Source organism: Flavobacterium piscisymbiosum (genome assembly GCF_020905295.1).
GTDB classification, from domain to species: Bacteria; Bacteroidota; Bacteroidia; order Flavobacteriales; family Flavobacteriaceae; genus Flavobacterium; species Flavobacterium piscisymbiosum.
Genome location: NZ_JAJJMM010000001.1, coordinates 2,190,914 through 2,248,584, shown reverse-complemented (window position 1 = coordinate 2,248,584; position 57,671 = coordinate 2,190,914). Strand labels below are relative to the sequence as shown.

The following is a 57,671-nucleotide window of genomic DNA, read 5'->3' as shown; positions in this document are numbered from 1 at the left end:
GCAATTATGAAAAATAGTAAGTTCGCATTTTTATTCTTGGTTGTTATTGGTTGTTATACAGCACAAGCACAAATTAATTTTCCATCTCAACAAAAAACAGATGATGGAAAATCGCTTTATGAAATGGAGTTTTCTCCTCGTTTAAAATTAAATGGCTACCTAAATTTGGGAGGTAATGACATGAATTCTCAGTCACTCAACCTAAATTCAGCCGATCCTTACAATAAAATCGATCAAAAAAATGCAGGTTTCAATATGTACCAAACACAGCTGGCATGGAAGACTACCTATAATGGATTCTCAAAAGGTCCTTTAGTTACTTATGTCGAAGCACAATGGTGGGGTGCTCCCGGTGCAGGCGGTAACTTACAATTGAGAGTAGCCTACGTAGATTACAATCATTGGCATATAGGTCAGGACTGGACTTTCTTTGGTAACGGTGTTCCAAGCTGGTACAATACGCTGGACTGGGAAGGACCTAATAGCGGCACATGGGCGCGTCATCTACAGGTTAAATATTACAATGATTTTGGTGTCGACAAATCGTGGAAATTTGAAGGTGGTGTCGAAAGTTCTTCTGAATATCTTAAAATCGCTGGCGGAGTTACTCCCGGTCAGTTTTCTGTAGATCCAATTGTAGCATTTACCAAAAAACTGCATGACCAGACCGGTTACTTACGTTTAGCCTTTATGGGACGTACGCTTCGTTATGAAAAAGACACAAATGATAATGCTATGACAATGGGATGGGGTGTTAATGTCAATTACAAAACCATGCTTAATGAAAAGAGTTATTTTATGGCTCAGGCTGTAGCTGGTTCTGGTATAGGAGGCTCTTATACTTTATCCGGTGCCTTGTTTGGTAATGGAGGTGCAGGAAATATGTATGATGCCATTTATGACCAGAATGGCAATTTTAAAACGGTTCCTATTTATGGAGGTTCTGCAGGCGTAGAATATTACTTTGAAGAAAAGAAAAGACTGCATTCTAATTTAGTTGTCGGTTATACTACCATGACGTATAATGCAAGTCCTGTTTCGCTTGTAAACAGCAAAGTTATAAATGATAATTCAACATCAGATTTTGTTAACAATAATACGAATTCGAATACGCGAATTGCTTTGCCTTCTGCTTCTATCAATGCTATGTATGATATCACCAAAAACTTCTTAATAGGTTTAGAATATGATGCCGGCGCGAAACAGATCATCAATACCAATACACAAACTTCTACAGTCAATAAGATTGCTGTAGGCATGATGGTTGGATTCTAGCTTTTACTATAATAGACTTTTGAGTCGCATTAAACATAAAAATCTACAAAATCTGCTTGAAGCTTTTGCAAGCAGATTCTGTGGATTATATTAAAAAAACAAAATGACAAGAATTCAAAATACAATAGTTTTCCTTCTCTTAATGATAAGTGTAGCGTCTGTAGCACAGAAGAAAGAAAGTGAAATGCAAACTTTCCTTAAAGATACAGACAGCAAATTCCCAATAGGGAATGTCTTGATAGAATACAATCACGGAAACACACATACCCATTCAGAACCAGATGGTTCATTCAAGTTGCACTTTCAATCCTTTCCGGATACACTTGTAATTAGTCATCAGGGATATGATCAGCAAAAATTGGCTGTTAATAGCACTACAGAGTACGAAAACAAAGTCATTTTTCTTCAGCGCAAGCCTATTGAAATTTCTGAAATAATTATTAATCACACTTCATTTCTTTCAGATATCACAAAGGTTGATCTTAATAAATTTCCGGTAAACTCAGCTCAGGATTTATTGCGCAAAGTTCCTGGTTTGTTTATTGCTCAACACGCCGGCGGTGGAAAAGCAGAACAAATTTTTCTAAGAGGTTTTGATGCAGATCACGGAACGGACGTTAGTGTGAATGTAGACGGAATGCCTGTAAATATAGTATCTCATGGTCATGGTCAGGGATACTCCGATCTGCATTTTGTGATTCCTGAAACCATCAATAATATCGATTTTGGAAAAGGAGCCTATTATGCTGACAGAGGAGATTTTAATACTGCGGGTTATGTAGATTTTAAAACTTATGGAGCTTTAAAAAACAGTATGATTAAACTCGAAGCAGGTTCTTTTAATACAAAAAGAATTCTGGGAATGTTCAATATCATAAACGATCCCGACAACAAGAAAAATTTCTATTTAGCAACAGAATACAATTACACCGACGGACCTTTTGATGTAAAACAAAATTTCAACAGAGTTAATATCTTTGGAAAATACAACCAGTGGATAACTGATAATGATTATTTCAATATCCAATTTTCTACTTTTAATTCTTCCTGGAATGCTTCAGGACAAAATCCGGAACGCGCCATTAATGAAGGGATTATTGATCGTTGGGAAAGCATTGATCCTACCGAAGGAGGAAGCACTTCTCGCAGCAATGTTCAGATGAATTTTAAACATATCATTTCTCCATCAGAGCATATTGAAGCGATGGCCTGGTACTCTAAGTATAATTTTAATCTGTATTCTGATTTTACATTTTTCTTAAATGATCCTATTCACGGAGATGAAATTCAACAAAAAGATGGCAGAAATATTTATGGCGGTGAATTTAAACATGTCAAAAATTTCATCCTTCCTAATAGTTCTTTTGAATTGATATCCGGAATTGGATTCCGAAATGACGATATTCAAACTTTGCAGCTCAATCATGTTTATCACAGAGATTTATTGTTGGATAAAAAGATGGATGTTACCGGCATAGAAACCAATTTGCATGCTTACTCAGAATTGATATGGAAAACCGGAAAATGGACTATTGCTCCAGCGTTAAGGCTGGATCATTTTATTTTCAACATGCATGATTTACTGGATCAGGAGCAATTGCCATCGGGACAATCATCAGAAGCAACCAGACTGAGTCCTAAGCTTAATTTATCTTATGCTTCCAGTGACAAAGTTGTATGGTTATTAAAAACTGGTATGGGATTTCATTCTAATGATATGAGGGTTGTAATTCCTCAAAATGGACGTAACACGTTACCATATTCTCTAGGAGCTGATTTCGGAACAAGACTTCATCCTTTAAAATCATTGATTATTACACCAACAGTATGGTATTTATTTCTACAACAGGAGTTTGTTTATGTAGGTGATGATGCTGTTGTGGAACCGTCGGGTAAATCAAAACGCTATGGTTTTGATTTAGGTATTCGTTACCAGCCATTACCAAATCTATATTTAAATGCTGATGTTAATTATTCTCATGCCCGATTAATGGAGGAACCAAAAGGAGAAGATTATATTCCGTTAGCACCAATAATTACGAGTACCGGATCTTTAAATTGGGATTTCATGAAAGGCTTTTCTATAGGATTACAGTATCGCTATCTAGGTGAAAGACCTGCAGTTGAGGATAATAGTCTCAAAACAAAACCTTACCTTGTAAATGATTTGATACTTTCCTACAACCGTGCAAAATGGGGCGCTAATTTTCAAATCAATAACTTATTCGATGTAAAATGGAATGAAGCTCAATTTGCTACAGAAACTCAATTGAAAAATGAAGCGGCACCAATTACTGATATTACCTATACTCCTGGAAATCCTTTTGGGATAAAAATGGGAATATTTTATAAATTTTAAATGATATTCATTATTAAATTTGCACGATCTTTAATAGGATAATTAATATGGAAACACTTTCTAATTTTCAATATAAAAAACTTTTCCTTCCTAACATTACAGAAAAAATACTTTCTAATAATGCAGATATACAGCTTTACAGGCTTGAAGATTATCTAAAAGGTATTCTTATGCCTGTAGTTCCGTACCGTACCACCTTTAATTTTGTTCTGTTTATTACCAACGGACATATTAAACAGTATCTGGAGAATAAAGAATATAATGTAGAAAAAGGAGGTGTTATTTTTATCAAACAAGGAACAATTACAGCGACAATAGAATTATCTGATGATGCCGAAGGTTTTTTCTTAGCCTATGAGAACAATATTGTATCTGAACAGGAATTACCCAAACATAAAACCAGCATTTTTTTTATGCCTCCTTTCTTAAATTTGGATAACCTTACTTACGGAACGATTAAACAACTGCTTACTATTATGGAGCAGGAGTTGTGGCTTAATGAATTGAATTTAAATGAGATAATCATTACTATGCTTCATCTTATTTTGGTTAAAATATTAAGTACCGATTCTGATAGTCATCATAAATCAGCTACTCGTCCTATGGATTTGTCTCTTCAGTTCAGGGATATCTTGTTCAAATATCACAGAGATGAAAAAAGAGTAACATTTTATGCCGATAAACTATCTGTTACAGAAAATTACCTTAATAAATGTGTAAAAAATGTAACTCAAAAGTCACCAAAACAGTGGATTAACGAAATGGATATCAATTATAGCAAGGCGCTTCTTCAATCCAGTAAAGATATTGCTGAAATTGCTTATCAGCTTAATTTTCACACAGCTTCACATTTTACGCAACTTTTCAAAAAAATTACAGGAATCACCCCTAAAGAATATAGGCTACAGTTTTTTAAATAAAATGATATTTTCCTGGTAAAAATTTATCTAGTTAAGGCTATACTCATAAACTAATTTAATACAAAACAAAAAACCACTCGCTTTGAGTGGTTTTTTGTTTTGTGACCTTGACGGTACATAATTCGAACCTTTTATTGGAAGATTTAAAGATTTTAAATGATATCTAATTTTGCTATTTGAATTTAATATCATGATTAGTTAAGTCGCGTTTCTGTCAATTCGTCTAAGTAGTAATACCACAATTACTTATCCTCAAGTTAGTGTAAAAAGTATTCAATATATAAAAAGTCAGTTTGATTATTTATGAAATAAAAATCCTATTTTTGAAAACAAATAAACATTGACATTTGTCGGATATATCGACCCAATTTAGGATAGATAAGTCGGACGTAGTCAGACATATATACAAGTTGTGCGTCATTTCGGGAAAACCGTAATCGATTATCTAAGAATTATGAAATACTTGACATTTTTATTATTGGTGTTTTTAAATACTGGATTTTCCCAAACCAAATCGGATACAATCACGATGCAAAATGTTCTAGCTTGTAATAATGGGAAATGGAATGTGGAAAAACCGATACAATTAGATTGGGTAAATAATGATATGGAAAACGTCAAAAAATTAAATCAACTTAACAAACGATCTAATTCTATAGCGGACATAGAAAAAATATTCCCTGGTTTTATTAAACCAATTGGAAACTGTAGAAGTATAACTTATGATTGCGGATATAATCTGAAGTCTACAGATCATGAATTTTACGGAGGATATGGTTCGGTTCATGTAAGTGCATTATATTTTGAAGATAAGATTATTAAAATACGATTCACAATAGACTGTCCCGGACAAATAGCTTATACTTATCTTTCCACGGTGGTTGAATTTCCATTAAAGTGTAAATACAATAATCTCGTCTATGACAAAATCATAGAAGATAACTTGAAAGAATACGAATCAAAATTTGGCGCACTTTCATTGGAAATAGAGGACAACAATACTAAAAGAAAAGATGTTTTTGATTTCTTCTCTGATGTTTTGAGCGGTAGTCCACTTCAACAGCCTTTTTATATTCTAAATGGAATTGGCTATCCAACATTTGATCTAATTAGATATCTTATTGTATTAAATGATATTGACGCTCTTAAAAAATTAATTTATTCACCAAGTCCAACAGCACGATTATTGATCGCAAACACGTTGAAGCATATAGAAAAGAAACAGAAGATTCATCTAGATAGAAAAGATAATCAACGTATTGCGGAGATATTGAAAAATTCTGAAAAAATTAAAGGTGGTGTTATAAGTTGTTGGGTAGGAAAATTTGGTTATGATTATTACGATGTAACAAACAACTTTGAGGAATATCTTCTTACTAAGTGAAACGTCGCATAACAGCTACTACAACGGATTTGGGCAATTGGCTTAATGGAAAGTTGGTCTTGTATTTGGTAAATTTGTATTTAACCGAAAAAAATGCTACATCTTTATTCCCCAACCTCGCCAAGCGCCAGAACGTTACAGGAAACCTTACTCAAAATTAACTGAATAATAATGAATTATATCTTAGTCATCATTTTATTATTATTTTCGACTGTTTATTCACAAGATAACGTTGATTCCTCCTTTATCTTTTCAAAATACGAACATTTTGATTATGAAAAAAATGGAGATAAAATTAGAGGTATATTGAAAGAAGATAATGAAGTTCAAATTATATGTTTGGGCTATAGCAAATATATCTCTTTGAAAAATAATGAAATAAATTGTTATACAATATGTAAACACACAATAATGAACATAATAAAGTTGGATAATATTGATGCAATAAATTGCAAGAAATTAATAGATACATTAGTCTCAATTGACCCAACAAAAATAACCAATGAAATTGATAAAGAAGGAAATAGAACAATTGTTATGGATGGGGGTGAATTTGAAGTTTCTGTTTATAAAAGTAATAAAACTTTAAAACTTTATAGTTACTCTCCTAATACTTATATGGAAGATAAATTTCCTTTCGCTGAAAACAGAAAAACATTTTTAAATAGTTATTTAAATTTGACAAGATATTTTTATGATAAAGAATTTGAAAGAGTGAAATCTTTAGATACAATTTATTTATTCATCAAAAGAGGGAAAAATGTACAATATATTGCTGATATAAATAAATTAAAGAATATACGGCAAGAAAATTATTTCTTCAATTTTAATTGTTCATCTGGTCAATTTATTAATTTAAATCGCTTTAGTTCTATTGAGCCAACAAACACATTTTATAAAAAGAAATCATTTTTAAAAACCAATTCTGATAAAATATTGCATTCTGACTATTTACAAAAATTTACCCAATGTGATTTGGAACAATTAATAAATTCAAACACGAAAAAAGTTTTTATAATTGACAAAGATGAAATTAAAGGTGGAAAAATAAAGATTAAAGAGGTCAAAGGAGGAACCTATTGCTTCTAAAAAGATTATTTTTAAATTTGTTAATAGAAGAAGTTCGTGCTATGCGACTTTAAAACAACAACTGAATGATAAAAAGGCTTCCTGTAACAGCTACTACAACGGATTTAGGCAATGGGCTTAATGGAAAAATGGTTTTGTATTTGGATTGACTTGGCAAATCCGAAAATAGGGCTTAATTTAATCCCAAACTGCTTGTAGCACGAGAACGTTGTGCGTCATTCTGAAAAAGCAACGAACGATAAATGGATTATAAAACATACGAACCTCATTCAAATTTAAAATCGCTTATAAATTGCTATTGGACTTTGGAAGTGCCTAAACAATCTGAACCACAAAAACAACGAATAGTTCCTGACGGCTGTATTGAAATGGCTTTTATTCTTGGAGACAATATAAAACGGTACACTTCCGAAGATAAATTTATACTTCAACCTCGTGCAATGGTACTTGGACAAACAATTGAGCCCTTTTACATTGAGCCAATAGGTTATGTAAATACATTTGCTATCCGATTTTATCCTTATGGGTTTGCCAATTTTGTTTCTGAATCAATGAACAATTTAATAAACAAAGAAACATCTATAGACCAACTTTTTGGTGCAGAAAACGCAAATGACTTGGAACAAAAAATCATCAAAGCAGAAAATACGGAACAACGGATAAGCATTATCGAAAAATTTCTTTTAGAAAGGCTTAATGATGAAAAAACGATTAATAGAATAGTAAAGAACATAGTTGATTCCCTTCTATCGACAAACGGAAGTGCTTCAATAAACTCAATTCTTAAAGACGACTTGTCAAAACGAAGACAACTCGAAAGAAACTTCAGAAAGCAAATTGGAGTTAGTCCCAAACAATTGGGAAAGATAATTCGCCTACAAACAGCTTTAAAAATGTTGCTCAACCAAAAGTCGGAAAACCTGACCGATATTGCCTACAATAGTAAATATTTTGACCAAGCACACTTTATTAAAGACTTTAGAGAGTTTACAGGAATAAATCCCAAAGAGTTTCTCGCTGGTGAAAGTTTGGATCTTTCTGCACTTTTTTATAAATAATTCAGGTGTCGCATTTTTACAATTTTAATAGACTTTCAGCTATTAGTTTTGTTCCGTCAATAACAAACTAGAAATGAAAAAAAATTTTTTTATCGCAATTATTGCCCTAACATTCGGTATTGTGTCTTGTAAAAACAAAGATTATTTAACTCCCGAACAAAGCCAAACTAAAGAAATAAACACAAAAAGCGTAAAGAAAATGAACAGTTACATCTCAATTTTTGAAATTCCTGCAACGGACATTTCACGAGCCATCAACTTTTACAAAGAAATTTTAGGGGTAGAAATTGAAAAATTAGATTTCCCAGGAATAGAAATGGGCTTATTCCCATACCAAGACCAAATGGTTACAGGAGTGATTATGAAAGGAGAAGGTTACGAACCTTCTGCTAGCGGAGTTACTATTTATCTGAATGGTGGAGATAATCTACAAACAATTCTTGATAAAATAGAAAGGAATGGTGGAAAAATAATTATTCCTAAAACACCCCACGCTGACGAAAGGGGATTTTTTGCCATTTTCCACGATTCGGAGGGAAATAAAATAGGACTTCATTCACCGAATTAAAAAAGAACGAACGCACAACAATATGTATAAGCAATAGCGGTTTAAGTGCAAACTTGAACCGCTATTGCATTAATTAAGTATCTTGCTTTCCGAGAATTTAGTGCAAATAAATCCGTTACCGCTCATACATTAGACGGTTATGGGTCAGCTAAAAACTAGATGTGCGAACTTAACATGGAGTTCAAGTTAGGAACTAAACCTAAACTTTAGAACCTGAAAGAGAATCGTAGAGCTTAACAAATCCATGATTGTATTCGAACCAAAATCCCCTTTAAACATAGGTGTTTTTAAAACTAGAAGAAAATCTTAAAAATTTTCGAACCACAAAAAAAGCCTGAGAATCTGCATCCTCAGGCTTTTAAAATTTAGAGTGACCGCGGAGGGGTTCGAACCCCCAACCCTCAGAGCCGAAATCTGATATTCTATCCAGTTGAACTACGCGGTCTTTTTGATTGCAGATTGTTGAGTTTAGATTTTAGATTATTGAATGAAATCTAAAATCTGAACTCTAAAATCTAATATTTTTATACTAATAATTTCTTAACGATTGCAGAAATAGTTTTTCCTTCAGCAGTTCCGCCTAATTGAGCAGAAGCTAATCCCATAACTTTTCCCATAGATGCAATTCCAGAAGCTCCGGTTTCAGCTATAATTTTTGCAACTACAGCTTCTACTTCTTCCTCACTTAATTGTGCAGGTAAAAATTTCTCGATTACAGCAACCTGAGCCAATTCCGGCTCTGCTAAATCAGGACGATTTTGCTCTGTAAAAATACGAGCACTTTCTTTACGGGTTTTAACTAATCTCTGAAGTAATTTAACTTCATCGTCTTCTGTTAATTCCTCTTTAGAACCTGATGAAGTTGCAGCTAATAACATTTCAGATTTAATGGCTCTTAATGCTTCTAATGCTACAGTATCTTTTGCTCTCATGGCGGTTTTAATCTCATCCATGATTAATGTTTGTAAACTCATCTTATTTTTTTATTTAAATAGGTACTACCTATAATTGATATGACTTTTTGAAAGTGTATTCCGGACTTCACCGGAAACTGACAACAAATTTAACTTTAAAAGTTAAGTACAGAAGTCAAATTTTAAATTCTGTGCGAAGATAAAAAAAATAACCCGAAAATTAAATCCAATTTTCGGGCTATCTTTATAATTAGGATTGTAAAATTAATCTACGTTATCGTGCAAAAATGAATTGTTTGAACGCAACTGCAAATCGTTGTTACTATCTGTTCCAACTGATATTCTCGAATTGTTATTATTTGATTGATTATTTGATAAATCGATACCTAATCTTTTGTAAGCAGGCTCTTTTTCAAGTTCATCAATTCTGGAAACATTATTATGGAATTTATAATTAAATTCTTTTAGTTTCTTTCTTCTTTCTTCAGCTCTCAAACGTAAAGTTTCCTCAATTGTCAATTCCATCGGAGAAACCTCTGAAGTTGTTGTAAAATGAGCTTCACTTGCAAAATCAGTTTTTTGTTTCATAGTGATATTCAATTCCGCAGGAATTACATCTTCTACTACTTTATCAACAGGTTTTGATGCCACTAACTCATTCTCAACCTCCATATATTCTTCTAATGAATATTTGATGATTCCTTTATCTGAAAGTTCTGTTACCGGAACAAATTGTACCGGATCATTTACTTTTATATTACGGGTCTCATTCGATAATTCGAATAAAACTTTATTTTCCTGTTCTGCAACCGGTTCTTTTTTAACTTCTGGCTCTGATCTAAAAAGAGGCAAATCGAATGAGAAAGTCGTTTGCTCTTCTCTTTCAAAAGTTCTTTGTTGAACTTGCTGAACTGGTTGTATATTCTGGAAAGTCTGAGTTTCCGGAGTCGTAATAGTAAAATCAATATCTGTAATAGGCGAAACAATTTCGAAAGTTACGTCAAGGTTTTTGATAAACTCAGACATCACCACTAATTCTTCCTTATTCATCGATGGATTATTCCCTGCAACATTCGTTGATGGATTGCTGGTAACATTCATTGACGGTGTAACAGCAACTGGTGCAACTTCAATTGGAGCAACTTCAACTGGAGCAACATGCGTAGCTGTAAACGGCATTTCGGTATCTTCGTCATCCATTAAATCAAAAACAATTTTCTCTTCAGATTTTGCAGTAGGTGTTTCTGCATTTACATCAAAAGAAGTAACTGATTTATTCGATAAATTATGAACACTTCTTTGCTCATCTTCCAGCGTATGAATTATTTTTTTAGGTTCTGTGTTTACAATTTCATTTTGTTGTTCAACATCAAAACCTGTTGCAATAATAGTCACGGCAATAGCATCACCAAGAGTTTCGTCTTCACCAACTCCCATGATAATATTAGCATTGTGACCCGCTTCTACCTGAATGTGATCATTGATTTCTCCAATCTCATCCAATGTAATTTCGTTTGATCCAGAAACGATAAGCAACAATACGTTTTTGGCTCCTGTAATTTTGTTATCGTTTAACAACGGAGAATCTAATGCTGAAACAATAGCTTCTTTTGCTCTGTTCTCACCCGCTGCAACAGAAGATCCCATGATAGCAGTTCCGCTGTTTGATAAAACAGTTTTAGCATCACGTAAATCGATATTTTGAGTATAGTGGTGCGTAATTACTTCGGCAATACCTCTTGAGGCTGTTGCCAAAACTTCATCCGCTTTCGAGAATCCTGCTTTAAAACCAAGATTTCCGTATACTTCTCTTAATTTATTATTATTAATTACAATTAGCGAATCGACTTGCTTACGCAATTTTTCGATTCCTAAAAGCGCTTGCTCCTGACGCACTTTTCCTTCAAACTGAAAAGGAATAGTAACGATACCAACCGTAAGAATTTCTCTTTCTTTGGCCAATTGTGCAATTACCGGAGCTGCACCAGTACCTGTACCACCACCCATACCAGCGGTAATAAATACCATCTTAGTACCACGGTCTAACATTTTTTCGATATCAGCGATACTTTCTATAGCAGATTGCTGTCCTACATCAGGATTTGCTCCTGCTCCAAGACCTTCTGTTAAGTTCATACCTAACTGAATCTTGTTCGGTACCGAACTGTTCTGTAGTGCCTGTGAATCAGTATTACAAACGATGAAATCAACGCCTTTAATACCTTGCTTAAACATGTGGTTGATAGCATTACTACCACCTCCACCTACACCTATTACTTTGATAACATTTGATTGGTTTTTTGGTAAATCAAATGAAATACTTCCAAATTCTGAGTTGCTCATCATCTTTTTGGTTTTTGAAATTCTTATTTAATACATTTTTTACTTCTTGACTTGGGGCCAAAAAAGTAATCCTTTTCTTTTATTATTCTATTCTGCGTTGTCTAAAAAATCTTTGATTTTATCGACATATCGGTCAAAAAATGATCTTCTAATTTTAGTTTCAGTAGATTCTTCTTTAGTGGCATTACTTCTGACTTCTCTTGATTCTTCAATAGTTTCTACTCTTTCAACGTAGTTTTCTTCTACTTCGTATCGTTGTTGTACAGGTTGTTGCACTTGCGGAGGAACATTTCTGTAAACCACTTTTGGCTGCTCATTTACAATCTCCATTCTAACAGCACTTTGCGTACTATTTTCGATACTGTTCATTACCAAACCAACTGCGGTTGCAAATAACGGACTAGAAATTTCTTCGCTTGAATTTCCTGCCAAATGCTCATTTGGATATCCAATTCTGGTATCCATACCTGTAATATACTCTACTAATTGTTTGATATGTTTTAGTTGAGCTCCACCACCGGTAAGAACAATTCCTGCAATTAATTTTTTACGGGGATCTTCGTGTCCATAAGCTTTAATTTCTGCAAAAACCTGCTCTACAATTTCTACCACACGGGCATGAATAATTTTAGATAAGTTTTTAAGTGAAATCTCTTTTGGTTCTCTGCCTCTTAAACCCGGAATAGAAACAATCTCGTTGTCTTTATTTTCTCCCGGCCAGGCTGATCCGAATTTTATTTTTAAAAGCTCTGCTTGTTTTTCGATAATCGAACAACCTTCTTTAATATCGTCTGTAATTACATTTCCTCCAAAAGGGATTACTGCTGTATGACGAATAATACCATCTTTAAAAATGGCCAAATCTGTGGTTCCGCCACCGATATCAATTAGCGCTACACCTGCTTCTTTTTCTTCCTGACTTAAAACGGCATCTGCCGAAGCTAATGGTTCTAATGTCAATCCTGATAATTCGATTCCTGAACTCTGAATACATCTTCCAACATTTCTGATCGAAGAAGCCTGCCCAACTACTACGTGAAAACTAGATTCTAATCTTCCGCCGTACATCCCGATTGGTTCTTTTATCTCAGATTGTCCGTCGATTTTAAATTCCTGCGGCAAAACGTGAATAATCTCTTCTCCCGGTAACATGGCCAGTTTGTTTACCTGGTCAATCAAAAGCTGAATATCTTTTTCGCCAATTACTTCCTCCGGATTATTACGGCTGATGTAATCTGTATGCTGAATACTTCTGATGTGCTGTCCTGCGATACCTACAACAACATCTTTTATTTTATAACCTGAATTGTTTTCTGCCTCAAGTATTGCTTGCTGAATGGACTGAATAGTTTGAGTAATGTTGTTTACAACTCCTCTCGCAACTCCTAAACTTTTGGATTTTCCAATACCCAAAATTTCCAACTTTCCATACTCGTTCTTCTTGCCGATCATGGCAACTATCTTTGTCGTTCCAATATCTAGACCTACTGCAATGTTATCTTTTTCCATTTTCTATTATTTTGTGCAAACTACTTGTTCCGTAAACCTAAGGTCAATCTTACTGTATTTATATAACGAACTATCTAAAACCGCTTTTTGAAAAAAGGCTTTATAGTTATTAAATTTCTTATCAACATTCATCGTTCTGCCAAAATCGATGAAGTAATTATAATTTCTATTAAACATTTTTAGGCTACCATTCGGCATAATTTGAATTGCAATGATGTTTTTTCTCAAAAACGCATCGTCATAAATTGTGCGAAATAAAGTAGCTAAATCTTCGTTATTTTTTTTATTTATTGCCCCAGAAACAAGTGGAACCCGAGCAGTATAATTGTCTGATAAAGGCATTTTATTACCCTCATAGTCAATATAAAAAGAAGCGTCACCATCATAAACTCTTGCTATTGGTGTCCTCTGTTTTACTACTGCTTTTAGAACCCCATCGATACTTACAAAAACGTCTGACTTCTCAATCATCTCTTGCGTATCAAGGGTTTTCTCAATCTTATTCAAATCTAGTTCATCTTTTCGGATACTGGAAGCGTCTCTTTTATTTTCTATCAACAATTTATTAACCGTTTCCGGCTTCACAAAAAGCGTATTTTCTCCTACAAAAACTACCATCGATTTTTTTAATTTTCGATCCCCATTTCGATGTTGAGCAAAAGAATATAAAAACAAAACAAGCCCTAAAATGAGAATTAATCGAATATTTGTCCAATTAAATATTTTCATTTAGCATTTTTTTAATTGACGGAACCATTTCTCCAATATCACCAGCTCCTATTGTTACAATTATTGGCGCATCACTGGCTTTGATCTCCGCTAATAAATCACTTTTTGCAACAATTTTTTTGTTCGAATTCGTCATTTTTCCTAACAGCCATTGCGATGTAATCCCTTCCATCGGCAATTCACGTGCAGGGTAAATATCCATTAAAAACACTTCATCAAACTGCGATAAACTTTCAGCAAATCCATCAGCAAAATCTCTTGTTCTGCTAAATAAATGAGGCTGAAAAATCGCTAAAACTTTACGATCCGGATACAACTCTCTAACCGCTTGATGTACAGCATTTATTTCTGTTGGATGATGTGCATAATCATCTATATAAACTAATTTTTCCGATTTAATCTGGTATGAAAAACGTCTTCTGATCCCGTTGAACGAAGCAATGGCTTTTGCAATCAAGTCGGTCGGGGTGCCAAAAGTCTTAGCCATTGCAATAGCCATCAATCCATTCATTAAATTGTGTTTTCCAGGCAATCCAAAATGCAAATCTTTCATAATTTCTGATGGCGTCTGCACATCAAAAACATAGCTTCCGTCTTCTATACGAACATTAAAAGCTTTATATACAGCATCTTCATTTATAGCACATTGCACACCTTTAAGCGGCAACTCTTTTGTTATAAACAACTTATTTTTATCTTCTACTTTCGAAGCAAATTCTACAAACGAAGCTTCGATTGCTTCACTGGTTCCGTAAATATCCAAATGATCAGCATCCATAGACGTAATACAGGCAATATTAGGGTGTAAATGCAAAAACGAACGATCGAATTCATCTGCTTCTACCACTGTTACGGTTTTTCCGTTCCCGATTAGGTTCGAATTGTAATTCTCTACAATTCCGCCCACAAAAGCAGTAACATCAGCTCCGCTTTCATACAAAATATGCCCCAAAATACTTGACGTAGTTGTTTTTCCGTGTGTTCCGGCAACCGCAAAACTAAAAGTGTCTTTGGTAATAATTCCTAAAACTTCGGCGCGTTTTTTTATTTCGTAATTTCTTTCGATAAAATAATGCCATTCAGAATGTGTAACAGGGACTGCCGGCGTAAAAATTACCAAAGTGTTTTCTACAAAATAATCAGAAGGAATTAGACTAATATTATCTTCAAAATGAATATCAATACCGCTTTCAATCAATTCGCTCGTTAACATCGATGGCGTTTTGTCGTAACCAGAAACCTGCTTCCCGATATTTTTAAAATAGCGGGCCAGAGCACTCATTCCGATGCCTCCAATGCCAATAAAATAAACGTTCTGTATCTGATTTAAATTCATTTCTATTTAATTTTGAGCTATTTACAAGTTGCTTTATTGTATAAAAAACTAGTACTTAAGCCTTTGTAATTTTATTATTTTAATAACTCAAAACGCTTAAAAATAGCGTTCTAAATTTTTTATTCTGTTCTATAATTTTCGTAAAAAGTTATATTATAACAACTTTTTAATCTGATCTACAATCACTTTCGTTGCATTTGGCATTGCCAGCTTTTTGATGTTATCGCTTAATTGTTTTTGTTTTCCCTGATCTTTCATCAAAGCTTCAAAAACAATACTAAACTGACTGTCTAATTCTGATTCTTTCAACAAAATAGCCCCTTTTGCATCTACTATTGCCTGAGCATTTTTAGTTTGATGATCTTCGGCTACATTTGGCGACGGAATAAAAATTACCGGTTTCCCAACAATACATAGTTCCGATACTGATGATGCTCCTGCTCGTGAGATAATCACATCTGCTGCAGCATATACAAAATCCATTCTTTCGATAAAATCAACTACTCTTACATGTTGTTGATTGTGTTTTTTATATTCTTCAAAATATAACTTTCCGCATTGCCAGATGATCTGAACATCTTGCGAAAGCATATTTTGTAATTCTTTCTCGATTAACTGGTTCACTCTTCTTGCACCTAAGCTTCCGCCCAAAACCAGTAATGTTTTTTTATTAGGATCTAAACCATAAAAAGCGATTGCTTCATCGCGTTTACTTTCGATATCGATTAAATCCTGACGAACCGGATTTCCTGTTAAGACAATTTTTTCTTTAGGAAAAAAACGCTCTAAATTTCCGTATGCCACACAAATTGCATTGGCTTTTTTGCTCAACAATTTATTGGTAATTCCCGGAAATGAATTTTGCTCCTGAATTACTGTTGGTATTCCCGCCCCTCCGGCTGCCTGTAATAATGGTCCGCTGGCAAAACCTCCCGTTCCTATTACCACATTAGGCTTGAACTGTTTTATAATTCGTCTTGACTCTAGCAAACTTGTTGCCAATTTTAGCGGAAACATCAAATTTTGCAAGGTTAATTTTCTTTGCAAACCCGCGATCCAGAGTCCTTTGATTTCATAACCTGCCTGAGGCACTTTTTGCATTTCCATTTTGTCCTGAGCTCCTACAAAAAGAAACTCAGCATCAGGGAATTGCATTTTTAATTCATTAGCAATAGCAATTGCAGGATAGATATGTCCTCCTGTTCCGCCACCGCTTAATATGAATTTATAATTTGTCATATTTTTAAAAGTTATTCGCTTTAAAAAACTATTTCTATTTTAATCTCTTCTATTTATTTAAAACTGCATTCATTGGATTTCTGGAATTATCTTCTATCGAATACATTCCTTCTTCTTCATAAACCGGTTCTTTTTCAGTAGCAACTAAATCTTCTTCGGCCAATTCTTTATCGATTAATCTCTGAAGCGCTTCTTTTCTTCTTTCTTTTTCTTCCTGTTCTTCAGCGATTTCTTCTTCTTTTTTAGTTACACTAATGATAATTCCAAGAGAGAAACACGTCATCCAGATCGAACTACCTCCACTACTAATCAGCGGAAGGGTTTGTCCCGTTACTGGTAATAATTCGACCGCAACTGCCATATTGATCATCGCCTGAAATATCATCGGAAAACCTAACCCGACGACGACTAACTTCCCAAATAGCGTATTGGCTTTATGCGATGCAATTACGAATCTGAACAATAACAATAAGTATAAAACCAAAATGGCCACTCCGCCAACCAAGCCATATTCTTCGACAATAATCGCATAGATAAAATCTGAAGACGACTGTGGCAAAAAGTTTTTCTGAACACTTTTCCCAGGTCCTAATCCTCCTAATTTTCCTGATGCAATGGCAATCTTTGCTTTCTCGATTTGATAATCATCTTCATCCGGCTTATCTGTGGTAAAGTTCATAATACGACTTTCCCAGGTTGATACCCTGCTAAAGAATCTCGAATCCGGAAAAGCTTTTGCCACCAAAAGGAAAAACAACAACATTCCGATTCCTGAACCAATTATAAAACCAATATATTTAAGCGGATATCTACCAATAAATGTCAACATAATGACCATCGAAAATATCAACGCTGTGGTCGAAAAGTTAGCCGGTAATATCAATGCTAATGTTATAAAAACAGGCAACCAAAGCTGTATCAATGACGTTTGAAACGGTTCATTTTCTTCTCTGGTTTTTGACAAATAACGCGCAACATAAATAAACAATATACTAGCCGCCAAAGTAGATGTTTGAAACGTAATACCTATAAATGGCACCTGAATCCAACGACTTGCATTTGCTCCAGCAATTACAGTTCCTTTTAGCAATGTATACAACAGCAAGAACCAAACTACAGGCAACGCCACTTTTGAAATTGCTCTAAAATAATGATACGGAATCCTGTGTACCCAATATATAATGAGGAAACCAATACAAATGTGAGCCAGATGTTTTACTAAATACCCCAGTGTATTTCCGGTTCCATGTCCTATATACGCCAAATTACTACTCGCACTAAAAACAGGCATAAACGAAAACAGCGCCAATAAAGCCACGAATGACCATATTACCCTATCTCCTTTTAATTTGTTAACTAGCTCTTTCATATTTTAGATTTCTGATTATAGATTATAGATTATTTTCAAACCTTCGGTTTATTATTGATTCTGTTGTTTACTGTTTTTAAACTACTAACGAAAATGGCTGTTAACTCATTTCCTTCTTTCCAAATCATTTCTAATTCAGATTTAGTAATCCACATTTTTTCTTTTATAATTTCTAACCAAAATAAAGTTTCATCAGCTTCTTCTAAAACTATATTCATTTTAGCTACAAATTCCCTATCACTTCTGGCACGACAAACTGCTCGATAATTAGCTCCAACCGATGTTCCATTTCTTACAATTTGATTTGTAATTGACCTAATCACATTTGTATTAGGCATTTTTTCCGCTAAATCAATTATCATCAAAGAGAACTTCTTTGTTCTCATCTTCATCTCATCCGTCGTCATAATCAAAAGAACTTAAATATTAATTTTAATCTCACAGTTTAGAAAAAAATCTAAAATCTAAACTCTAAAATCTAAAATTATAAATTGTGTACTGCTTGCTTAAATTGCTTTCCTCTGTCTTCGTAATTTTCGAACAAATCGAAACTTGCGCAGGCTGGAGATAATAAAACAGCATCACCTTTTTCTGTTAAACGTTGTGCAGTTTTTACCGCGTCGTTCATGTTATTTACTTCAACCATTATATCTACTACGTTACCAAAAGCATTGATAATTTTATGATTATCAACTCCAAGGCAAATAATAGCTTTTACTTTTTCGCGAACCAATGACATCAATTCGTTATAGTCGTTTCCTTTATCAACACCTCCAACAATCCAAACCGTTGGCACATTCATGCTGTCTAAAGCAAAGAAAGTAGCGTTTACATTTGTTGCTTTCGAATCGTTGATATACTGTACATTCTGAATTTTTAGAACTTTTTCTAAACGGTGTTCAACACCTTGAAAATTAGATAAACTTTCGCGGATTGTTGCATTTCTAATTTGCATCAATTTCGCTACAGAGCTTGCTGCCATTGCGTTTTTCATGTTATGTTTTCCTTCTAACGCAATGTATTCTGTTTCCATTGTAAACTCTTCTTGGTTGATCTTTATTTCCATTTTGTTGTTATTTATAGAAGCCCCTTCATCAAATTTTTCAGTCAATGAAAAAGGAATTAATTTTGCTTTTGTTTTGTTATTTTTTAACCATTCTGCAATTGCCTCATCATCTGCATCGTAAATAAGATAATCGCTTTCGGTCTGATTCATTGTTATTCGAAACTTTGAATCGATGTAATTTTGATATTTATATTCGTACCGGTCTAAATGATCCGGGCTAATATTCGTAATTATGGCAATATCCGGCCTGTAATCTATAATTCCGTCGAGCTGAAAACTGCTTAATTCAAGAACGTAGGCATCGTATTTATTTTCGGCTACCTGCCAGGCAAAACTTTTTCCGATGTTACCTCCTAAACCAACATTCAAACCTGCTGATTTCAACAAGTGATGCGTTAACATCGTGGTGGTGGTTTTACCGTTACTACCTGTAATCCCGATAGTCAATGCTTCTGTAAAAGGTTTAGCGAACTCAATTTCCGAAATGACTTTAATTCCGGCAGCAATCAGTTTTTGTACTATGGGAGATTTCTCTGGAATTCCCGGACTTTTCATTACCACGTCGGCATTCAAAATCAGGTCTTCTGTATGTTTTTCTTCTTCCCAAGCAATTTTATTAATGATAAGAACTTCTTTATAGCTCTCTTTTATTTTTCCAAAATCTGATACAAAAACTTCGTACCCTTGTTTCTTTCCGAGAATAGCCGTTCCAACGCCACTTTCTCCTCCGCCAAGTACTACTAACCTCATACTTTATAAATTAAAAATTGAGAATTAAAAATTAAAAATCTAACATATAAAGTTTCTAATTCCATCACGTTTTCCCTTTTAAGGTTATTATAATTTTCGCTAATATTTTACATATTTCTTCTGCTTCTTTATGAACACTTTCGAACTCATTTGCAGAAATATAATCTGTTGCTTTCAATAATTTCAACCAATAAATCGTTTCTCTGGCTTCTTTATATGAAATCTCAAGCTTAAACAGAAACTCTTTATCAGAACGTCCTCCAATCGACTCTTCAATGTTTGCTCCAATTGAAGTCCCCGATCTTAAAAGTTGTTTACTTAAAACAAACTCCTTTTTTGTATTAGTTAGGTATTTATATAAATTGACTACCCTAACCGCAAAGAGAAATGACTTCTCTTGAATAATATTCTCCTTCATCTATCCAAACACACACAATTTTTAATTTTTAATTCTCAATTTTTAATTAAAAATTTATCTTAATTTTAAAGTAACAATTGATAATATGGCTAACATGATGGCAACAATCCAGAATCTGGTCACAATTTTACTTTCGTGATATCCTTTTTTCTGATAATGATGATGCAATGGCGACATCAGAAAAATTCTTCGGCCTTCGCCAAAACGTCTTTTTGTATATTTAAAATAAGCTACCTGAATAATTACCGAAGCACTTTCTGCAAGGAAAATTCCACAGAATAATACAATCAATATTTCTTTACGAACTGCAATTGCTAAAACAGCAATGATTCCTCCAATCGTCAAACTTCCTGTATCTCCCATAAACACGGATGCAGGAAAGGAATTGTACCAAAGAAAACCAATTAGCGCCCCGACAAATGCCGATATAAAGACCGTCATCTCTCCCGAATTGGGGATGTACATAATATTCAGATAATTAGAAAAAATAATATTTCCCGATACAAACGTGAATATTCCGAGTGCCAAGACCGATATTGCCGAAGTTCCTGCGGCAAGACCATCTATACCATCTGTTAAATTAGCTCCGTTTGAAACCGCTGTGATGATAAAAATAACCACCGGAATAAAAATTAACCAAGCCCATTTTTCGTAACCTTCACCTGTCCATGCCAATAATTCAGCGTAATCAAATTCATTGTTTTTTACAAAAGGAATTGTCGTTGCTGTAGACTTTTCCTCTATTTGTGCAGGCATAACTATCGAAGAAGATGCTTTTACTCCTCCGTTATAACCTGTATCTGTTCGCACTGTAACGGCAGGATTAAAATAAAGTACTGTTCCCACAATAAGACCTAAACCAACCTGACCAATAACTTTAAAAATTCCTTTAAGACCTTGCTTGTCTTTTTTGAATATCTTGATATAATCATCTACAAAACCAATGGTTCCCATCCATAATGTAGTTACGATAAGCAATACGATATAAATGTTTTGTAAACGAGCAAACAACAACACTGGTACAAGAGTCGCAAAAATGATAATCAGACCTCCCATTGTTGGCGTTCCTGCTTTTTCATTCTGACCGGCAAGTCCAAGCTCACGAACTGTTTCACCAACTTGTTGTCTACGCAAAAAATTAATAATTCTTTTTCCGTAAATTGTTGATAATAGTAACGAAAGCATGAATGCTAAAGCTGACCTAAAAGTGATGTACTGAAAAACCCCTGCCCCCGGCATGTCTAACGTTTTTCGCAAGTATTCAAATAAATAGTATAGCATATATCTTTTATTTTAAATTCCAATCTTGAAATTCCAAATTCCAATTTTGTGTGGTATTTTAGAACTAAAAATTGATTATTATTTATTTAGTTGATTTAAAATTTCTTTTACAGTTTCCATATCATCAAAATGATGACGAACACCATTTATTTCCTGATAGGTTTCATGACCTTTACCAGCAATTAAAATAATATCATTTGGCTGAGCCAATTGACAAGCCGTTTTTATAGCCTGCTTTCTGTCGGTAATCCTCAATACTTTTTTATAATTATGAGCTTCAACACCTTTTTCCATTTCATCCAGAATCACTTCAGGATCTTCGTTTCTTGGATTATCAGAAGTTAAAATTGCTTTATCACTAAGATCTGTAGCAATTTTAGCCATAATTGGTCTTTTTGTTTTATCTCTGTTTCCGCCGCAACCCACAACTGTTATCAATTGTTCGTTTTTAGTGCGAATATCTCCTATCGTTTTTAAAACATTATCCAGAGCATCCGGCGTATGAGCATAATCTACAATTGCCGTAATATTTCCTTCGGAAACAATGTATTGAAAACGTCCTGAAACACTTTCTAAATCAGATAGTAATCTTAAGGCTTCCAGACTGTCCATTCCTAATTCTACAGCGGTTCCGTAAATTGCCAAAACATTGTAAGCATTAAAAGTTCCAATAAGTTTTACCCAAACTTCATTGTCATTTACTTTCAATAATAAACCTGACAATTGGCTTTCTAATATTGTAGCTTTAAAATCAGCATACGATTTCAAGGCATATGTAAATTTTCTGGCTACGGTATTTTGCAACATTACAGGTCCGTTTTTATCATCGATATTCGATAATGCAAAAGCTGTTTTTGGCAACGAATCAAAAAATGATTTTTTTACATCTCTGTATTCTGCGAACGTTGGATGATAATCTAAATGATCGTGAGAAAGATTTGTAAAAACTCCACCCACAAAATGTAATGCTTCTGTACGTTTCTGGTGAATTCCGTGTGAACTTACCTCCATAAAACAATGCGTTACTCCGGCTTCGATCATTTCGTTTAAAAAATGATTGATTGTTATGGAATCCGGCGTTGTGTGCGTTGCTTTATATTCCGTTTCATCGACCATGATTTTTACAGTTGATAATAAACCAACTTTAAATCCTGCTTTTTGAAACAACTGAAACAATAATGAAGCAATTGTTGTTTTTCCGTTTGTACCAGTAACACCAACTAATTTTAATTTTTCGGAAGGATTTCCAAAATAATTAGCGGCCATAAAAGCCAAAGCGGTATTCGTATCTTTTACTTTAATATAAGTGATGCCTTTTTCAATATTTTCAGGCAACGTATCACAAATCACTGCAACAGCACCTAATTGAATCGCTTTTTCTATATAATCATGCCCATCAGAAAGTGATCCGCGAATCGCTACAAAAACATCTTTTTCTTCAATTTTTCTTGAATCAAAATCAATTTTATGTATGTCGATTTCTGTCGAACCTGTTACAGACTCAATAGCTACTTTATATAATATGTCTTTCAGTATTTTCACGATAATTCTAATACTATTGTTGTATTTTTACTAATATTTTCTCCAGCCTGCAAAGACTGTTTTTTTACTTTTCCTACTCCATTTACCTTTACTTTCAAACCTAAATTTTCCAATAAAGCAATGGCATCCATTCCTGGCATTCCTTTTAAATCAGGGATTTGACTTGACTTTTTTCTGGATTCTATATCGTACTTTTCGTAACTAATCTCTTGTTTTGAAATTTTAGAATCCAGTTTTTTAATTTTATTTGTCGAAGGTGCATCTGTAAATATTTTTTGGGCGATTCTTTTAAAAACCGGTCCCGCAACGTCTGCTCCGTAATAATTATTTTTTGATGTATTAGGCTTATGAACCACTACAATACAAGAATATTTAGGATGATCTGCCGGGAAATAACCCACAAAAGAAGATGCGTAATACAATGCCGACTTCCCTTCTTTTCCTCCGTAATTTACCTGAGCTGTTCCTGTTTTACCAGCCATCGAAAAATCTTTCGAATACAGCTTTGATCCTGTTCCTTTTTTAACCACATTCGCTAATACTGCTTTCAGTTTTTTAATAGTTTCAGGCGAACAAACTCTTGGGTTTATTACTTCAACATCAAACTTTTTAATGGTTTTATTCCACTCTTTAATTTCTGACACAAATTGCGGTTTCACCATTACACCATTATTGGCTACTGAATTATAAAAAGCCAAAGTCTGCATTGGCGTAACCGAAACTCCGTATCCAAATGCCATCCACGGAAGCGAAACACCTGACCAGTGTTTATCTCCAGGTTGCGGTATATAAGGTCTTCCTTCTCCCTTAAAATGCAATCCTAATGGTTTATCTAATCCATAACTCTTAATATGATTCACAAATTTGGATGGATTATTTTTATAAGCTTCATAAACCGCCTGAACCATTACTGTATTGGATGAAAGTTCAAAACCACGCGCTAACGTAACTTTTCCGTAACCAGCTCTGTGCGAATCAGTAACAGAACGACCATAATATTTTACTTGCCCGTTGTGACTATCGTAAACTGTACTTGTATCTGCTACTTTATCGTCTAAAATCGCCATTAAATCGACTAATTTAAAAGTAGATCCCGGTTCATGAGATTCTGCTACAGCATAATTTGTAGTTTCATAATACGATCCGTCTTCTGCTCTTCCTAAATTCGAAATTGCTTTTACATGCCCCGTTTCTGTTTCCATTACTACTACACAACCGTGATCAGCTTCATATTCTTCTAACTGTTTCAACAAAGCATGATGCGCAATATCCTGAATAAAAACATCAATTGTCGATATTACATCATAACCATCAATTGGATCTACCTCGTTTAAATCACGAATAGGTTTCCATTGGCCTTTTGCAATTTTTTGTTTTAAAATCTTGCCGTCTTTTCCGTTTAGGTAATCTTTAAAAGCCCACTCGATTCCTTTACCTACTTCGACTCCTGTTGCAGGATCAATTTTATCGTAACCGATTGTTCTTTCTGCAATTTTCCCTATTGGATGTTTTCTAACAGTTTCCTGCTCGATTATAATCCCACCTTTGAAAGCGCCTAAATTGAATAATGGAAAACCTTTTATTTTTACATATTCGGTATAACTCAATTTTCTGGCAATCAAATAATAACGATTTTTATTGGCTCTTGCTTTTCTTAAATCTTTTTCGAAATAACTTCCCGGTTTATCTAAAACCGTTGCCAATGAATCTGACAATGCTTTTACATACTTCTCAAAAGTTTCTGTTTTTGGCGCTTTGGCATCAAATCGAATCTCATAATTAGGGATCGATGTTGCCAATAAACTTCCGTCAGCAGAATAAATGTTTCCTTTGTTTGCCGGAATCACAAAATTTCTAACTGTACGCTGTTTCGCCAGTTTTCTATAATAATCTCCTTCAACCCATTGAATATTGGTTAACTTAACAACAATAGCAATTGCCATCACAAAGATGAAAACTGCTACGAGGTAAATTCTGTAGGATATATTTTTATCGTCTACTGCCATATTCTTTTAAAGAAACTTTTTTCTTCTTCTTTTGTTACTTCTATTTTAACCGGAGGAACCGTTGATGGGAAAATTTGTTTTTCAAGCATTTTATCCGATATCGTTGATTCCATCTTCAACTTCATTAATTCTGAACGGCGATCCACAAATTCAGATCGTAATTCTTTTACTTCATTACTTATTTTTGCAATTTCAAAAACCTTTTGTTCGTATCGCTGTGTATTGGCAATCATTAGTATAGCAAGCAGAATTATAAAAACAATGAACCTCCAGTTCTTCACCGCGTCATCGTTTAACAGAAATCTTGCTTTTAATATGCCAAATACTCCACTTTTCATTTTCTACCTATATATATTATATCTTCTCAGCAATTCTTAATTTTGCACTTCTTGCTCTATTGTTGATTTTGATCTCAGCATCATCAGGAACAATTAATTTTCCTATTGTTTTATACGGAACAGAAAAGTTTCCAAAAAAATCGCGTTCCGGTTCTCCTTCAAACATTCCGTTTTTTATAAATCTTTTTACCAGCCTGTCTTCGAGAGAATGATAAGAGATTACTGAGAATCTTCCGCCCGGATTAAGAATTTCAAGAGACTGCTCGATAAATTCTTTCAAAACATCCATTTCCTGATTTACTTCAATTCGAATCGCCTGATAAATCTGAGCTAAAACTTTATTTCGAATTCTTTCAGGTAAAAATTTCGCCAAAACATCTTTCAGTTCGTCTGTTGTTTTAATTGGGTAATGCTCTCTCGCCTCTACAATTGTTCTGGCCAAAAGTGGTGCATTCTTCAACTCCCCATAATCAAAAAAAACACGACGTAAATCCTGTTCTTCATATTCGTTAACCACACGATAAGCACTTAAATCATTTTTTTGACTCATCCGCATATCGAGTTCGGCATCAAATCTTGTCGAGAATCCTCTTTCGGGAACATCAAACTGATGCGATGAAACACCTAAATCAGCCAAAATCCCATCTACACTTTTAACACCGTGAAAACGTAGAAATCTTTTTATAAATCTAAAGTTCTCATTAATCAGGGTAAACCGTTCATCCGGCAACGCATTTGCAAGAGCATCTTCATCCTGATCAAAAGCAAATAATTTTCCGTTTGGCCCTAATCGTCTCAAAATTTCTTTTGAATGACCACCGCCGCCAAACGTAACATCTACATATATGCCATCTGGTTTAATATTTAAACCATCAACTGTAGGGTGAAGCAAAACCGGATTATGATATTCCATTGTCGTCGTCATTAATATTTCCCATTACTTCTTCGGCCAGATCTGCAAAATCCATATCTTCGCCGCTTATTGATTTTTCATATAAATCTTTATCCCAAATCTCCACAATATTAACCGCAGATGAAAAAACCACATCTTTAGAAATACTTGAAAAAGCTACCAAATCCTTCGGAACCAATAACCTTCCCAATGCATCAATCTCTACCATCTTAACACCGGCAGTAAATCTTCGAATGAAATCATTGTTCTTTTTTACAAAACGATTCAGCTTGTTGATTTTTTGCATCATCAAGTTCCATTCGTCCATTGGATACAATTCTAAACACGGTTGAAAAACCGAGCGCTTCAAAACGAACCCGTCCTGAAGAGATGAAGCCAATTGCTTTTTTAAGGGTGCAGGCATCATTAGCCTCCCCTTAGCATCGACTTTACACTCATATGTTCCAACAATTGTGTTCAAGAATAATACATTGATATGTTATACAGCAAAAATATAAAAAATATTACCACAATATACCACAATATACCACTTTGTTAATAAGTTTAACCACTTTCTTACCACTACACTTAATTTATGGACAATCAATACTTTAACTTATAATTAACGAAAACTCAATAACACTTCGACATCAAAAAAATAATGCATAATATTTCTTAAAAAATTAGTTATTATGCAGTTTTCTTAACATTTAGAAAATACATCAAAAACAGCTATAAAAGCTGATTTTTAACCACTTACAAGTTCTACTTAAATTATCTAGTTAAAAAACGGTGGCAAAAATTCATTTTTATTTATTAAACCCTATATTTGTCCCAATTGAAATTGGCATTAAATTAAATGGACAAACACTACAAAAAAGAAGGCAAATACAGCTATTATGAAGCTGGAGAAGGAACTCCTATCGTTATTTTACATGGCTTAATGGGAGGCCTTAGTAACTTTGATGCTGTAGCAGAATATTTCCCAACGAAAGGATACAAAGTTGTTATCCCGGATTTGCCAATATATACTCAGAGTATTTTAAAAACTAACGTAAAAAGCTTTGCTAAATACGTTAAAGATTTTATCACTTTTAAAGGTTATGATAAGGTCATTTTACTAGGCAACTCATTAGGAGGTCACATCGCACTTTATCACACAAAACTATATCCTGAAAAAGTTGCAGGACTTGTAATTACCGGAAGCTCTGGTCTTTACGAAAGCGCAATGGGAGATAGTTACCCAAAAAGAGGCGATTATGAATACATCAGAAAGAAAGCTGAAGATGTATTTTACGATCCTAAAATTGCAACTCCGGAACTTATAGATGAAGTTTACGCAACGGTTAATGATCGTATCAAACTGATCAAAACCCTAACGATTGCCAAAAGTGCAATTCGTCATAATATGGCCAAAGATTTACCAAAAATGACAGTGGAAACCTGTATTATTTGGGGTAAAAATGACGCTGTAACTCCGCCAAATGTGGCCGAAGAATTTGACAAACTATTGCCTAATTCAACTTTATATTGGATAGACAAATGTGGACACGCTGCTATGATGGAACATCCTCAGGAATTCAACACAATTCTTGAAGAATGGCTCGTTAAAACGAAATTGTAGCACCTAACTTTCGACTTTAAGGAGGTCTTAAACACAAAAAACATGAAAATTAATACCGCCGAATTTATTATCAGTAATTCTGAAGTTGCAAAATGTCCGCAGGATTTTTTGCCGGAATATGCTTTTATCGGAAGATCAAACGTTGGGAAATCTTCTTTGATCAATATGCTTACCAATCATAAAAATTTAGCAAAAACTTCAGGAAGGCCAGGAAAAACCCAATTGATTAATCACTTTAAGATTAACAATAATTGGTTCCTTGTCGATTTACCTGGTTATGGTTATGCTAAAGTATCAAAAAAGACAAAATCAGTTTTTCAACAATTCATTACAGATTATTTTGAAACCAGAGAACAATTAGTTTGTGCTTTTGTTTTGATTGATATTCGCCATGAAGCACAAGCAATCGACATTGAATTTATGTCGTATATGGGCGAAAGCGAAATTCCGTTTTGCATTATTTTCACCAAAGCTGACAAAATCAGTAAAGTAAAAATCGATTCGCACGTTGCAGCATACAAAAAGCAAATGTTTGCTAATAACTGGGAAGAGATGCCACATTATTTTGTGACTTCTGCAACAGAACAAACAGGAAAAGATGATGTTTTAAGTTATATTGATGAAGTAAATCAGGAAGTATTTAAAAACAACTCACAGTTTTAAAAAATAAATTCCAACAAGAAAAGGAATCTTTTAAAAAATAAAAAAAATCCCAAATTCCAATTTAAAACTGGAATTTGGGATTTTTTATTTGTAGTCAAAATCTTCAAGGATATTTTACAACAAATTAAAACACAACGCATTTTATATTACATTTGAAACGAATCAATTTGTAATTTATGAAAAATACCACGCTCCTTGTTTTCTTTTTTATCTTTATTTCTTTTTCCTCTTGCACCACAGCATCCTATACATTTGCTACAGGACAGCGAACCGGAGTTGATTTTACATCTGGAAAATGGCTCTTAAACGAATTAGATTGTCCGAACGGCTCTAAAGACAAACTAACCGAAGAGTGCTTAAAATATTTTAAAAAATACACAGGAGACCGATTATCATATATTCATGATGTTAAAGGCTTACTGGTTCCCCGAAAAATTAACTTAAATCCGGGTAAAACAAAACTGAAGGAGCTCAAAGACGGAACTGGTTTTGATTTCTTTATTAATATTTCTACCCAAAAAAACAAAAGCGACTTTTCTTCTCTCGAACTTTATCAGCAAGCTAACGATGCAGGAAAAAATGAAGCCTCTGTAATTGTAGAGATTTACGATTTAAATTTACAGCAGATTATTTACTCTCAAAATGTAATAGGCACTACTTCAAAAGTAAACGCTCCATCTGACCATAATACTCAAAGCTCCGGTAAACTTAAAGACAATATTATGCTTTACAAAAATGCAAATCAATTAATAGAAGGAGCTTTAAAACGAATATTTAAAGATTTAGACAAAAGATCTGTTAAGTAAAATAAATTCCAAAAAATAAAAAATCCCAAATTCCAATTGTAAGGTTGGAATTTGGGATTTTATTTTTGGAATTTCCTTTCTGTATTGGAATTTATTTATTTCGCAAGTTCCAGTTTTTCTGCAAAATAATCACAAAAATCTTTCATCGTATCTGACATTTTCTCGTCGTCTGTAGCACGCTTAAAAGTATCTGACATCGCTACTAATGTTTGGTGAAAAAAGATTTTCATTTCATCAACCGGCATATCTTTTGTCCAAAGATCAATACGCATTGTTTCTTTGGCTTTACTGTCCCAAATAGATAACATTATAGCTTTTGCTTCTTCTGCCTGCACACCACCATCTTGCGCACTCCATGTTAATTTTTCAGGAACACGGTTTTCATCTAATTCTATATTGAATTTAATTTCTGAGTTTATTGTATCTGACATTATTTCTTAGGTTTATATTTTGACTGTTCAAAAATTTCTTTTGCGTTTGTTTTTAATAATTCCGGCAAGGTAACATTAGTATTATTCTTCATATAAGAACGTACCATTTGCCATCCGAGCCATGCACCAATTCGTCCAGGAGAATCATTATCTATTTCTAAATAAAATTTAGAAAACGGAGCAGGCGCAATAAATCGGGTATTTAATTTTGGATCTTCACTGAACAACAGTTCGCTTTCGATAAAAAAGCGCCACATATACGCTTCATTTTCCTGACTCCATTTTATTTGTTCCGGCGTATAGCCAATTTTTTCAGCATCTGTATATTCAGGTAAAAGCAAATCTTTTGCATACAATTGCTTTCCTTCGAAAATCATTTGCGAAACTAAATTTTTATCAGGAAAGGCAGGAATGTTTCTAAAAGCAAAACTAGAAACTACATCCGGCATGATTTGTTTTTCCTCAAAATTCTGTTTTAGATAGTTTGGAAATTCATAGAACTTATGCTCTTTACCTAAATAGAGTTCTAAAGCAACAATTACAAGACTATCAGCATAAATCGCTTTAGCGTTATAATCCATTTCTCCAATTACGGTAATTACTTTAGGAGTTTTAGTTTTTGGAAAATAGTATTTTACATGCTGAAACAGCTTATTAAATTCCTGACGAACAGGTTCAAAATTGGCGTATTTTTTTTGCACTTCAGTATATACTTCTTTCCATAAAGGATCCTGCATTTTTTTAAGCCAGATAGTATCATCATTACCTGCCGGAAAAAAGAAAGGGTACTGTTTTTTTACTTTCTCCAAATCTTCCGGTTTCGTTTCAAAAAACACCTTATCAAAACGTTCTACCTTTATATCAACCGGGATTTCTTCGACTGCTTTTTCTACTTTGGTTTTTTGCTCACAGGACAAAAAAAACAAGCACAGAACCACTACAAAGCGATAAATTTTCATTTTATTTTAATTAGATTTGTGTTGCTGGATTTTAAGTAAATGTATACTTAAAAATAATTCTGCAAATATACATCCCTGTATCTTAAAACTTGAACTATTATGGCTAAAAAAAGTACCATTCAGACAGAAAAAGTAAATATCCACATTGTAGAGTGGCTAAAAAATTATGCTAACAATGCAAAAGCAAACGGATTTGTAATTGGAATTTCAGGCGGAGTTGACTCTGCGGTAACTTCTACCCTATGTGCTCAGACGGGTTTACAGGTTTTATGTGTAGAAATGCCAATTCACCAGGCGCCAAATCAAGTTTTAAGAGGAAGAGAACATATTGAGCAACTAAAAAAGCGTTTTCCGAACGTTTTGGATGTAAAAACTGACTTAACTGACACTTTTGAAGCTTTTAAGACTGCTGTGCCTACTACAAAAGATTCAACAAAAGTTAATTTATCGTTAGCAAACACTCGTGCACGCCTGAGAATGACCTCTTTATATTATTTAGCCGGCATTCATGGGCTTTTAGTAGCAGGGACTGGAAACAAAGTAGAAGATTTTGGTGTAGGATTTTATACTAAATATGGAGACGGCGGAGTCGATTTAAGTCCAATTGCCGACTTAATGAAGTCGGATGTTTATGCTCTTGGTGAATTTTTAACGATTCCGGAGTCAATTTTAACAGCTGCACCAACAGATGGATTATTTGGTGACAATCGTACCGATGAAGACCAATTGGGCGCAAGTTACGATGAACTTGAATGGGCGATGTTGGCCGCGGAGTCAGGAAAAACGCCAGCTGACTTCATTGGGAGAGAAAAATCTGTCTTTGAAATTTATAAACGTTTAAACACCAGCAACAAGCATAAAATGGATCCAATTCCGGTTTGTATAATACCAAAAACGTTAAAATAAAACATTTTAACATTTGTCTGCAATTAATTACAGAATTTATTTATTAATTTTACAGTTCCAAAAACATGAACAATTCTAAAAAAGGTAAAAATTATGATTAAAGTATGTCTTGCAGACAATCATCCTGTGACTCACTTTGGCGTTAAGTCTTATTTTAAAGACCACGATCAAATTTCAATTGTTGCCAACGTAGGCAATTTTTCAATGGTTAGAGATATTCTTCAGACGAAGGAGATTGACATCCTAATTCTAGATCTGGAATTAGAAGGTCTTTCAAGCATCTTCGAAGTAAAATCTATCCTGAAAAACTTCCCAAAAACAAAAATTGTAATTTTTAGTGACCTCGCTGAACAAATGTATGCTCCAAATGCAATCAAAGCAGGAGTTTCCGGGTATGTGCACAAAACAGAAAAACTTGAAACTTTAGGTCTTTCTATTATTAAAGTACACGAAGGAAAAATTATCATCAATGAAACTGTACGTAAAAACATGGCCCTTATTGCTAAACAAAGCAAAAGCGAGCGTTTGTACAGAAAACTTTCAAATCGTGAGATTGAAGTTTTACGTTACTTAAGTGATGGTAAGAAAAACAATGAAATCTCTAAAATCTTAAACCTGAACGAAAAAACGATCAGTACTTACAAATTAAGATTATTGACTAAATTAAATGTTACTAATTTAGTTGACTTAGTTAACAAAGCGAAGACTTTAGAAATTATTTAATGGTACCTCGACATTACTCTTCCTAGTTTTTTCGAGAACGCATTAACTAATTTTGAGTAATCGACAACCATAGACAAAAGCTCTGTATTATCTGAATTATCAGGTTTTATAGAGCTTTTTAATTCTTCGATGATTTTACCCACCAAAAACCAACGCATAGACATAATAGTTTCTGTAACGTATTGTGCAATCGTTTCGTGTTTCATTTTCGAAAAAATGTTCTGTCCTTCCCAATCATGAAGCGTCAGTCGCTCATCTTCCATTAAAATATCGGTAACTTCCTGAGCAAAATCAGGCTGCAAACGCATTAAATATTGTTCGAGACTAAATTTTTCATGTTGGTTATAAAATCCAATTAAGTCTGTAAAAATATCTCGGAACAAATTATTAGAAAGCTCTACCTCATCTTCCTGCAAACTCAAATAAATACGCTGGTACACTTTGTAAGCTCTCATTTCAGAAACCATTACAACTTCACCTTCGTCGTTATTTTTTAAAAGCACATCTTCAAATTCTTCTGTTTTATCTCCGTAAAGCAATAAAATCTCAATTACTTTTCGTTCTAAACGATATAGAATATCTACTTTTTCTGCAGGTTCTGATACTGGATATCCAGGCTCTCCCGGATAATAATCTTCCGGAGGCCCATTTCTTGGATCTTCAGGATCTCCTCCTGAAAAACTGCCTTGGTTTGGAGTTTGGTTTCTAAAAACTTCAAAAGGTTTTTGTTCCTGCTTTTGTTTTTTACTAGCCTCTGTAAGATCTTTTTGAATTAGCTGAGCCAAAGTACTCACCAATACCTGCTCAGAAATATCCATGATTCTGGCACATTCCTGAGTATAAATTTCACGCTGAATACGATCCGGAATTTTCGAAATACTCACGACCATATCGCGAATTAAATCGGCTTTTTTTATAGGATCGTTTTTAGCCTCTTTCATTAAGAGTGAGGCTTTAAACTGTATAAAATCTTTACTATTTTCTTCTAAATAAGCAACAAGATCATCATGCGAAGTTTTTCGTGCAAAACTGTCAGGATCTTCTCCGTCAGGAAAAGCACAAACCCTTACGTTCATTCCTTCTTCAAGAATCAAATCGATTCCTCGAACAGAGGCACGTAATCCTGCAGCATCTCCGTCAAACAGCACTGTAATATTTCTTGTTAACCTATTGATCAAACGAATCTGATCCGGCGTTAAAGCGGTTCCTGATGAAGCCACAACGTTTTCGATCCCTGCCTGATTAAACTGAATCACATCAGTATAACCTTCAACCAGATAACAATTGTTTTGTTTGGCTATCGATTGTTTGGCCTGAAAAATACCATAAAGCACTTTACTTTTATGGTAAATATCACTTTCGGGCGAGTTCAGGTACTTCGCTGCTTTTTTATCATTGGTTAAAATACGTCCTCCAAAACCTAAAACACGTCCGGACATACTTTCTATCGGGAACATGACACGACCTTTGAAACGGTCAAACGGACGGTCTTCTCTTGCAATGGTCAAACCGGTGCTTTCCAGAAATTCGAGTTTATATCCTTTACCTAATGCTTCTTTGGTCAACGCATCCCAGGTTTCCGGTGAATATCCTAAACTAAACTTTTTGATGGTTTCATTGGTAAAACCTCTTTCTTTAAAATAAGAAAGTCCAATTGCTTTTCCTTCTTCTGAATTTAAAAGTGTTTTATTAAAATAGTCTTTTGCAAATTCAGAAACCAGGTACATACTTTCTCGAACATCCGTCATTGCTTTTTCAGCATCTGTTTGTTCTGTTTCTTCAATTTCAATATTGTATTTTCTGGCCAAGTATCGAATGGCTTCCGGATAGGTAAATTGGGAATGCTCCATCAAAAACTTGACAGAATTCCCTCCTTTTCCTGTACTAAAATCTTTCCAGATTCCTTTTGCAGGCGAAACCATGAACGACGGAGAGCGCTCATCTGAAAACGGACTTAATCCTTTGTAATTACTCCCGGCACGTTTTAAATTAACATAATCACCAATAACCTCCTCTACACGAGCAGTTTCAAAAACAGAATCAATAGTAGCTTGTGAAATCAAAACGTAAAATATTTTTAAAAATTTGAAGTCTGTAAAAGTACACAAATGAATCTTGAAATTTGGCGATTTAACATAAAAAAAGCACCTCTTTCGAAGTGCTTTTCTACTAACTAATTAAACTGCATTCTTAATTTAAATCAACTCTTATACCTAGTGAAATATTATTTTCTTTAACTAAATTATCCTGAAACAGCGGATTTAAATCGTACTTGGCATACAAACTAAATTCTCTGTAACCGATATAAGAACTCAATCCGTAAATAAAATTATTTACATTATAATCTCCTTTGATTGTTGTTTTATAATCTAAATCATCCTGATCAAATTTTAGGATTTGTTTCGATTTTACATTAATTCCTGCATAACCTCCAATCCCAAAACGGAAACTTCTATGAGTTCTAAAATAGGTTTTGCCATTACTTATCTGAGGTTTTGTAAAATCGAATTCTAAATGTAAAGGCAACACGATATAAACATTTCTAAAACGGGATTCATCAAGATTTATAGGATTGGTTTGCAATTCAGTCTGATCTCCATTTACTGCAAAACTCCTGTTGTCTGTTGGGCGAATGTTATTGTACATTAACGAAAGTCCATATTTGGCATGTAGTAAATTGTCGTTTTTCATTAATCTTGAATTATAAGTAAAACCCCATTCATAGAAATGCGAACCCATAAAACTATAATTAGAATCCTGAAGTTTGCCATCGACCATCATATTATTCAATCCCATTGCAAATACAAATTGAGAGGTCGTTCTTTTTTCTCCATGAATTGAATCTTTAGACTTATCCCTATCTCTGTCTCTTACATGAAATACAATACTATATTTTTTGCTTAATGAATCTTCTTTGATTTTTCCGTCAACTTTTTGCTGAACCAAATCATTAAGTTCATTTTGTGCCTCTGTTACTTTTTCCTCGATAATTGTAGCTCTGGCTTCTGCTAATTCTTTTTTGCGTTTGTCTGCTTGTTCCTGGGTAATTTTCCCTTCAGACAATTGCACGTTTATAACTTCTACTTCTTCTTTCAAAGCTGCTTTTTCTTCTTTGGTAATCTTCTCGATTTTATTCGCAATTTTTTTTGCTTTAGATTCAAAGGTTTCCTGCCCGAGTACCTTACTAACAAATAAGAAAATAAGGACAACGAGATAAAGTGTAAAATTTTTCATGATTGATTGATTTTTAAAATTGATTGTGATTGATGATGATTATTTAATTATTAATTGTGAATTGTAAATTCCAGATTCTATCTCCATCGGGTTAATCCCGAAGCCTCGGGACGACGCTACAATATGGATCGTTCCTCCAGAACTAAAAATCTATACTCTGTATTCTTTATTCTGTATCCATCGGGTTAAAACCCGACGCTACAATATGGATCGTTCCTCCGGAACTAAAAATCTATACTCGGTATTCTTTATTCTGTCTCCATCGGGTTAAAACCCGACACTACAATATGGATCGTTCCTCCGGAACTAAATCTATACTCTGTATTCTTTATTCTATAATCTTTATTCTATAATCTCTTACTCTTGTTGATTTCGATTCGCCAAAGCCACTTTTACCGTTTGGTAGTTTTTATTGACTTTTGTAATCATTTTTTCTCTAAACGAAAGCTCTAATTCGCCATCGACCTGATGGAGTAAATCATTAGCATTGATTTTTACTTTTGATTTTGGTTTTACCGAATTCTCCGCTACAACAGTTTTTTCGGCCGATTGTAATAATTGATCTACTGTTTCTTTTTTAGAAGTTTCAACAGCTAATGATTGATTATTTACAGATTTTTTTTCTTGATTGTTTTTGATGATGATTGAAGACTCCGCTACTTGATTTGATTTGTTTTTAAGGGTTTTAATTGGTTCTACATTACGATTTTTTTCTTCTTTTACTAAATTCTGATTTGTTGCTTTTTCTGAAACTGCAACTTCTGTCTTTACCGGACTTATTACCTTTAAAGCTGGCTTTACAACAGAATCTTTCTCTAAATTTTCTTTGACAACCACAGTGTTTTCCGGTGTTTTAACGACACTTTTTTCCTGATTAAAAAAGAATGTTCCCACTAATAAAAAACCAACAATACTCGCGGCGATGTACAACCATCTTTTTTTAGAAGTTTGTAGTGAGCGAAGTCCAACTGTAGGCTGTTTCTTTTCTTCAGCAACACTAAGCATCGCATCTAATCGATCCCAGGCTTTGTCGCTTGGTTCAATTTTACGTTGGTTTAGTTTTTCACGGAAATCCTTTTCAAAATTATTCGGTTCCATTATCTTGTTTTTTTAAAATATTAATCTGTGTTTGCAGCATCTTTCTGGCGTGCGATAATTGCGATTTTGATGTTCCCTCATTAATCCCTAACATCTTTGCAATTTCATTGTGTTTGTATCCTTCGATGGCGTATAAATTGAAAACCATTTTATATCCGTCCGGTAAAGCATCTATTAAAAACTGAATCTGATCTATTGAAAACTGACTATCGGTTGCATTAAAACTTTCTTCGACATAAATTTCATCTTCAACAAATTTTACTTTTTTCTGAACTCTTAAATACGATATACATTCGTTAACCATGATTCGGCGAATCCAGCCTTCAAAACTTCCTTTATTTTCGAATTTGTTTAAATTGGTAAACACTTTCATAAAAGCCGTTATCATTACATCTTCTGCCAGTTGAATGTCTTTTATATACTGTCGGCAAACACTTAGCATTTTCGAGGAAAACCGACTATAAATTTGCTGTTGTGCTTGTCGATTATTTTCGACAGCCAACTTTATAATTTCGGTTTCTTCCTGATGTAAATGAATAATTTTCATTTATAAGCTTTTGTTTTTTTGGTTTAGTAATGATCTTCTATTAGCATAGACGAGTTAAGTTTTAAAATGGTTGCACGTGGTATAAAAATTTCAATAAAAAAAATCCAAATTCCAAAACAACAAAAACAATAAACTGATTTTCAAAATATTACAATCAACTATCTAATTAACGAATTTTCTAATTATCTCATTATTTTCTTCACTCAGGCAAGATAATCTAAATCAGACCCAATCGAAAATAAAAAAACCTTGTACTATTATAAATAATACAAGGTTTTCTCAATACAATATTTTTTAAAACGGTTGTTGGTTTCTGATTTCTACCAACCACCGCCTCCACCGCCTCCACCTCCGCCTCCGGAGCTTCCGCCACCTGAACTTCCGCTGCTCCAGCTTCCACTGCTTCCGCTGGAACTAGATGAAGAACCTGATGATGATGAAGAAGGAGGACTAGGATCAACTGCTGCACTGCTCACAGAATTTCCAAAGCTGGACAGGAACATTGCAGGTTGCATGTAGAACGTATCTTGGCCCTGATACCACGCAGGATCATATTTGGCTAATTCTAAAATTTCTGCGAATTGTTTTCCCCACTCTATTTCGACTCCCAATGCAATAGCATACGGAAATAATTTTTCGAACAATTGCGGAGTCAGTTCAGGAGGATTCAACATATTCATTCTATCTTTCTCTGCCGTTTGCATATAATGTTTAAAACCTTCTAATCTATGCAATGCGTCAGCGCCTTTTTGTGTAAACTTCCCTAAAGTTCTTGCATAAAAAATATACATTAGGAAAACAACGCCAATAACAACCATTTGTATAGTGCTTAAAAAAGCAATCGACACAAAAAATATGAAAAGCGCCGCTGGCAAAATAAAGAAAGCGAGAACACCTCTTAAAACAAGCATACCAACACCAATCTCTTTTTTTGTAAACCAATAAGTCAGCCCTGAAACTGCAACAATTAGTCCCAAATAAAAACCATAATTAATATATCCTTTATTATTAGATAGCAACTGATAAGCAAGTCCTGCAATTAGAAAAATCGCAAAACCAAGCCATTTCTTTTGGGTATTGTTTTGGTAAAACTCTTCCAGGTTCACTTGTTTTGTTACCGTTTTAAGCCATTTGGAATAGGCTTTTTCAAAAATTTTATAATTAGAGTCGGATACTTTTATTTTATCCTTTTTTGTAAAACCGCTTACTATATCTGATTCTTCTGTACTTAATTTTTGTGATAAATTATTTAAAACTTCGATCTCATAGGTTTGTTTGTTTTTAAAAACTCCATTTTCAACCGTAGATAAAATTCTAATGGCACCTTTTACAGAAGCATTTATAACAGAGGACATATAGGTTTTGCGCGTAATTTTTCTGTCGTATACATATCCAATAATCGCAGGAGACCAATCGAAAGGCGGCATAAATTCAGGCATCAATGTTTTCTTAACGGGGTCTTTACCGTATTTCTTCCAGCTAAAAAAGAAGAAAAGTGACATTCCTATTCCGTAAATAACAGACCATAAATTTATTTTTATTTGCTTATAAAATGAGCTTGCTTCCTGCAAAAAAGTAGGAGGATCAACAATTCCTTTCGCAAATGATGCAGCAACCGTTAAGCCTTCGTAGTTATTAAGCTGTATAGTAGCAAAACTGGCAATTGTACGATTGGTATTTAAGGAACTTATACAATCTGAAGCTTTAGATCCTGCGGCACCGGTATAACAGTGTAAATTTTCGAATACATTATTTTCTGACGGAAGAGAAATTTCGCAGGTTGCTTTATCTATAGGTAAGTTCCATCCATTTCCGGTTACATTCCAATACAGTTCATCGTATTTATCAAAATATCCTACCTGAAAAGGAACGGTATAACTAATTTGATAGTCGTAAATTCCACGTTCCAGATCGATGTCTTTATTACCTATATAGATTTTCCAGTCACCGGATTCTTCTTTTGTGAAGTAATTTTCCTTGACACCATCTTTTTTTATGGAGTTTATAGTGTATTTCACATCGATTTGATGGCCGTCTTTATCTTGCCTGCTTAATGGCAAAACCCTTAAAAGTCCGTGCCTAAAATCATTACCTTCGGCATTTATGGTAATATTTTCGACTACATTGATGTTACCTGATTTTTCTATTTTAATTTTTACATCAAAATTTAAAATTCTTTCCTGAGCCTGGGCCTGAAAGAAAACAATAGAAAAAAGAACAAAGAATATTTTTTTTAGGAGCATATTATAATACAATTAAAACTGAACTTTAGGTGTTTCTCTTTGTTTTTCGTCTTCTATTTCAAGGAAGTTTTTCTTTGGAAAACCAAAAGAATTAGCCACAATATTACCCGGAAAAGATTCTACAGCAATATTGTAATCTCTAACAGTTGCATTATAATATCGTTTTGATCGTTCTACTTCGGTTTCGATTTCGCTCAATTCTTCCTGTAAACTCAAAAAGTTGGTATTGGCTTTTAAATCGGGATAATTTTCTGCGAGGGCAAAAATAGTTCCCACGGCATTGCCCAGTTTCTTGTCGAATTGCAATTTTTCATCTGCACTGCCAGCATTTAAGGCTTGATTACGCAGAGTTACAATATTGGCAAGTGTTTCTTTTTCGTGGGTTAAATATCCTTTAACTGTTTCAACCAAATTTGGAATTAAATCAAATCGCTTTTTTAGAATAACATCGATCCCGCTTAATGCTTCCTGAAGCATATTACGCTTAGACACAAAACTATTGTAAAGTATTATCAGGTAACCACCTAAAATAACAACCAGTGAAAGTATTACGAGTAAAATAATCATATTTCATTATTAAATTAAAGTACAATTTAACAATAAAAATATTAAGAATAGAGTATGAAATTATTTTTTTCTCTCGATTACGTAGTTTACCATTAAAGTAAGGGCATCTTTGAACTCAGAATCAGGGAAATTTTCTAATAATGAAAGTGCTTCCTGTTGAAATTGCACCATTTTATTTTCGGCGTAAGCCAAACCATTATTATTCTTTACAAAAGCAATTACTTCTTTTACGCGCTTTTTGTCTTTATTATGGTTTTTGATAGAATTTATTACCCATTTTTTTTCCTGTGGAGTACAGGTATTTAAAACATGAATCAAAGGCAAAGTCATTTTTTGCTCTTTAATATCTATTCCGGTTGGTTTACCAATAGCTTCCTCACTATAATCGAACAAGTCATCTTTGATTTGAAAAGCCATTCCGATAAGCTCTCCAAATTTTCTCATGTTTTCAACCTTTGCATCATCCTCAATTACAGATTTTGCTCCAAGAGCACAACAAGCTGCAATAAGTGTTGCGGTCTTTTTTCGGATGATTTCGTAGTAAACATCTTCTGTAATATCGAGTCTTCTTGCTTTTTCGATTTGCAGTAACTCTCCTTCGCTCATTTCACGAACGGCAACCGAAATAATTCTTAGTAAATCAAAATCGCCATTATCTATAGAAAGCAATAATCCTTTAGACAATAAATAATCTCCCACCAAAACGGCAATTTTATTTTTCCAAAGGGCGTTGATCGAGAAAAATCCACGACGACGATTACTGTCATCTACCACATCATCGTGTACCAAAGTTGCGGTATGAATAAGTTCGATTACAGAAGCACCACGGTAGGTTCTTTCGTTTACGGTACCTTCTGAAACCATTTTTGCGGTCAAAAAAACAAACATCGGACGCATTTGTTTTCCTTTTCGGTTTACTATATAATAGGTAATACGGTTCAGTAAAGCCACCTTTGAAGTCATCGATTCATGGAACTTTTTTTCAAAAAGTTCCATCTCGTTAAAGATGGGCTGTTTTATTTGAGAAGTAATATTCATTTCGATCCCAAATATACTATTTTAAATAAAAAAACGTTGTGTATTTTAGGTTAGTATATCAATAATTTATAGAATAATTAAGAAAACGCACCCAAAACATTGTCAATTTACCTGCCAATTTGAATCCATCAAATTAAAAGAAAATTGAATACCGATATATTTTCAAAAAAGATTGTCCCAAAAAATCAGCATCCTTTTTGCCCAAAAAAAGCATTAAGAACAAGAATCAATCTCGTTTTTAATGCTTTACTTATGAAATTTTCCTATGGAAAGTGTTTAACGTTGAATGATTCCTGATGGAATTACATTTCTGCTTCTTTATTGGCTAATTGTCCGCAAGCAGCATCAATATCTTTTCCGCGGCTGCGACGTACTTTTACCACAACTCCAATATTTTCTAATGCTTTTATGTAAGCCAAAATAGATTCTTCGGATGCTTGTTGGAATTCTCCATCATCTATTGGATTGTATTCAATTAGGTTTACTTTGCAGGGAACGTATTTACAAAACTTTACCAAAGCATCAATTGAAGCTTTATCATCATTGATTCCTTTCCAGACTACATATTCGTATGAAATCTTATTTTTGGTTTTTCTGTACCAATATTCTAATGCTTCTCTTAAATCTGCCAGCGGGAAGTTTTTACTAAAAGGCATAATTCGCGCACGAATTTCATCAATCGCAGAATGCAATGAAACCGCCAATTTGAATTTTACATCATCATCGGCCATTTTCTTGATCATTTTCGGAATTCCTGATGTCGAAACCATAATACGTTTTGGCGACATTCCTAAACCTTCCGGCGAGGTAATCATATCGATCGCTTTAATGACATTGTTATAATTCATTAAAGGTTCTCCCATTCCCATAAAAACGATATTTGAAAGCGGATGATTGTGATACAAACGGCTTTCTTTATCAATTGCAATCACCTGATCGTAGATTTCTCCGGCTTCCAGATTTCGCATTCTTTTTAAACGTGCAGTAGCACAAAAATTACAATCTAAACTACAACCTACCTGACTTGAAACGCAAGCTGTTGTTCTTGTATCAGTCGGGATCAAAACAGATTCAACCACAAGACCGTCATGTAAACGAACTGCGTTTTTTACGGTTCCGTCGCTGCTGCGCTGCATGGTATCAACCTTAATATGATTAATAACAAAATTATCTTCGAGCATAGAACGCGTTGTTTTTGCAACGTTTGTCATATCCTCAAAACTATGTGCTCCTTTGCTCCATAACCATTCATAGACCTGATTTCCGCGAAAAGCTTTGTCATTATTAGCGACAAAAAAATCGCGTAACTGATCTTTTGATAAGGCTCGTATGTCTTTTTTCTCAATTTGCATGGTGCAAATTTAAGTATTTGTTCATTTCTAATGGTATAAAGTACACCACAATCTTAAAAAATGATTCATTCTCAAAAAAATATCATTTTAAATAGCCTAAGATTCTACGCTTATTGTAAGTTTTTATTTCCTAAAAAACAAAATGAAAACGTTATAGCAATAAATAAGATTTTAATAAAATTTTAACAATGATTTTTATCATGTCCTCTTCTACGTATGCACAATACTTTTGATCCAAGAAATAATACCACTTATTAGTCTGTAACAAGACTAACAAATTAAAATTCCATACTTGAATGATAACCCAATGCATCATCAAATGAAAACAACTACATCCCTAAAATCAATTTTATTGACAATGTTATTTATCACATTGTCACTACACACAAATGCCCAAAAAAACTACACAGTAAATAAATCAACTTTTGAAGTTGCCGGAACTTCTACCGTACACGATTGGGTAATGAAATCTACAGAAGGAACCGGTTCTGCTAATCTAACAGTTAAGGATTCTAAACTCGCAGGCTTAAATAGCCTGACTATCACCTTACTGGCCGAAAGCCTAAAAAGCAGTAAAACAAGTATGGATAAGGTGGCCTACGAAGCCTTAAATACAGAGACAAATCAAACTATCGAATACGTCTTAAAATCTGCCGAGAAAATAAACGAAACAACCTGGAATCTAACCGGAATTTATACTATTGCCGGTGTGAGTAAAGAGTACCAAACTCAGGTTAGAGTGACTGCTGATAACGGCACTTTTACTTTACAGGGATCTAATCAAATTACTTTTGGCGATTTTGAAATGACACCTCCAAAGGCTGCTCTTGGGGTTGTTAAAACAGGAAAAGACTTAACGGTAATCTTCAATATCATTTTAAGCTAATACAATTTAGAAAATCTGGCAAAACTATTTTTTCAGAAACTCACAATTGCTCATTTTCGAATACAGCTAAAAACCTTACAAAATATGAATTTGATAAAATAAACCTTTCAATTTAAGAATGCATCAATAAAAAGAAAACGTTGTAGTTATTAAATACGTTTTTAATAAAATTTTAACAATGATATTTATCATAATATTAACTTAAATATGACTCTACATTTGATACAAGTTAAAGAATTATAAGCACTAAAAATAAAATTAACCCCCGAAATATAATATTTCAAATAACAAACATTATGAAAACAACAAGAATAAAATTATTAGCATTGGTGATTTCCTTTTTAGGAATAACCACACTTGCAACTGCTCAAAAAAGTTACACATTAGACAGTAAATCTACATTTTCAGTTGCCGGAACATCAACCTTACATGACTGGGAAATGAAATCAGCATCAGGAACAGGAACTGCGAATCTAACGATTGCAAATTCTAAGCTAACGGAGATAGAATCTTTATCGATAACTCTTGCAGCAGAAAGTGTAAAAAGTGAGAAAAAAAGTATGGACAAAGTAGCTTATGAAACTTTGAAAACGGATAAAAACAAAAACATTAAATATGTTTTGAAATCTGCAGAAAAAGTAAATGAAACTACTTGGGAACTAACAGGAACTTATACCATTGCAGGAGTTAGCAAATTGCTTAAAACAACGGTAAAAACAACTGTTACGCAAAACGGTCTAAATATGCAGGGAACAAACAAAATCACTTTTAGTGAGTTTGGAATGAAGTCTCCAACAGCAATGTTAGGTACTATTAAAACCGGACAGGATTTAACACTAAAATTTAATTTAACCTTTAATTTATAAACGCCATGAAAAAAATCTATCTATTATTTATAGTACTAGCGAGCACATTTGCTGCTAATGCACAAAAACTTAGCTTTGGAAATATGCAGAACCAGGTTCCTCGTGACCAAAGAGCTATCAATGTGTTCGACGTTAGAAAAGATACCACTGCTTACAAAGGCATCAGTGTAGACTTAGGTGGTGCATTTGCATTACAATTTCAAGCCATAAACTCGTTCAACGATCACGGAGATTATACCGGAACACCAAATGCAGGATACAGATTAAACAACCTAACAAACGATTTTAATTTACCTAATGCTAACATGACGATTGGAGCACAATTAGCAGATGGAGTACGTGTAAACTTAGATATATATCTTGCCTCTAGACACCATCATGAAACTTGGGTACAAGGTGGATATCTGCAAATTGACAAATTAGACTTCATTAAAAAAGGTTTACTTGAAGACGTTATGAAATATACGACCATCAAAATTGGTCAAATGGAAAACAACTACGGTGATGCACATTTTAGAAGAAGTAACAATGCTTATACTATAACAAACCCTTTTATTGGAAACAATATCATGGACGCTTTTACCACTGAAATGGGAGCTGAAATATACTATAACAGAAACGGTTTTATAAGTATGATTGGAGCAACAAACTCTAAATTAAATCAAAACGTACAAGAAGTTATTCCAGGACCTACTACTGCTGTTACTCCAGATCAAAACACAACTATTAGCCCTACGATTTTGGCTAAACTAGGTTGGGACAAACAAATTGATAGCGATTTAAGAATTAGACTTACCGGATCTTACTATCATACAGCAAATTCTAGTGGAAACTTATATTCTTCAGACAGAGCAGGAAGCCGTTTTTATAGCGTCATGACACATTCAGGAACAATTGGTTACCCAAGTTCAAATATTTTAGATTCTGAAAGTAATAAAGACACCGGTAGATTTAATCCTGGGTTTGGAAACTGGGCTACATCATACATGATCAACCCGTTTGTAAAATATAAAGGATTTGAATTCTTTGGTACTTTAGAATTTGCCTCTGGAGGTGATTACAAAGGAACAGATGATACTCGTAAAGTCAATCAATATGTTGGAGATTTGGTATATCGTTTTGGAAGCCACGAAAATTTATATGTGGGTGCAAGATACAACTTAGTAGATGGTAAACTAAGAAACTCTGATGCTGAAGCGGTTCAGGTAAATAGATTTGAAGCTGCTGCAGGTTGGTTTATGACTAAAAACATTCTGGCAAAACTTTCATACGTGCAACAGAATTACAAAAATTACCAACAATTTGGAAACGTAGGTGGCGTATCAATGCCAAATGATTTCTACGGAGGAAAATTTGAAGGACTAATGTTTGAAGCTACAATTTCATTCTAAAAAAAATGAAAACAAGATTTTCAATCTTAATTATGGGTTTAGCGATTTTCGCTTTCTTCGGAAGTGCTAAACCCACTTTTTTAGCAGAAGATACAACGCTGGTAATAAATAAAATTAAAATAGAAATCACCGGAGTATCTACAGTTGGCAAATACAATTGTTCGAATACGTTTTCAAAAAAAGACACTCTCTTTTTGAATTCTAACAAAAAAAATAATTTCAATACTGAAATTAAAATGTCGGATTTTGATTGTGGAAACAAAATCATGACCAAAGATTTACAAGGAACCGTAAAAGTAAAAACGTTTCCTAACAGTACTGTAACGATCACTGATGTAAAACAGTTTGGTAAAAATTACAAATGTAACCTTACTTTTTTGATCACAAACAAAACACTTAAATACAAAGATTTTATATTATACAGCTCTGATAAGAAAGTTGAAGGATCACTTAACTTAAACTTTTCTGATATTGAGTTAGAACCTCCCGTAAAAATGGCGGGATTAATAAAAGTTAGAGATGAAATCGTAGTTAACTTTAGTTTATATAAAAACTAAAAATCTAATCTATAATTTCTCTTTAAATTGTTTTCATGTCTAATTTGTTTTTTTTTTAAAGGTATCTTGTGGCGAGATACCTTTTTTATTTAAAAAAAATTGTGGTATTTTTTTTTGATCTTAATATTTGGCACGAGAATTGTCTTAGCGTCAAAAGGAAAATAATCTTACAAAGAGCTCAGTCATTTTAAATGTGTATCTTTATTTTTCAGCTTTATAACCTTTAAATTTTATCAACCTAAAAAAAATTATTCATTATGAAAAAACAAATTTTAAGCTTAGCTGTTGTCGCTTTATTAGCATTCGCTGTTCAATCTTGCGAAAAGAAGGAAAAACCAGCAGAAGATGAATTGACTCTTGGAAACAAAGTTGACACTTTAACAACAGATATTCAAGAAGTAAAAGACAGTGCGGTGATCAAAGCAGAAAATGCTGCTGCAAGTGCTAAAGAGGCTTCTCAAAATGCCGTTCAGGATGTAAAAGATGCTACTAAAAAAACAGCTAATGATGTAGAAAACGCTGCTAAAAAAACTGCTGCAGATGTAAAAGAGGCTTCTCAAAAAGCAGCTGCAAAAACCGAAGCAGCTGCAAAAGCAGCCAAAGACGGAACTGTAAAAACTGCTAAAGATGTAAATGAAGCTTTGAAAAAATAGTTTCGTTTGAATTTAAAAATCAGGACCATCCGCCAATGCGGATGGTTTTTTTATGCAAAAAAGTGAAGGGATATTTTTTGTATTTTTGCTCTTTAAACATACAAGACTACAACATGCATTTTATATCACAAGAACTAGAAGATTATATCGAACAACATTCTGAAAACGAACCAGAATTACTAGCAAAACTTAATAAAGAAACCTACCAGAAAATACTTTTACCAAGAATGTTAAGCGGACATTTTCAGGGTCGTGTATTAAGTATGTTATCTAAATTGATACGTCCGGTAAATATTCTTGAAATTGGTACTTATACCGGTTATGCTGCTTTGTGTTTGTGCGAAGGAATGCAGGAAAACGGACAATTACATACTATTGACATTAAAGAAGAACTGGTCGATTTTCAGCGCAAATATTTTGATGCATCGCCTTGGGGAAAACAAATTTTTCAGCATTTGGGAGAAGCGGTAGATATCATTCCGGATCTTGATGTAAAGTTTGATTTGGTTTTTATTGATGCCGATAAAGAAAATTACCTGAATTACTGGGAAATGATTGTTCCGAAAATGAATAAGGGCGGAATCATTTTATCTGATAATGTTTTATGGAGCGGGAAAATCCTGGAACCTGTTCACCCTAATGATGTTAGCACAAAAGTACTTTTAGAATATAACTTGCTTTTGAAAAACGATCCAAGAGTAGAGACCGTTTTATTGCCCATTCGTGATGGGTTGACGGTTAGTAGGGTGCTTTAGAAAAGGTACTAAGTTTCTGAGATGCTAAGCTGCTGAGTTTTTTAATTCTCTAAATCTCAATAGCCTCCTGCTTTAGCTGGAGGTTCAAATTTTAGACAAAGACTATGGCTTTAGCCGAAACCAACTACTAAGTCTTTTGGCTAAAGCCCTATTCTTTTTTCGTACATAATATACTCCAGCTAAAGCAGGAGTCTATTCACAAAAAATAAATGAATGATGAAACATATTGCCGAAATAAATTCCGAAGGTTTTGCAATTATTAATGATATTTATTCTGAGAACGAAATCGAAAAATTGATTTCATTAATTGAAGATGTAACCGAAAATGATTCTGAGAATGCTACTTTTAGAAAATCTCAGGATTTATTCGCTATCAGACAATTTCATAAAGAAGTTCCGGAAACTTTAGATTTTATTTTTAATGAAAATCTGAAAGAAATTATCGAATCTAATTTTGGAAGCGGCTATTTTATAACCAAATCAATTTATTTTGATAAGCCCGAAAAATCGAATTGGTTTGTGGCATATCATCAGGATTTAACCATTTCAGTCAATAAAAAAATTGAGGCTGCAAATTTTGAAAACTGGACCGTAAAACAAAACCAGTTTGCTGTTCAGCCTCCTAAAGAAATTTTAGAAGATAATTTTACAATAAGGATTCATCTTGATAAAACAACGAAAGATAATGGCGCACTAAAGGTGATCAATAACTCTCATTCTAAAGGAATTTTGAGAATTGAAAACATGGATTTCGAGAAAGAAAAAGAAACCATGTGTGAAGTAGAAAAAGGTGGCATTATGATTATGAAACCTTTATTATTTCACGCCTCAAACAAAACTACCAATAACGAAAGAAGAAGGGTTATTCATATTGAATTGAGCAAACAACAACTTCCTGAAGGTCTGGAATGGAGCGAAAAGACTATTCTTCTGAATTAAATTTCTTTTGAAAATGAGTGCCCTAGCCCAGATAGTCCCGAGGCTTCGGGAGGAAATCCTTTTATGCCGGGGTTCGGCATAAAAAATTGAAACGGATAGCTGGAATAGCTCCTAAAAAAATTATCCCGGAAAATATTGTGGTTTTAGTTTTCGATATACTAAATAAATCAAGAACCCAAAAAGTGCCCCGAAGAAATAACCTGTCAGGATATCTCCAGGATAGTGCAATCCTAAATAAATGCGGCTATAAGCGAAAATTAAGGGCCATAAAAACAAGAATCCTAAATATTTGAAATGACGTTTTAGTACCAAAAATAAAAACGTAGCTACTGCCATTGTATTGGCGGCATGTCCTGAGAAAAAGCTATAGGATTTACGCACCTGAACAACGCGTATAATCGAATTGATATCAGGGTTATTACAAGGACGCAAACGCTGGAAAGTATGTTTGAACAAATTGGTTGTCTGATCTGTAAAAGTGATCAAAATTGCTATAAAAAGCAGCAAATACAAGGTTTGTTTTCCCCCTATTTTTTTATAGATGAAATAAAACATTAATAAAAAAAGCGGTGTCCAATTTAACTGATTGGTAATAATCAGCCAAAATTTATCGAATGTTTCAGATCCTAAACCGTTAAGATATACCAACAAATTGATATCTAATTCTTTTATTCTTTCGAGCATTATAATTGGCGTTTTACAGGTCCTGAGATAGAATCGATATCTTCTTTTACTTTATCTATTTCTGTGGCCGTATCACCTAACATGTTTGAAGTTAAATTTGTACTGTCTCCTAATAGATTTGTTTTAGCATCGTTAATCTGAGCATTGATATTGCCTGTGATACTATTTAAGGCGTTCTGATCAAGACCATTGGCCTCAGCTCCTTTTTGAATTTCACTTTTAATATCATTGGTTGCATTTTTTAGCTGCGCCATCGCTTTACCCATTGTACGGGCAATTTCGGGCACTTTGTCTGAACCAAAAAGCATTAGTACTATAAACAGTATAAAAACTAGTTCTCCTCCTCCTATACCAAACATATCTTTTATTTTAGTGTGCCACAAAGATATTAAATTTTGTAGCTGCGAGTTTTAAAATTTACTTAAAAAAAAAAGACTCTTTTCAGAGTCTTTTAGTCTTATTATTAATCAAATTTAGACTTTACTTCTACTTTTGGCCAGGAATTATTGGTCACATCAATATCAGCTGTCATTAATTTTGGATCTATCTGAATGCTTTTTATCGCTTTTGAAGTTGCATACACTTTCTTTGCGGTATCATTACTTTTTCTCCAGATTTGAGCCGGATACTGGTAATTATCTTTTGTTCCGTCTTCGTAAGTAATCTCAACCAGGATTGGCATAATCATTCCGCCTGGTTTGTTGAATTCTACTTCATAGAAATACTTAGGCGATTTAAGTTCTGCTTTTTCCTGAGCTGTAAAGGTTTGACTTACGTAATCAGCCAAGGATTTTACATCTTCTACTTTTAAGGCTTTTTTGCTTGAATTATTTACCTCTGCATTATCTCCTGCTACTAAGTAAACAAATGGCCCTTTTTCGAAACCAAAGCGTCCTTTTCTAACTTTTACATCTTTAAGATCGGCTGTTGGAGTTTCAGAAACATAATATTGTTTTACATCTTTGATACCGATATCTACGAAATCTGTGGAGTAAAACCATCCTCTAAAAAACCAATCTAAATCTACGGCAGAAGCATCTTCCATAGTTCTGAAGAAATCTTCAGGGGTTGGGTGTTTGAACTTCCATCTGTTTGCGTATGTTTTAAAAGCATAATCAAACAGTTCTCGTCCCATAACTACTTCTCTTAAAATATTAAGACCTGTAGCCGGTTTTCCGTAAGCATTATTTCCAAATTGATGAATGGTCTCAGAATTAGACATAATAGGTTCTAAAAACTTTTGATCACCACTCATGTAAGGCACAATGTTCTTTGCAGGACCACGTCTTGACGGGAAATTAGGATCTAATTCCTGCTCTGCCAAATATTCTAAAAATGAATTCAAACCTTCATCCATCCAGCTCCATTGACGCTCATCAGAGTTTACAATCATCGGGAAAAAAGTATGTCCTACTTCATGAATTACCACACCAATCATTCCGTTTTTAACTTCTTTACTGGTCACTCCGTTTTCGTCAGGACGACCAAAATTCCAACAAATCATTGGGTATTCCATACCTTGATCTTCTGCAGAAACTGATACTGCTTTTGGATAAGGATAATCGAATGTGTGTGATGAATAGCTTTTTAAAGTATGTGCCACAACCATTGTTGAAGTTTCTCCCCAAAGCGGATTTGCTTCTTTTGGATAAAGAGATTCGGCCATAACCACTTTGTTACCAATCTTTACCGCCATTGCATCGTAAATAAATTTTCTTGAAGATGCAATACCAAAATCACGTACATTTTTTGCACTAAATTTCCATGTTTTTTTCTTTTCAGAGAAACCTTTTTCTGCTGCTTCAGCTTCTGCCTGCGTTACAATTACGACAGGTTTATCAAATGATTTTTGTGCTTGTTCGTAACGTTTTACCTGTTCTGGTGTAAAAACTTCGCTTCTGTTGATTAATTCTCCTGTAGCATCTATTACGTGATCTGCAGGAACTGTAATGTTTACATCAAAATTTCCAAAAGGCAAAGCAAACTCTCCACTTCCCCAGAACTGCATATTCTGCCATCCTTCTACATCATTGTAAACGGCCATTCTTGGATAAAACTGTGCAATTACGTATAATTTGTTTCCGTCTTTCTCGAAGAATTCATAACCTGAACGTCCGCCTTCTTTTCTGTAATTATTTACATTGTACCACCATTTTATAGCCATCGAAATTTTCTCCCCTGGCTTTAAAGGCGTAACAAGATTAATACGCATCATTGTTTCGTTGATCGTATATGACATTGGGCTTCCTTTTGAATCTTTTACAGATTCGATATTAAAACCGCGTTCAAGATCTTTCTTTAAATATTTGCTCGAAAAACCTTCAAGTGGAAAAACCTGATTAATTTTTTCGCTTTCGGCCAAAGAGGTCTGACTTTTTGCTTTTGCCTGATTCTGATCTAACTGAATCCATAAATACTCTAAACTATCCGGTGAATTGTTGGAATACGTAATAACCTCAGAACCGTTTATTTTTGAATTTTTATCGTCTAATTCAATATCAATTTTATAATCTGCCTGTTGCTGATAATAAGCTGGTCCCGGAGCTCCGGACGCTGTACGAAACATATTAGGTGTTGCCAACAAATCATACATCTGGCTGAATTTGTTCGTATCGTACTTTCCTTGTTGTTTGGGAGTAACTGTTTTTTCCTGAGCGATTAAGATTGCAGGAAAAATCAATAATAATGAAAGTTTTTTCATAAATTTTTAATGGTAATTTTATCAGGGTGTGAAAATAACAATTAAAATAATAATTTTAAGTATCATTTAGTACTTTAACAATTCTTTCCTTGACGATTCTGTAAAAAGAACACTCTTTTTAGTACCAAACGCTGAAATATGTGTAATGTTCTGCTGTTCGGCATTCCAATCGACTAAAATAGTGTTCGAAATTTCGATTGTTTTGAATGTATTAATGTCTTTTATTCTGGAATAACAAACCAAAACATCGTTTGCCTCTACTTCTTTAGACAAAAAAGTAATGGGTTTTGACTGACCGTTTATTTTTATAGTAAAATTTTCAGAAAGATATTTTTTTAATAAATCAATATCAGCCTGGGTTTCCTTATCAGTACCAACGAATGTTTTTTGATGGTATTTTTTTTCCATCCCATTATTCAGATCATCAATAAAAATTCGGGAAGTAATTTGAATCATTTTCTTTTCGGCCGCATAATTGACCTGAAAAACTCCCATATAAAATTTATGGAATGAAAACGCTGTAAGCGATAAAAACAGTATTACCAATAAAGAATAGGTTAATCTTTTTTTCATTTCCCGGCAACATTCACTTTTTTGAATTCCTGACTTTTAGTAATCAGAAAATCCATTAATTCAAACTTTTCTTCTTGTTTTAAATGTTTTTTTGATTCCGGATCAACAGCACAAAACAATAAAAAGATGTCTACTTCTTCTTTTTTTAGTTTTAGTGTATCCGTATAAAAATCAGGAGTAAAATTAGCTTTTGCATACATCGTAAAAGCAAAATCACTGGCTTCTTCTTCCGGCACTACATCAACATCTTTCTTTTTCATTAATTTTTTTGCATCTTTAAATATTCGCACAAAATCGACTCCATTTTCGATCGTACCATCGTAGATAAATTTGTTTTTAGGAGACGATTGCTGATCATCAACAAATTTAGTATCTACTATAGCCTGACTATTTTTATCAAATGCTTTTACTTTTAAGTCTTTATGAACCACAACCTCTTTTAACTGATTACTTACCAGATCCATCTGTACCAGAAAAAGTCTGTCGGCGCAATTTTTTTCTGTTAAAACAATTTTTTTAGATTGAAAAGCCATACTTGTGATCAATAAAGTATCTTTTGGCTTTGCCATAATATCAAATAAACCATTTGAACTAATAAAGGTTCTTATATTGGCATTTAAGTTCATTACATAACCACTTTCAAGAGTTATAGAATCATTCACAACTTGTCCATGTAGTGGCTTCCTTGAATTATTTTGTCCCAGCGCAATCTGGCAAAATAAGCACACAACGAGTATTCCTAGTTTATTTTTCATTTTCGAGAATTATTAGATATTTTCTTGCTAAATCTGTTATTAAAAACATACTCATCGTTTTGTTCTTAGTATCCAAAGATACGGCAAATTCAGGATCATCTACACAATATAATTGAAATCCTTTAATATCTGCCACCGGAATTTTTAATCTTTCTGTATAATAATTCTCATCAAAAAGGTATTCAATTTTCCTGAAAAGCATCTCTTTTTTCTCAACATTCACCTCTTTTTTAAGCATTGCGGTTCGACCGGAAATTGCGTTAAGTAACTTATCTCCAGGAGTTGAATTTGCCGTATACACTTTTCTTTCAGCAGGAGTATATTTTTTTTGTCCGTACGGAATCACACCTAAATTTTCTGCAGTAATTCCTCCATTATCATTTACAATTACTTCTTTCAATTCTATTTCCTTAGCTGCCATTTTGATTACAATCGAATCCGAATTTAGGTCCTGAACTGTAATTCTTCGTTTAAAAGGCTCTAAATTAACCGCCGAAAAAACCAGAACATCTCCTTCTTTTACTACGATAGAAAATATACCCGCTGCATTTGAAACAGCCGTAACCTGCGTTGTATTATTAATAATATTTACGCCTTCGACATTCGACGATTGCTCAAATATTTGTCCGGTAATTTCTTTTGAAGTGTTGTTTTGACCAAAACCAATCTGAACTGTCAATAAAAAAAGGATTATTTGTAAAATGCTATTTATTCTCACGCTCAATTATTTCTTTATATTTTACAGCTAATTCTCCCAACAAGAACTCTGTCGATGTTCTATTTTTAGAGTTCAAAATTACAGTGAATTTATCATTATCGACTGCATAATATTCAAAACCTTTTACATATTGTGCAGGAATTTTCAATCGATCAATAAAATGATCCAATGTAAACATACGCTCTAACAGTTTCAGGAAAAATTCTTTTTTCTCCACTATTACTTCTTTTTTAAGCATTGCTGTACGTCCTGATAAAAAATTCAGCAAAGGATCTGCAGAAACCGACCCGCCAGCCATAGTTCCTGCATTTGCAGTAGCGTTTAATGCTGTCGCAGTATGTAATTTTCTTTCTGCCTCTGTATAAGATTTTTGGTTTCCGGGAATAATTCCCAAAGCAACTGCATTAATTCCACTATAATTTCTCACAACAACTTCCTGCAATTGATGCATTACCATACTTAATTTTACCGAAAAATTAATATCTGAGAAATCTTCCGGCTTTAGAATTACTTTATTTTCCTTGAATTGTATAGAGGAAAAAACAATCTCATCACCTGCTTTGGCCATAATCGAAAAAGCGCCTGACTCATCTGTTGTAGACATCGCCTCTGTTTGTGCATTGACCACATAAACACCTTCAAGGTAATTACTGTTTGAAGTAATGCGACCGTTTAAAACGACCCTATCCTCTACCTGACACCAGGAAGCCTGCCCTATAACAACAAACAAAAAACATATCGCCTTATGAATCAAAATGACAAAAATTTAGAGATTTTCTTAAAGCTGTAAAAATATCTTAATGTATTGCAAATTTAGTATTAAGGACATGGTAAAAATATGTTAATTAAAGTTTGTTTACCACCAGTAAAAAGAGACTTTTTAATATCTTTAACCTAAACAATTTGAGTTTAAATTTTATGAAAAGCATTATTATTGCCAGCACTTCTACTCTTCACGAAGGCAGCTATTTAGAGTACCTACTTCCTACTTTACAATCGCATTTTAAAGATTGTAAAAGCATTTTATTTATACCTTATGCCCGTCCTAGTGGAATTTCGCATGAAGATTATACCCGCAAAGTTTCAGAGGCTTTTGCATCAATAAATATTTCCGTAAAGGGAATTCATGAATTTGAAGATGCCGGAGACGCAATAAAAAATGCCAAAGGAATATTTACCGGCGGAGGGAATACTTTTTTACTCGTTACACAATTGTACAAACACAATGTTATGCAAATTTTAGCAGAAACAGTAAAAAACGGAACCCCATATTTAGGAACCAGTGCCGGATCGAACATTTGCAGTTTATCGATGCAAACTACCAATGATATGCCTATCATTTACCCGCCAAGTTTTCAGACATTGGGATTAATTCCATTTAACTTAAATCCGCATTATTTAGATCCTGATACTCAATCTAAACATATGGGAGAAACACGCGAAACAAGAATTAAAGAATTTCATGCCTTTAACGCTATTCCTGTTTTAGGTTTAAGAGAAGGAAGCTGGCTTGAGGTGAAAGGCAATAAAATCACTTTGAAAGGAAATTTATCGGCGCGTTTGTTTTTACAAAACGAAACACCGCAAGAATTAAAAACAGAAAGTGATTTGAGCGCACTAAAATAATTTTTTCGCCATATAAGTTATATAAGTTCATTTAAAAAAATCAGAAATTCCAATTAATACAAAACTTATAATTACTTATATAACTTATATGGTTTAAAACAAAAAATCCCCAAACAAATTGTTTGAGGATCTTGAAGAGCGAAAGACGAGGCTCGAACTCGCGACAACCAGCTTGGAAGGCTGGAGCTCTACCAACTGAGCTACTTTCGCATTAACAGGGTGCAAATATAAATAATTAAATCGTTTAAAAAAATAAAAACCAAAAATTATTTAATTTTGATAAAAAAACCGAAACAATTAAATTCCGGTTTTTTAGAGCGAAAGACGAGGCTCGAACTCGCGACAACCAGCTTGGAAGGCTGGAGCTCTACCAACTGAGCTACTTTCGCATTACTGTGGTGCAAATATAAAAATAAAGTTAAGTTCAAAACAAGCTTTTTCGCAAAAAAATTCAATAAAAAACAACAATAATTTATAATACATTTAAAACTAAAAAGTTATAGAATCATTATTTTTTCAAAAAATAGGAATATTATTAAGGAAAGAGTGCCAAAAGAACTTAGATGGCCTGACAACTCTTTATTAAAACAAAGAAACGTGGAGACATTGCATCTTTTAATCCTACATGAAAAAACCAAGCTCTATTTGGATTTATTTGATAATAAAAATTTAATAGGAATTATTTCGTTATTCGATAAAATCAGTACTATATTTGCCGAGTAAAATCAAAAACAAGTTCCTTATAATCGTTTTACAAACGCATATAAAAAAGAGAATCTGAAAAAGACTTTTATTAAGCATTGCCAAACCTACTGCAAGGCCAATAAAGTTGATTTTGATTTTAGCATCAGAGCCACAAAATGGCTTTTATAAAAAAATGGAACACCAGCCCCAAGGAGAACCATTTGATATTAAAATATTATCGAACATTATTTAATGTTTAAAAAAAACACCGAATGAACAAACTTTACTTCTTATTAGTAATATTACTTTTTATTGGCTGCAAGAAAGACGCTCCAAAAATCATTGCCCCTGTGGTAAAAAAAACCGCACCGGCTATCATACTTACTGATGAACGAAAAGTAGAAATTGACACTGCACTTATTGGTACCTTTAAAAGCGAAACACTGAAACAATTTTATAACTCATCTGAAAATAAAACGGTTTGGGGAAACTTAAAAAAGAGAACTTACGTTTTATCTCAATTATCAAAAGCTGAGGAATTAGGTTTAGACCCTGAAGATTACAAATCTTCTAAGCTAAAGAAATTCGAAGAAAAAATTGCTTCTTTAAGCGATGCTGATCTTGCAACATACGACATACTTATTACTTATAATTTCGAAAAGTATTTAAATCACCTTTACAAAGGAAAACTAGATCCTAAAAAGTTATATAACGATTGGGATCTAGAAGAGAAAACTTTTGACGTAAACAATGTTCTTATTAAAGCTTTTAATAAAAACAAATTAGACAGCGTGGTTGATAACATTCAGTCGAAAGCTTATATCTACAAACAACTATTAAAGTCGCTGGAAATCATTAATACTTTTCCGGATGATGATATCAAAAAAATTGAATCTGTAGATAAAATCACTTTAAACGACACCAATTCAGCCTTAATAAATATTAAAAAAAGGCTTATTTACTGGCAGGACATGCTTAAAAAAGATACTCTTACTAAAATTTACGATCAAAAAACGTTTGAATCGATAAAGAAATTTCAGGAAAGACATGGTTTGGCTTCTGATGGCGTTATTGGCGTTGGAACGATTAGCGCTTTAAACTATTCTAAAGAAAGAAGAAAGCAACAAATTATCGCCAACTTAGAGCGTTGGAGATGGTATAATAATGATTTGGCCGAAAACTATTTCATCATCAACATTCCGGACTATAGCCTGAATGTGGTCGAGAATCAGGACACTACTTTGGTTCGCAATGTTGTTGTAGGAACCAGTAAAAGAAAAACACCTATTATAACATCGACTCTAAAA

54 protein-coding genes and 3 tRNA genes (1 of these 57 cut by a window edge) are annotated in these 57,671 nt (G+C 33.7%); 21 read left to right on the top strand and 36 right to left on the bottom strand.

The features are described 5' to 3' along the window. The first annotated feature begins 6 nt into the window (after positions 1-6). From LNP81_RS09980 to LNP81_RS09950, 7 genes are all read left to right on the top strand, one after another. A complete protein-coding gene (locus LNP81_RS09980; RefSeq protein ID WP_230035443.1) occupies positions 7-1,275 on the top strand; it encodes a hypothetical protein in 1,269 nt (422 codons plus the stop codon). A 103-nt stretch (positions 1,276-1,378) separates the two neighbouring features. Beyond that, entirely contained in the window at positions 1,379-3,634 is a 2,256-nt protein-coding gene (locus LNP81_RS09975) for a TonB-dependent receptor (RefSeq protein ID WP_230035441.1), read from the top strand. A 47-nt stretch (positions 3,635-3,681) separates the two neighbouring features. Next, positions 3,682-4,554 (top strand): helix-turn-helix domain-containing protein, encoded by an 873-nt coding sequence (locus LNP81_RS09970; RefSeq protein ID WP_110836681.1) that lies wholly within the window; start codon positions 3,682-3,684, stop codon positions 4,552-4,554. A gap of 454 nt (positions 4,555-5,008) precedes the next feature. Further along, positions 5,009-5,938 carry a hypothetical protein gene (locus tag LNP81_RS09965; protein WP_230035439.1) on the top strand — a complete coding sequence of 310 codons (930 nt, stop codon included), beginning with the start codon at positions 5,009-5,011 and terminating at the stop codon, positions 5,936-5,938. A gap of 171 nt (positions 5,939-6,109) precedes the next feature. Continuing rightward, positions 6,110-7,027, top strand: a complete 918-nt coding sequence (locus LNP81_RS09960) for a hypothetical protein (protein ID WP_230035437.1) — start codon at positions 6,110-6,112, stop codon at positions 7,025-7,027. 242 nt (positions 7,028-7,269) lie between these two features. Next, entirely contained in the window at positions 7,270-8,085 is an 816-nt protein-coding gene (locus LNP81_RS09955; RefSeq protein WP_230035435.1) for a helix-turn-helix domain-containing protein, read from the top strand. A 73-nt stretch (positions 8,086-8,158) separates the two neighbouring features. Then, positions 8,159-8,653, top strand: a complete 495-nt coding sequence (locus LNP81_RS09950) for a VOC family protein (RefSeq protein WP_230035433.1) — start codon at positions 8,159-8,161, stop codon at positions 8,651-8,653. Between the two features lie 371 nt (positions 8,654-9,024). On the opposite strand, the gene LNP81_RS09945 is transcribed toward LNP81_RS09950, so the two are convergent. The 17 genes from LNP81_RS09945 to mraZ form a co-directional block, all read right to left on the bottom strand. Next, a tRNA-Arg gene (locus LNP81_RS09945) sits at positions 9,025-9,098 on the bottom strand. Positions 9,099-9,177: 79 nt separating this feature from the next. After that, the gene (locus LNP81_RS09940) at positions 9,178-9,627 is read right to left on the bottom strand and encodes a GatB/YqeY domain-containing protein (protein WP_230035431.1); all 450 of its coding nucleotides are present in this window, start codon (positions 9,625-9,627) and stop codon (positions 9,178-9,180) included. A gap of 204 nt (positions 9,628-9,831) precedes the next feature. After that, on the bottom strand, positions 9,832-11,913 hold the full coding sequence (gene ftsZ / locus LNP81_RS09935) for a cell division protein FtsZ (protein WP_230035429.1): 2,082 nt from the start codon (positions 11,911-11,913) through the stop codon (positions 9,832-9,834). 84 nt (positions 11,914-11,997) lie between these two features. Further along, positions 11,998-13,419, bottom strand: a complete 1,422-nt coding sequence (gene ftsA, locus LNP81_RS09930) for a cell division protein FtsA (protein WP_230035427.1) — start codon at positions 13,417-13,419, stop codon at positions 11,998-12,000. A gap of 6 nt (positions 13,420-13,425) precedes the next feature. Continuing rightward, positions 13,426-14,148 (bottom strand): cell division protein FtsQ/DivIB, encoded by a 723-nt coding sequence (locus tag LNP81_RS09925; RefSeq protein ID WP_230035425.1) that lies wholly within the window; start codon positions 14,146-14,148, stop codon positions 13,426-13,428. Then, the gene (gene murC, locus LNP81_RS09920; RefSeq protein WP_230035423.1) at positions 14,135-15,484 is read right to left on the bottom strand and encodes a UDP-N-acetylmuramate--L-alanine ligase; all 1,350 of its coding nucleotides are present in this window, start codon (positions 15,482-15,484) and stop codon (positions 14,135-14,137) included. Before murC ends, LNP81_RS09925 begins: the two co-directional genes overlap by 14 nt. A gap of 153 nt (positions 15,485-15,637) precedes the next feature. Next, the gene (gene murG / locus LNP81_RS09915; RefSeq protein ID WP_230035421.1) at positions 15,638-16,723 is read right to left on the bottom strand and encodes an undecaprenyldiphospho-muramoylpentapeptide beta-N-acetylglucosaminyltransferase; all 1,086 of its coding nucleotides are present in this window, start codon (positions 16,721-16,723) and stop codon (positions 15,638-15,640) included. 49 nt (positions 16,724-16,772) lie between these two features. Continuing rightward, positions 16,773-18,092 (bottom strand): FtsW/RodA/SpoVE family cell cycle protein, encoded by a 1,320-nt coding sequence (locus tag LNP81_RS09910; RefSeq protein WP_230035419.1) that lies wholly within the window; start codon positions 18,090-18,092, stop codon positions 16,773-16,775. Between the two features lie 35 nt (positions 18,093-18,127). Further along, a complete protein-coding gene (locus LNP81_RS09905) occupies positions 18,128-18,499 on the bottom strand; it encodes a four helix bundle protein (protein ID WP_230035417.1) in 372 nt (123 codons plus the stop codon). A gap of 77 nt (positions 18,500-18,576) precedes the next feature. Beyond that, on the bottom strand, positions 18,577-19,908 hold the full coding sequence (gene murD / locus LNP81_RS09900) for a UDP-N-acetylmuramoyl-L-alanine--D-glutamate ligase (protein WP_230035414.1): 1,332 nt from the start codon (positions 19,906-19,908) through the stop codon (positions 18,577-18,579). 64 nt (positions 19,909-19,972) lie between these two features. Continuing rightward, on the bottom strand, positions 19,973-20,326 hold the full coding sequence (locus LNP81_RS09895) for a four helix bundle protein (RefSeq protein WP_230035413.1): 354 nt from the start codon (positions 20,324-20,326) through the stop codon (positions 19,973-19,975). A 54-nt stretch (positions 20,327-20,380) separates the two neighbouring features. Beyond that, entirely contained in the window at positions 20,381-21,607 is a 1,227-nt protein-coding gene (gene mraY / locus LNP81_RS09890) for a phospho-N-acetylmuramoyl-pentapeptide-transferase (RefSeq protein WP_230035411.1), read from the bottom strand. 78 nt (positions 21,608-21,685) lie between these two features. After that, positions 21,686-23,149: a UDP-N-acetylmuramoyl-L-alanyl-D-glutamate--2,6-diaminopimelate ligase gene (locus LNP81_RS09885; protein WP_230035409.1), complete on the bottom strand. Its 1,464-nt coding sequence runs from the start codon at positions 23,147-23,149 to the stop codon at positions 21,686-21,688. After that, positions 23,146-25,155, bottom strand: a complete 2,010-nt coding sequence (locus tag LNP81_RS09880) for a penicillin-binding protein (protein ID WP_230035407.1) — start codon at positions 25,153-25,155, stop codon at positions 23,146-23,148. The genes LNP81_RS09885 and LNP81_RS09880 overlap by 4 nt, the downstream gene beginning before the upstream one ends. After that, entirely contained in the window at positions 25,146-25,493 is a 348-nt protein-coding gene (locus LNP81_RS09875) for an FtsL-like putative cell division protein (RefSeq protein ID WP_078008598.1), read from the bottom strand. Before LNP81_RS09875 ends, LNP81_RS09880 begins: the two co-directional genes overlap by 10 nt. Positions 25,494-25,509: 16 nt before the next feature. Next, positions 25,510-26,418, bottom strand: a complete 909-nt coding sequence (rsmH, locus tag LNP81_RS09870; RefSeq protein WP_194618767.1) for a 16S rRNA (cytosine(1402)-N(4))-methyltransferase RsmH — start codon at positions 26,416-26,418, stop codon at positions 25,510-25,512. After that, positions 26,393-26,866 carry a division/cell wall cluster transcriptional repressor MraZ gene (mraZ, locus tag LNP81_RS09865; protein ID WP_065452162.1) on the bottom strand — a complete coding sequence of 158 codons (474 nt, stop codon included), beginning with the start codon at positions 26,864-26,866 and terminating at the stop codon, positions 26,393-26,395. Before mraZ ends, rsmH begins: the two co-directional genes overlap by 26 nt. Positions 26,867-27,244: 378 nt before the next feature. Between mraZ and LNP81_RS09860 the strand changes: the two genes are divergently transcribed. The 3 genes from LNP81_RS09860 (at position 27,245) to LNP81_RS09850 (ending at position 29,478) form a co-directional block, all read left to right on the top strand. Then, positions 27,245-28,009, top strand: coding sequence for an alpha/beta fold hydrolase (locus LNP81_RS09860; RefSeq protein WP_230035404.1), 765 nt, complete (start codon positions 27,245-27,247; stop codon positions 28,007-28,009). A 42-nt stretch (positions 28,010-28,051) separates the two neighbouring features. Beyond that, the gene (yihA, locus tag LNP81_RS09855; protein WP_230035402.1) at positions 28,052-28,672 is read left to right on the top strand and encodes a ribosome biogenesis GTP-binding protein YihA/YsxC; all 621 of its coding nucleotides are present in this window, start codon (positions 28,052-28,054) and stop codon (positions 28,670-28,672) included. A 176-nt stretch (positions 28,673-28,848) separates the two neighbouring features. Then, complete coding sequence (locus LNP81_RS09850; protein WP_230035400.1) at positions 28,849-29,478, top strand: hypothetical protein; 630 nt, start codon at positions 28,849-28,851, stop codon at positions 29,476-29,478. Positions 29,479-29,573: 95 nt separating this feature from the next. Here LNP81_RS09850 and gldC read toward each other — a convergent pair whose 3' ends face one another. Next, the gene (gldC, locus tag LNP81_RS09845) at positions 29,574-29,909 is read right to left on the bottom strand and encodes a gliding motility protein GldC (protein WP_065452158.1); all 336 of its coding nucleotides are present in this window, start codon (positions 29,907-29,909) and stop codon (positions 29,574-29,576) included. Continuing rightward, complete coding sequence (gldB, locus tag LNP81_RS09840; protein ID WP_230035398.1) at positions 29,909-30,868, bottom strand: gliding motility lipoprotein GldB; 960 nt, start codon at positions 30,866-30,868, stop codon at positions 29,909-29,911. The genes gldC and gldB overlap by 1 nt, the downstream gene beginning before the upstream one ends. Positions 30,869-30,967: 99 nt before the next feature. Here gldB and nadE point away from each other — a divergent pair, with 99 nt between their 5' ends. Both nadE and LNP81_RS09830 read left to right on the top strand, forming a co-directional pair. Then, on the top strand, positions 30,968-31,774 hold the full coding sequence (gene nadE, locus LNP81_RS09835; RefSeq protein WP_230035397.1) for an NAD(+) synthase: 807 nt from the start codon (positions 30,968-30,970) through the stop codon (positions 31,772-31,774). Between the two features lie 93 nt (positions 31,775-31,867). Beyond that, entirely contained in the window at positions 31,868-32,497 is a 630-nt protein-coding gene (locus tag LNP81_RS09830) for a response regulator transcription factor (protein ID WP_026730588.1), read from the top strand. Here the strand turns inward: LNP81_RS09830 and dnaG are convergent. The 8 genes from dnaG to rlmN form a co-directional block, all read right to left on the bottom strand. Further along, positions 32,494-34,560, bottom strand: a complete 2,067-nt coding sequence (gene dnaG, locus LNP81_RS09825; protein WP_230035396.1) for a DNA primase — start codon at positions 34,558-34,560, stop codon at positions 32,494-32,496. The two genes, LNP81_RS09830 and dnaG, sit on opposite strands and share 4 nt — an antisense overlap. A gap of 127 nt (positions 34,561-34,687) precedes the next feature. After that, a complete protein-coding gene (locus LNP81_RS09820; RefSeq protein ID WP_230035395.1) occupies positions 34,688-35,731 on the bottom strand; it encodes a hypothetical protein in 1,044 nt (347 codons plus the stop codon). Positions 35,732-36,088: 357 nt separating this feature from the next. Beyond that, a complete protein-coding gene (locus LNP81_RS09815; RefSeq protein ID WP_230035394.1) occupies positions 36,089-36,829 on the bottom strand; it encodes a hypothetical protein in 741 nt (246 codons plus the stop codon). Next, a complete protein-coding gene (locus LNP81_RS09810) occupies positions 36,816-37,376 on the bottom strand; it encodes an RNA polymerase sigma factor (RefSeq protein ID WP_230035393.1) in 561 nt (186 codons plus the stop codon). The genes LNP81_RS09815 and LNP81_RS09810 overlap by 14 nt, the downstream gene beginning before the upstream one ends. Before the next feature lie 320 nt (positions 37,377-37,696). Next, positions 37,697-39,619: a DUF2207 domain-containing protein gene (locus tag LNP81_RS09805; RefSeq protein ID WP_230035392.1), complete on the bottom strand. Its 1,923-nt coding sequence runs from the start codon at positions 39,617-39,619 to the stop codon at positions 37,697-37,699. Positions 39,620-39,631: 12 nt separating this feature from the next. Then, complete coding sequence (locus tag LNP81_RS09800) at positions 39,632-40,186, bottom strand: LemA family protein (RefSeq protein ID WP_230035391.1); 555 nt, start codon at positions 40,184-40,186, stop codon at positions 39,632-39,634. 60 nt (positions 40,187-40,246) lie between these two features. Next, on the bottom strand, positions 40,247-41,224 hold the full coding sequence (locus LNP81_RS09795) for a polyprenyl synthetase family protein (protein ID WP_230035390.1): 978 nt from the start codon (positions 41,222-41,224) through the stop codon (positions 40,247-40,249). Between the two features lie 302 nt (positions 41,225-41,526). Continuing rightward, positions 41,527-42,576, bottom strand: a complete 1,050-nt coding sequence (gene rlmN / locus LNP81_RS09790) for a dual-specificity RNA methyltransferase RlmN (RefSeq protein WP_121322813.1) — start codon at positions 42,574-42,576, stop codon at positions 41,527-41,529. Positions 42,577-42,895: 319 nt separating this feature from the next. Between rlmN and LNP81_RS09785 the strand changes: the two genes are divergently transcribed. From LNP81_RS09785 to LNP81_RS09755, 7 genes are all read left to right on the top strand, one after another. Beyond that, a complete protein-coding gene (locus LNP81_RS09785; RefSeq protein WP_230035389.1) occupies positions 42,896-43,462 on the top strand; it encodes a YceI family protein in 567 nt (188 codons plus the stop codon). A 296-nt stretch (positions 43,463-43,758) separates the two neighbouring features. Continuing rightward, positions 43,759-44,328 (top strand): YceI family protein, encoded by a 570-nt coding sequence (locus tag LNP81_RS09780; RefSeq protein ID WP_230035388.1) that lies wholly within the window; start codon positions 43,759-43,761, stop codon positions 44,326-44,328. Positions 44,329-44,333: 5 nt separating this feature from the next. Further along, positions 44,334-45,719: a hypothetical protein gene (locus LNP81_RS09775; RefSeq protein ID WP_230035387.1), complete on the top strand. Its 1,386-nt coding sequence runs from the start codon at positions 44,334-44,336 to the stop codon at positions 45,717-45,719. 5 nt (positions 45,720-45,724) lie between these two features. Then, entirely contained in the window at positions 45,725-46,276 is a 552-nt protein-coding gene (locus tag LNP81_RS09770) for a hypothetical protein (RefSeq protein WP_230035386.1), read from the top strand. A gap of 257 nt (positions 46,277-46,533) precedes the next feature. Beyond that, positions 46,534-46,929, top strand: coding sequence for a hypothetical protein (locus LNP81_RS09765; protein WP_230035385.1), 396 nt, complete (start codon positions 46,534-46,536; stop codon positions 46,927-46,929). Positions 46,930-47,042: 113 nt separating this feature from the next. After that, positions 47,043-47,684 carry an O-methyltransferase gene (locus LNP81_RS09760; protein WP_121322807.1) on the top strand — a complete coding sequence of 214 codons (642 nt, stop codon included), beginning with the start codon at positions 47,043-47,045 and terminating at the stop codon, positions 47,682-47,684. A 213-nt stretch (positions 47,685-47,897) separates the two neighbouring features. Further along, entirely contained in the window at positions 47,898-48,623 is a 726-nt protein-coding gene (locus tag LNP81_RS09755; RefSeq protein WP_428979516.1) for a phytanoyl-CoA dioxygenase family protein, read from the top strand. Between the two features lie 120 nt (positions 48,624-48,743). Here LNP81_RS09755 and LNP81_RS09750 read toward each other — a convergent pair whose 3' ends face one another. The 7 genes from LNP81_RS09750 to LNP81_RS09720 all read right to left on the bottom strand — a co-directional run bounded on the left by LNP81_RS09750 (position 48,744) and on the right by LNP81_RS09720 (position 54,808). Beyond that, the gene (locus tag LNP81_RS09750; RefSeq protein ID WP_230035384.1) at positions 48,744-49,307 is read right to left on the bottom strand and encodes a phosphatase PAP2 family protein; all 564 of its coding nucleotides are present in this window, start codon (positions 49,305-49,307) and stop codon (positions 48,744-48,746) included. Next, positions 49,307-49,666: a Sec-independent protein translocase subunit TatA/TatB gene (locus LNP81_RS09745; protein WP_065452140.1), complete on the bottom strand. Its 360-nt coding sequence runs from the start codon at positions 49,664-49,666 to the stop codon at positions 49,307-49,309. Before LNP81_RS09745 ends, LNP81_RS09750 begins: the two co-directional genes overlap by 1 nt. A gap of 104 nt (positions 49,667-49,770) precedes the next feature. Next, positions 49,771-52,008 (bottom strand): M1 family metallopeptidase, encoded by a 2,238-nt coding sequence (locus tag LNP81_RS09740; RefSeq protein WP_230035383.1) that lies wholly within the window; start codon positions 52,006-52,008, stop codon positions 49,771-49,773. Positions 52,009-52,074: 66 nt separating this feature from the next. Continuing rightward, positions 52,075-52,581 (bottom strand): DUF6702 family protein, encoded by a 507-nt coding sequence (locus tag LNP81_RS09735; RefSeq protein WP_230035382.1) that lies wholly within the window; start codon positions 52,579-52,581, stop codon positions 52,075-52,077. Then, positions 52,578-53,336, bottom strand: coding sequence for a BamP family beta-barrel-assembly machinery protein (gene bamP, locus LNP81_RS09730; protein WP_230035381.1), 759 nt, complete (start codon positions 53,334-53,336; stop codon positions 52,578-52,580). Before bamP ends, LNP81_RS09735 begins: the two co-directional genes overlap by 4 nt. Next, a complete protein-coding gene (locus LNP81_RS09725; protein ID WP_230035380.1) occupies positions 53,326-54,015 on the bottom strand; it encodes a carboxypeptidase-like regulatory domain-containing protein in 690 nt (229 codons plus the stop codon). Before LNP81_RS09725 ends, bamP begins: the two co-directional genes overlap by 11 nt. A gap of 25 nt (positions 54,016-54,040) precedes the next feature. Beyond that, the gene (locus LNP81_RS09720; protein ID WP_230035378.1) at positions 54,041-54,808 is read right to left on the bottom strand and encodes a carboxypeptidase-like regulatory domain-containing protein; all 768 of its coding nucleotides are present in this window, start codon (positions 54,806-54,808) and stop codon (positions 54,041-54,043) included. A 164-nt stretch (positions 54,809-54,972) separates the two neighbouring features. On the opposite strand from LNP81_RS09720, the gene pepE reads away from it, so the two are divergent. After that, a complete protein-coding gene (gene pepE, locus LNP81_RS09715) occupies positions 54,973-55,680 on the top strand; it encodes a dipeptidase PepE (protein WP_230035376.1) in 708 nt (235 codons plus the stop codon). A gap of 137 nt (positions 55,681-55,817) precedes the next feature. Here the strand turns inward: pepE and LNP81_RS09710 are convergent. Further along, positions 55,818-55,890, bottom strand: a tRNA-Gly gene (locus LNP81_RS09710). 106 nt (positions 55,891-55,996) lie between these two features. Next, positions 55,997-56,069 (bottom strand) — tRNA-Gly (locus LNP81_RS09705). A 567-nt stretch (positions 56,070-56,636) separates the two neighbouring features. Here LNP81_RS09705 and LNP81_RS09700 point away from each other — a divergent pair. Then, a protein-coding gene (locus LNP81_RS09700; protein ID WP_230035373.1) for a L,D-transpeptidase family protein crosses the window boundary here: on the top strand, positions 56,637-57,671 show its 5' portion. The gene runs 552 nt beyond the window's last position; 1,035 of the gene's 1,587 nt are visible here — the first part of the coding sequence; its start codon is at positions 56,637-56,639; its stop codon lies off the right edge, out of view.

Excerpts from the sequence above, each read along its gene's own strand:
- LNP81_RS09975 (WP_230035441.1), top strand. The coding sequence starts at position 1,379 with ATGACAAGAATTCAAAATACAATAGTTTTCCTTCTCTTAATGATAAGT.
- rlmN (WP_121322813.1), bottom strand. The coding sequence starts at position 42,576 with ATGCAAATTGAGAAAAAAGACATACGAGCCTTATCAAAAGATCAGTTA.
- murD (WP_230035414.1), bottom strand. The coding sequence starts at position 19,908 with ATGAGGTTAGTAGTACTTGGCGGAGGAGAAAGTGGCGTTGGAACGGCT.
- LNP81_RS09740 (WP_230035383.1), bottom strand. The coding sequence starts at position 52,008 with ATGAAAAAACTTTCATTATTATTGATTTTTCCTGCAATCTTAATCGCT.
- LNP81_RS09815 (WP_230035394.1), bottom strand. The coding sequence starts at position 36,829 with ATGGAACCGAATAATTTTGAAAAGGATTTCCGTGAAAAACTAAACCAA.
- pepE (WP_230035376.1), top strand. The coding sequence starts at position 54,973 with ATGAAAAGCATTATTATTGCCAGCACTTCTACTCTTCACGAAGGCAGC.
- LNP81_RS09980 (WP_230035443.1), top strand. The coding sequence starts at position 7 with ATGAAAAATAGTAAGTTCGCATTTTTATTCTTGGTTGTTATTGGTTGT.
- LNP81_RS09910 (WP_230035419.1), bottom strand. The coding sequence starts at position 18,092 with ATGAAAGAGCTAGTTAACAAATTAAAAGGAGATAGGGTAATATGGTCA.
- LNP81_RS09770 (WP_230035386.1), top strand. The coding sequence starts at position 45,725 with ATGAAAACAAGATTTTCAATCTTAATTATGGGTTTAGCGATTTTCGCT.
- LNP81_RS09830 (WP_026730588.1), top strand. The coding sequence starts at position 31,868 with ATGATTAAAGTATGTCTTGCAGACAATCATCCTGTGACTCACTTTGGC.
- LNP81_RS09750 (WP_230035384.1), bottom strand. The coding sequence starts at position 49,307 with ATGCTCGAAAGAATAAAAGAATTAGATATCAATTTGTTGGTATATCTT.
- LNP81_RS09745 (WP_065452140.1), bottom strand. The coding sequence starts at position 49,666 with ATGTTTGGTATAGGAGGAGGAGAACTAGTTTTTATACTGTTTATAGTA.
- LNP81_RS09905 (WP_230035417.1), bottom strand. The coding sequence starts at position 18,499 with ATGACGACGGATGAGATGAAGATGAGAACAAAGAAGTTCTCTTTGATG.
- LNP81_RS09800 (WP_230035391.1), bottom strand. The coding sequence starts at position 40,186 with ATGATTATTTTACTCGTAATACTTTCACTGGTTGTTATTTTAGGTGGT.
- LNP81_RS09965 (WP_230035439.1), top strand. The coding sequence starts at position 5,009 with ATGAAATACTTGACATTTTTATTATTGGTGTTTTTAAATACTGGATTT.
- murC (WP_230035423.1), bottom strand. The coding sequence starts at position 15,484 with ATGAATTTAAATCAGATACAGAACGTTTATTTTATTGGCATTGGAGGC.
- nadE (WP_230035397.1), top strand. The coding sequence starts at position 30,968 with ATGGCTAAAAAAAGTACCATTCAGACAGAAAAAGTAAATATCCACATT.
- LNP81_RS09895 (WP_230035413.1), bottom strand. The coding sequence starts at position 20,326 with ATGAAGGAGAATATTATTCAAGAGAAGTCATTTCTCTTTGCGGTTAGG.
- ftsZ (WP_230035429.1), bottom strand. The coding sequence starts at position 11,913 with ATGATGAGCAACTCAGAATTTGGAAGTATTTCATTTGATTTACCAAAA.
- LNP81_RS09780 (WP_230035388.1), top strand. The coding sequence starts at position 43,759 with ATGAAAACAACAAGAATAAAATTATTAGCATTGGTGATTTCCTTTTTA.
- LNP81_RS09765 (WP_230035385.1), top strand. The coding sequence starts at position 46,534 with ATGAAAAAACAAATTTTAAGCTTAGCTGTTGTCGCTTTATTAGCATTC.
- LNP81_RS09775 (WP_230035387.1), top strand. The coding sequence starts at position 44,334 with ATGAAAAAAATCTATCTATTATTTATAGTACTAGCGAGCACATTTGCT.
- gldB (WP_230035398.1), bottom strand. The coding sequence starts at position 30,868 with ATGAAAATTTATCGCTTTGTAGTGGTTCTGTGCTTGTTTTTTTTGTCC.
- LNP81_RS09970 (WP_110836681.1), top strand. The coding sequence starts at position 3,682 with ATGGAAACACTTTCTAATTTTCAATATAAAAAACTTTTCCTTCCTAAC.
- gldC (WP_065452158.1), bottom strand. The coding sequence starts at position 29,909 with ATGTCAGATACAATAAACTCAGAAATTAAATTCAATATAGAATTAGAT.
- LNP81_RS09925 (WP_230035425.1), bottom strand. The coding sequence starts at position 14,148 with ATGAAAATATTTAATTGGACAAATATTCGATTAATTCTCATTTTAGGG.
- LNP81_RS09820 (WP_230035395.1), bottom strand. The coding sequence starts at position 35,731 with ATGAAAAATTTTACACTTTATCTCGTTGTCCTTATTTTCTTATTTGTT.
- rsmH (WP_194618767.1), bottom strand. The coding sequence starts at position 26,418 with ATGACGACGACAATGGAATATCATAATCCGGTTTTGCTTCACCCTACA.
- LNP81_RS09795 (WP_230035390.1), bottom strand. The coding sequence starts at position 41,224 with ATGAATATTACTTCTCAAATAAAACAGCCCATCTTTAACGAGATGGAA.
- murG (WP_230035421.1), bottom strand. The coding sequence starts at position 16,723 with ATGACAAATTATAAATTCATATTAAGCGGTGGCGGAACAGGAGGACAT.
- ftsA (WP_230035427.1), bottom strand. The coding sequence starts at position 13,419 with ATGGAAAAAGATAACATTGCAGTAGGTCTAGATATTGGAACGACAAAG.
- LNP81_RS09810 (WP_230035393.1), bottom strand. The coding sequence starts at position 37,376 with ATGAAAATTATTCATTTACATCAGGAAGAAACCGAAATTATAAAGTTG.
- LNP81_RS09805 (WP_230035392.1), bottom strand. The coding sequence starts at position 39,619 with ATGCTCCTAAAAAAAATATTCTTTGTTCTTTTTTCTATTGTTTTCTTT.
- LNP81_RS09755 (WP_428979516.1), top strand. The coding sequence starts at position 47,898 with ATGATGAAACATATTGCCGAAATAAATTCCGAAGGTTTTGCAATTATT.
- LNP81_RS09875 (WP_078008598.1), bottom strand. The coding sequence starts at position 25,493 with ATGAAAAGTGGAGTATTTGGCATATTAAAAGCAAGATTTCTGTTAAAC.
- LNP81_RS09850 (WP_230035400.1), top strand. The coding sequence starts at position 28,849 with ATGAAAAATACCACGCTCCTTGTTTTCTTTTTTATCTTTATTTCTTTT.
- yihA (WP_230035402.1), top strand. The coding sequence starts at position 28,052 with ATGAAAATTAATACCGCCGAATTTATTATCAGTAATTCTGAAGTTGCA.
- mraY (WP_230035411.1), bottom strand. The coding sequence starts at position 21,607 with ATGCTATACTATTTATTTGAATACTTGCGAAAAACGTTAGACATGCCG.
- LNP81_RS09880 (WP_230035407.1), bottom strand. The coding sequence starts at position 25,155 with ATGGCAGTAGACGATAAAAATATATCCTACAGAATTTACCTCGTAGCA.
- LNP81_RS09785 (WP_230035389.1), top strand. The coding sequence starts at position 42,896 with ATGAAAACAACTACATCCCTAAAATCAATTTTATTGACAATGTTATTT.
- LNP81_RS09955 (WP_230035435.1), top strand. The coding sequence starts at position 7,270 with ATGGATTATAAAACATACGAACCTCATTCAAATTTAAAATCGCTTATA.
- LNP81_RS09760 (WP_121322807.1), top strand. The coding sequence starts at position 47,043 with ATGCATTTTATATCACAAGAACTAGAAGATTATATCGAACAACATTCT.
- LNP81_RS09860 (WP_230035404.1), top strand. The coding sequence starts at position 27,245 with ATGGACAAACACTACAAAAAAGAAGGCAAATACAGCTATTATGAAGCT.
- LNP81_RS09940 (WP_230035431.1), bottom strand. The coding sequence starts at position 9,627 with ATGAGTTTACAAACATTAATCATGGATGAGATTAAAACCGCCATGAGA.
- LNP81_RS09735 (WP_230035382.1), bottom strand. The coding sequence starts at position 52,581 with ATGAAAAAAAGATTAACCTATTCTTTATTGGTAATACTGTTTTTATCG.
- bamP (WP_230035381.1), bottom strand. The coding sequence starts at position 53,336 with ATGAAAAATAAACTAGGAATACTCGTTGTGTGCTTATTTTGCCAGATT.
- LNP81_RS09950 (WP_230035433.1), top strand. The coding sequence starts at position 8,159 with ATGAAAAAAAATTTTTTTATCGCAATTATTGCCCTAACATTCGGTATT.
- LNP81_RS09960 (WP_230035437.1), top strand. The coding sequence starts at position 6,110 with ATGAATTATATCTTAGTCATCATTTTATTATTATTTTCGACTGTTTAT.